Source organism: Chenggangzhangella methanolivorans, from assembly GCF_019797865.1.
In the GTDB taxonomy this organism is placed as follows: Bacteria; Pseudomonadota; Alphaproteobacteria; order Rhizobiales; family Methylopilaceae; genus Methylopila; species Methylopila methanolivorans.
The window spans coordinates 3,320,687-3,375,945 of sequence record NZ_CP081869.1 but is presented as its reverse complement, the minus strand read 5'-3'; the positions used below and the strand labels follow the sequence as shown (position 1 = coordinate 3,375,945).

Here is a 55,259-nt window from a genome sequence, read left to right as displayed (position 1 = left end):
TTGCGAAAGAAGAGACATCTGGGCCCTGGGCGCGACGCGATCTGTTTGTGACGCCCGCAAGGGTAGTGCGGCTGGGTTAACGCACTTTTTACTCGCTGATCACAATTGCGGCAGCACAGCGCTTGGGACGACGGGACGTTTCTGAGCGGCGCCGCTCATCTCGTCTGGCCGCGACTTTTCTCACCACAGCGTCTTGGCCGCGCGGACGGGCCAAGCGGCGTCATAGGCTTCGCCGCCGACATCTCCCTCTGACAGCGCGGCCAGGATGCGGCCGGGCGTCGGCAGGCTCGCCGGATCGACACGGCGCGCCGGATCCCAGAGCCCGGACCGGACGATCGCGCGGGCGCACTGGAAATAGACCGCCTCGACCGTCAGCACGATCGCGCTGCGCGGCTGCTTGCCCTCGACTTCGAAGGAGGCGAGCAGCTCCGGCTCGACCGAGATCGAGGCGCGGCCGTTGACGCGCAGCGTCGTGCCAAGGCCCGGGATGAGGAAGAGAAGCGCGGCGCGCGGGTCGCGCACGATGTTGCGCAGCGAGTCGATGCGGTCGTTGCCCTTGCGGTCAGGCATCGCCAGCGTCCGCTCGTCGGCCACGCGAACGAAGCCCGCCAGATCGCCGCGCGGCGAGCAGTCCAGCCCTTCCGGGCCGGCGGTCGCGAGCGCGCAGAACGGAGAGGCCTCGATGATCGCCCGGTACTCGGGAGTGACGCGGTCGGTCTCCTTGACGAGCGACGGCGCAGCCGGACGGCCGTAGAGCGCCTCGAGCGCTTCGATCGACGTGACGATGGTCATGACGGCATGTCTAGCACGGCGTCTGGCCGCGCTCAGCCCTGGGCGGAGGCGGCCCCGCCGTTCTTGCCCTCGGTCGCGGACAGGACGATGCGCACGAGATCGGCGGCGTTGCGGGCCCCGAGCTTCTCCATGATGCGCGCGCGATGAACCTCGATGGTGCGCGGGCTGATGCCGAGTTGGCGGCCCGCCTCCTTGTTGGACTGACCGCCGGAGATGAGGCTTAGCACCTCGCGCTCGCGCGGCGTCAGGTTCTCGGAGCCCGGGATCTCGCCGGTGCGGTCGATCTGGGCCCGCGCCGCGGCGCGCGCGCCGGTGGCGTCGAGCGCGGCCTCGACGCGGCGCACGATGGTCTCGGGGTCGAAGGGCTTTTCGATGAAGTCGAGCGCGCCGTGCTTGATGGCGTCGACCGCCATCGGAATGTCGGCGGAGCCCGAGATCATGATGACGGGCGCGCCGCCGCCGCGGCCGTTGAGCTCCTTCAGAACGTCGAGGCCGGACCGACCCGGCATCAGCACGTCGAGCAGCACGCAGGCCGGCGTGAAGCTTGGGCTGCTGGCGAGGAAGCGGTCGCCGCTGTCGAAGGTCTCGACCGAAAAGCCGTTGGCGTCGAACACGGCGGACAGCACGTCGCGAATGACTTCGTCGTCATCGACGACGCAAACGATTTCGCCCTGGCGCTGGTCCGCCGCCATCTACGCGCCCCCACGCGCCATACCCTCTGCACGCGGTAAATCCGCATGGTGCAGCCACCACTGCGCGAAGGCGCAAAACAACGCAAGGCCTTACTTGGTCGATTGCATATTTTCAGGTGACGATGTGGCCTAACGGACTGCGCCAGATCATCGAAATTTGGGGCGTGTAGTTGATATGAACCATATCATGACAGTCACGTGAGGCCGCGCGAAGCCTCGTCTATTTCGGCGACGATCGCCTCTGCGGCCGCCCGCGGGTCGTCGGCGGAGAGAATCGGGCGCGCGACGACCAGGCGGTCGGCGCCGGCGCGAATGGCGTCGCCGGGCGTGGCGACGCGCTTCTGGTCGCCGAGCGCCGCGCCCGCGGGGCGGACCCCCGGCGTCACCGCCAGGAACGGCCGCGGCGCGATGCGGCGCACGGAGGCGAGGTCGGTCGGCGCGCAGATCACGCCGTCGACGCCGGCGTCGCGCGCGTGACCGACGCGGCGCTCCACGAGCTCGGCCGGGCTGTCGGAAAAGCCCGCGGCGCGAACGTCGTCGGCGTCCCACGAGGTGAGCACGGTGACGGCGAGGATCTGAAGCCCGCTGTCGCCGCGCCCTTCGGCGGCGGCCCGCATCGTCTGCGGATAGGCGTGGACGGTGAGGAAGGTCGCGCCGAGGCGCGCGACCTGCCGCGTCGCCTTCTCGACCGTCTGGCCGATGTCGTGGAGCTTGAGGTCGACGAACACCTTCTTGCCGGACCGCGCCAGCCGTTCGGCGAGCGTCAGCCCCCCCGCCACCGCGAGCTCGAAACCGATCTTGTAGAACGTCACGGCCTCGCCAAGCCGCGCCACCATGGCGTCGGCTTCCTCAAGGCTCGCGACGTCGAGGCCGACGATGAGACGGTCGCGCGCGTCGGTCATGCGAGCGCCCCAGCGGTCTCGACGAGCCGGCCCGCCGTCTGGGCGAGCAGCGCCGCGACCTTCTCGTTGGCGAGGCCGCCGTCGTCGGCGAAGGCGGCGGCGGCGTTTCCGACCGCGACCATCTCGGGCAGGACGAGCGCGCCAAGCCCGAGCTCCATCATCGAGCGAAGCTGGGTGAGCCCGCGATAGCCGCCCATCGCGCCGTTCGACACGGCGCCGAGCGCGAACACGCGCTGCTTGAAGGCCGGCAAGGGCGGGCGCCCCTCGATGTTGACGCGCGACATCCAGTCGAGCGCGTTCTTCAAGAGCGGCGAGAAGCTCGCATTGTATTCGGGGCTCGCGATGAACGCGCCCTGATGGCCGAGGAACAGCTCCACGAGCTGCTTTGCCGCCTCAGGAATGCCGTCTCGCGACTGCAGGTCGCCGTCGTAGAGGGGCAGCGCGTAGTCTTTCAGCGAGATCGCGGTCGGAACGCCGCCGGCGGTCTCGATCGCCTTGGCGGCCGCGACCACGAGCTTCTGATTGATCGACCCGGTCCGGACCGAGCCTGCGAACACGACGATCTTCGGAGCGGACATGCGGTCTCGGAACGTGAATGAGGTCCGTTGTTCTAAGGCGAAACCGCGCGCCCCGTCACCCCTTTCGGACCGCAATCAGGCCTTGCGCGCCGCGACGAAGCGGGCGGCGCGCCGCGCAGCGTCTCGGCCCGCGCGCCGAAACCGCCGAGCGCCGCGAGCGCCTCGTCGGTCAGCGCGGAGAGCCGGGATCGGGCGCCGTCGAGGCCGAGCAGGCCGACCAGCGTCGCCTTGCCGGCCGCCGCGTCCTTGCCTGTCGCCTTTCCGACCGCCGCAGCCTCGCCTTCGGCGTCGAGCAGGTCGTCGGCGATCTGGAACGCGGCTCCGAGCGCGCGGGAGTAGACGCCGAGCGCCGCCTTCTCGTCGGGCGTCGCCCGGCCGAGGATCGCGCCCATCTCGGCCGCGGCCGCGATCAGCGCTCCGGTCTTCATCGACTGGAGCCGCAGGATCTCGGCCGGCGCCAGCGCCTCGGGCCGTCCGTCGCCGAAACGGCCTTCGGCGGCGAGGTCGAGCATCTGCCCGCCCGCCATGCCGCCGAGGCCGGATGCGCGGGCGAGCGCGAGCACGAGTTCGGCCCGCACAGACGCATCCTCATGGGCGCGCGGATCCGCGAGCACATCGAAGGCGAGCGTCAGCAGCGCGTCGCCCGCGAGAATCGCGGTCGCTTCGTCGAAGGCGCGGTGGACGGTCGGGCGGCCGCGCCTCAGATCGTCGTCGTCCATCGCGGGCAGGTCGTCGTGGACGAGGCTGTAGCCGTGGACGCACTCGATCGCGACCGCGGCTCTCAGCGCCGCCTCGGCCTCGACGCCGAAGAGCCGCGCCGAGGCGACGAGGAGCGCCGGCCTCAACCGCTTGCCGCCGCCGAGCATGGCGTGGCGCATCGCGGCGAGCAGGCGCTCGGGCCTGAAGATTTCGCCGGCCGACGGCTCGGGCGCGAGCAGCGCCTCGAGCGCCGCCTCGACGCGCGGACCGACTTCGGCGAGATGAGCCTCGAAGGACTGCGGCTGCATGAAGAGTGATCCGGAGGCGCGACGGGGAGGCCCAGACCGCCGCCCGTGCCCGAAGCCCGCCGGGTCGTCAAGCGCCGAGGCCGGAACTCACCGGCCTGATACCTTAGGTTATATCGCGCGCAATATTTTTGAATGCGACGGAACCATGGCTCCGCGGCGCCGCTTGTGGTTGCGCCGGGGCCGCTCACAACTGCGCGTGCTTGCACGGCGAGCCAGGGAGACGGGTCATGAACGTCGACGCCAGATGCGACGCACCGGAAACGGTCGAGGTGAACTGGGCGGCGGGCCGCCGCGCGTTTTTGAGGACCTGCGGACTCGCTGCGGGCGCGGCCGCGATCGGCGTCGCGGCAGGCTCCGGCTCGGCGCGCGCCGCGAACGTCACGGACGCTGACGTGCTGAACTTCGCGCTGAACCTCGAATATCTCGAGGCCGAATTCTATCTGCGCGCGACGACCGGCAAGGGCCTGTCCGACGACGACATCGACGGCAAGGGCAACCAGGGCTCGGTCGTCGGCGGCAAAAAGGTGAAGTTCGACACCAAGGCGATCCGCCTCTACGCCGAAGAGATCGCGGGCGACGAAAAGGCTCATGTGCAGTTCTTGCGGGCTGGCCTCGGCGACGCGCGCGTGGCGCGTCCGAAGATCAATCTCAGGGCCAGCTTCACGGCCGCCGCCACTGCGGCGGGGCTTGTGACCGAGGGTCAGGAGTTCGACGCCTTCGCCAACGAGACGAACTTCCTGCTGGCGGCCTTCATCTTCGAAGACGTCGGCGTCACCGCCTACAAGGGCGCTGCGCCGTTGCTGACCGACAAGGCGCTGCTGGAGGCCGCCGCCGGCATTCTGGGCGTCGAGGCCTATCACGCCGGGATCATCCGCACGCAGCTCTATTCGCTCGGCCTGTTCAAGGAAGCGCGCGCGATCTCCGACGCGCGTGACTCGCTCGACGGCGACAGCGATCTCGATCAGGGCATCGGCAACGCGAAGGTCGCGAACCTCGTGCCGACCGACGAGAACGGCATCGCGTACAGCCGGTCCGTGCCCCAGGTGAGGTCGATCGTGTTCCTCGGCGGCGAGAACAAGGGCGGCTTCTTCCCCAACGGACTGAACGGCGCGCTCTGAGCGCGCCGGCCTCGAGAGCCCCGGCCGGTCCTGACCGGGGCTCTCGAACGACACGCTGTCTCGTATCGGCGCGCGGCGTCACCAACACGTCAGTCGTCCCGCGATGGCGCGCGCCCCCGCCTCTGATAGATTGCCCGGCCGGGGAACGATCGGGGTCGGCATGGGGGCATACGCATCGAGAGCGACCGCGCGGCTGCTGAGGCCGAGCACGCCGCTTTGGCGGCGCGTCGCCTTCGTTCTCCTCGCGCTTGCGGCGCTGCCGATCGTCCTGACGCCGATCTATGCGGTGGTTCCGCCCGTCTCCACGCTGATGATCGCGCGCTGGGCGACGTTCCGCTCCGTCGACCGGACCTGGGTTCCGCTCGAGAAGATGTCGCCCGCGCTGCCGCGCGCCGTGATGGTCTCGGAGGACGCGCTGTTCTGCCGGCATTCTGGCGTCGACTGGAACGCGATCAGCACGGTCATGCGCGAGGGCGGAGCCGACGGGCCGGGGCGCGGCGCCTCAACAATCGCCATGCAGGTCGCCAAGAACCTCTTCCTGTGGCAGGGCGCGGCCTATCTGCGCAAACCGCTCGAGATCGGGCTTGCGCTCTGGATCGACCTCGTCTGGTCGAAGCGGCGGATCATGGAGGTCTATCTCAACATCGCCGAATGGGGCCCGGACGGAACCTTCGGAGCCGAGGCCGGCGCGCGGCGCGCCTTCAAGCGCGGCGCCGGGCAGATCGACGCGCGTCAGGCCGCGCTGATGGCGGCGGCGCTTCCGAACCCGATCCTGCGCGACCCGCGCAAGCCGAGCGCCCGCGCCCGCTCCAACGCCGCGATCGTCGCCAGCCGCGCGCGCGCTGCGGGCTCGCTCGCCGCCTGCCTCAACTGAACTGAACCGTCGAAAAAGCGTCGCACGCCTCTGGCGCGAGCCGGCCGATGCGGCTATAAGCCCGGCCAAACGGCGAGTCCCTTTGGGCTGCGCCTCGACATTTCGCGCGCCTGCGGGCCGCGCAAGACGGATCCGACGGAGTTCGAAATGGCCGTTCCGAAGCGAAAGACTTCCCCCTCCAAGCGCGGCATGCGCCGTTCCGCCGACGCGCTCAAGTCGCCGACCTATGTCGAGGACAAGGACTCGGGCGAGCTGCGCCGTCCGCACCACCTCGACCTCAAGACCGGCATGTATCGCGGCCGTCAGATCCTCTCGCCCAAGACCGAGGCGTGATCTGACCGGCGCTGCGCTTTCGCGGCGCGGCGACCAAATTCAAGAGCCGGCCCTTTGGGTCGGCTCTTTTCGTTTCGGACAGAGCCGATCGCGCTCAGACCTCTCCGCGCGAGCGCTTGGGGCGCTCTCGCTTCGGGCGGTAGGCCGCCTCGGCCTCGGCGAGGCTCGCGCGGCGGCGGGCGCGGGTCTGCTCCAGCCCCATGACGCCCGCGATCAGTTGCGCGACGAGCGGCGCATAGGGCTTGGGCGCCTGCGGAAACCGGGGGGCCTCGGCTTCGGCCCCTTGCGCCCTGTCGGAGGCGCGTCGTCCTCCACGCCGGGATTGGCGCGTGTCGATGATCGGATCGGGCTCGATGGGGAACGGCGCTTCAATCCCCGCCTCGGAGGCGGATCCCGCCGCCGCCGTGTCCGCGCCCCGGTCCGACGCCCTGCGGGCGCGCCTGCGACGCTCGGCCCTTTCGCCGGGGCCGACCGGCGGCAGCATCATCATCGCTGTATTCGCCTCGCCTCGACAGCGCGCCTGATTAGACTACGCACGCTGAAAATCTGTTAACCAAGTATTCTTCGTTCGCCATTACCCGAAGGCTGTCTATGAAATCTAGACAAATTGCCCCTAATGTCCAGTCGAACGATTCGTGATCCACTCGTTCCCGGGAGGACAGCATGGCAGAGGCGCAGCCGATGACCGTCCGCACGTCCCAGGAGGGAACGGATGCGGTCGATCTGTCGACGATCCTGCTCGCCGTCGGGACCGTGGCTTATGAATGGGACGTGGCGAGCGACCGCCTCGTCTGGAGCGCGGGCGCGCACAAGACGCTCGGACTGCCGCCGAGCGCGCAGATCGACACGGCGACGAGCTTCGCCTCCCTGTTCGATCCCGAAGCGCTGACGACGCGGCGGGAAGCCGTGTTCGGCTCCAAGCAGACCGATTTCGGCGACGGCGTCGCCTTCGAGGTCGAATATCCGCTGATGCGCGGCGCGCGCGACAAGCGCCTCTGGGTGCAGGACCGAGGCCGCTGGTACGCAGGGCCCGACGGGCGGCCGGCCCGCGTCGTCGGTCTGGTGCGCGAGCTTGGCTCCCGCTACGAGGCCGCCGCCCACGCCGCGAGCCTCTCGCGCTTCGACGCGCTGACCGGGCAGCTCGCCCGGCCGCGCCTGATCGAGATCGCGGGCGCGGCGCTCGCGGCCGGCGCGCGGATGCAGACCTCGACCGCCTTCGCGCTGGTCTCGCTCACCAATCTCGGCGCGATCAACGAGGCCTACGGCTTCGACATCGGCGACATCGTGATCGTCGAGGTCTCCCGCCGCCTGCGCTCGGCGATGCGGGGCGGCGACACGCTGGGCCGGTTCTCGACCTCGACCTTCGGCCTGGTGCTGCAGGAATGCGAGCGCTCCGACCTCGAGGTCGCGGCCCAGCGGCTCGCCGCCGCGATCCACGACGAGCCCGTGACGACGGCGGCCGGCCCGATCGCGGTCAGGATCGCGCTCGGGGCCGTGGTCGCGCCGCGCCATGCGCGCACGGTCGACGACATGGTGGCGCGCGCCCGCATAGCTCTTTCGCGCGCGAGCGAACTGCCGTCCGGACTCTGGATCTATGCGCCTGACCCCGACCGCGACGTCGCGCGGCGCGCCAACATGAAGCTCGCCGACGACCTCGTCGCAGCGCTGAACGATCGCCGCGTGCTGCTCGCCTACCAGCCGGTGGCGCGCGCCGCGACGGGCGAAATCTGCTGGAGCGAGGCGCTGGCGCGCATCGTCACGGCGACCGGGGAGGCTGTCTCCGGCGGCCCGGTCGCGGCTGCGGCCGAAGAGGTCGGCCTCGTCCACATGCTCGACCGGCGGGCGCTCGACCTTGCGATCGCGCGGCTCGCCCGCGACCCGCAGGCTCAGGTCGCGGTCAATGTCTCGGCCGCGACCACCGGCGACGAGACCTGGAGCCATGCGCTCGACGGATGGCTCGCGCTGCGCCCCGACATCGCCGAGCGGCTGCTCGTCGAGATCACCGAGACGGCGGCCATCCGCGATCTCGCGGCGACGCGGGACTTCGTCTCGGCGCTGAAGGCGCGCGGCGTCCGGGTCGCAATCGACGACTTCGGAGCCGGCCACACCTCGTTCAAGGCGCTGCGCGAGCTCAAGGTCGACCTCGTCAAGATCGACGGCTCCTTCGTCAGCGATCTCGAGACCTCAGCGGAGTCCGGCGCTTTCGTGCGCGCGCTCTTGGCTCTCGCCCGCGAGCTCGGCTTCGAGACCGTCGCCGAGAAGGTCGAGAGCGCGGCCGTCGCCGATCTTCTGCGCGACTGGGGAGCGACCTACCTGCAGGGCGACTTCATCGCGCCGCCGGCGCTCGATTGATCTTCGACCGCCTTGGGGACGGAAAGCCGCGTCCAGAGCTTGACGCGGGGCCGTCGGATCCGATTTTTGTCGGACCGAAACCGATATCGCTTTCACATTCTTCCAGGATCCTGAATGCCCGACCGCAGCGCCTCAGAGCGCGAAGGCAAACGTTTGGCCGAACTGAGGGGCGAGAGCGACCCCTATGGCGCGGCGATCCGGTCCACGCGCATGCCGATCGTCATTTGCGACGCGACTCTGGACGACTGCCCGATCGTGTTCGCCAACGACGCCTTCGTCTCGCTTTCGGGCTATCCGCGTGAGGAGATCATCGGCCGCAACTGCCGCTTTCTTCAGGGCCCGGAGACGGATCGCGCGGAAGTCGCCCGCGTTTCGCAGGCGATCGTCGACGGCAGCCACGTCGACCGAGATCCTGAACTATCGGAAGGACGGCACGCCTTTCTGGAACGCCCTCTTCATCAGCCCGGTCCACGACGGACGGCCGCGTCACGCATTTCTTCGGATCGCAAGTCGACATGACCGCGCGCAACCGCGCCGCTTCCGACCTCGCCGCCGCCAAGGCCGACGCGGAAGCGCTCGTGGCGGCGCGGACCGCGGACCTCCAGAAGGCCCTCGACCAGAAGACCGTGCTGCTCCACGAGGTCGACCACAGGGTCAAAAACAACCTGCAGCTCATCTCCTCGCTCATCCTCCTGCAGTCGCGCCGCATCGCCGATCCCGAGATCCGGGACACGATGACGTCGATGCTGAACCGGGTGAGCGCGCTCGCGACCGTCCATCGCAACCTGTTCCAGGCCGACGACCTGTCGGCCTTCGACGTGCCGGCCTTCATGCGCGACATCGCCTCGGACCTCTTGGACGCCTCGGGCCGCGACGACCTGAGCGTCGAGCACGACCACGAGCCCGCCGCCATCCCGGCGCAGCAGGCTTCCGCCGTCGCGCTCATCGTGAACGAGCTCCTCATAGAAGCGCTCGCCTGCGCGCCCGAGAGCGCTCCGGGCCGCCTGCGGCTCGCCGTGCGCCGCCCCGACGGCGAGTTGGCGATCGAGGTCGATCACGACGGCTCAGTGGAACCGGGACAGAGCCGGGAGAGTTTTGGCGCGAGCCTGATGTCCCTGCTGACCCGCCAGCTTTCCGCGACCATCGAGCGCTCCGGCGCCGACGATGGCCCGCGCGTCCGCCTCACCATGCCCGTCGCCGACCGTCCGGCGTCCTGAGCGAAAGGAGACCTCGACGATGCGCGTGCTCATCGTCGAGGACGAGGTTCTTGTCGCGGCCGAAATCGAGTTCCTGATCGCCGAAGCCGGGCTCCAGACGCTCGGCGTCGCGATCTCGAGCGAAGAGGCGCTCAAGATCGTCGAGCAGGAGCGGCCCGATCTCGTCCTCCTCGACGTGCACCTCGCCGACGGCCCGACCGGGATCGAGATCGCGCGGCGCGCCGCGAAACTCCAGGGCGTCGCGGTCCTGTTCATGACGGCGAACCGTCGTCGGCTGCCGGACGACTTCGCAGGCGCGATCGGCTCTGTGGCGAAGCCCTACACGGAGTGGGGCATGCGCGGGGCGCTGCGCTTCATCGCCGAATGCCTTCGCGACGGCGGCGCGACGCGCCCGGCGCCGTCGAGCCTCGAGCTCTCCTCCGCATGGTCGCGGAAGTGGCTCGTCCCCGAGGTCGGCCACTCGACCCATTAGGTCAAATGGATCATGCGGCGACCGATCGTTGCCGGAATGATCGTCTGACAATCTTTGAAATCATTGCGCAGGGCTTGGCTTTCACTCGGCCGCAGAACCCGGCCGGCAGGAGATGTCGTCCGATGGTCGCAGACGTGATCGACCGAATCTACGAGGCCGCGACGATCCCCGAGCTCTGGGAGGGTCTGCTCGAAGATCTGTCGGTCGAGCATGGCTTCGAGGGCGGCGTGCTTTTCACCGTCAACGCCAACGCGCAGCGCGGCGTCTTCTCGCAGGGTGTGCGCGACGTGTTCGACGCGTTCCTGCGCGACGGCTGGGCGAGCCGCAGCGAGCGCGCGCGGCGCACGATCGCGAAGAACCATGCGGGCTTCGTGCGCGACGAGGATCTCTTCTCCGCCGAAGAGGCCGCGGTCGATCCGCTTCATGTGGAGTTGCTGCGGCCGTTTGGCCTCGGCGACGTCGCGGGCTCGGTGATCGAGTCCCCGAACGGGGATCTCACGGCGCTCTCGTTTGAACGGGCGCTCGCCCGCGGCCGCACGCCGGACGACGCGATCCAGGCTTTTGATGCGCTCCGGCCCCATATCGCGCGCGCCGCCGTCATCGCCGGCCGGCTTGAGCTTGATCGCGCCCGCACCCAGGTGATGACGCTGTCGTCGATCGGCCTGCCCGGCGCCGTTATGTCAACGACCGGGCGCGCGATCGCTCTCAATTCCGAATTCGAGGCCCTGAGCGAACAGGTCGAGGTGCGCGCCCACGACCTCGTCGCCCCGCGCGACCCGAAGTCCGCGGCCCTGTTCGCGCAGGCGCTGGCGGGGATCATTCCGGGCGGCCGCTCGATCCCGCTGCCCCGGACGGAGACCCGCCGCCCGCAGTGCTCCACCTGTCTCCCGTCCGCAGAAACGCACGCGACGTGTTTCCGAGCGCCTCCTGGCTGCTGGTCGCGACGCCCCTCGGCCGCAAGCCCGACATGCCCGCAAGCCTGCTCGGAGGGCTGTTCGACCTCACCGCCGCGGAAGCCAAGGTCGCGGCCGCGCTGATCGAGGGCCTCACGCTTCAGGAGATCGCGGCGCGCCACAGCCTCAGCGTCTCGACCATCCGCAACCAGGTGGCGGCGGTGTTCGCGAAGACCGGCGTGTCGCGGCAGAGCGAGTTCGTGCTGCTCTGCGGCGGCTCGCCGATCGTGCGGCGCTAGGAATTACTCGGCGGCGTCGCGGCCCGACTGGCCGAACCGGCGGGCGACGTAATCCTCGACCATCGTCTTGAAGTCCGCGACGAGCGTCGGGCCGCGCAGCGTCGCGACCTTCTTGCCGTCGACGAACACCGGCGCGGTCGGAGCCTCGCCGGTGCCGGGCAGCGAGATCCCGATGTCGGCGTGCTTGGATTCGCCCGGCCCGTTCACGATGCAGCCCATGACCGCGACGTTGAGCGCCTCGGCCCCGGGGTACAGCCGCTTCCATTCCGGCATGCGCTCGAGGATGTAGGTCTGGACGTCCTTGGCGAGCTCCTGAAACACCGTCGAGGTGGTGCGCCCGCATCCGGGGCATGCGGCCACCAGCGGCACGAAGGTGCGAAAGCCCATGGTCTGCAGGATCTCCTGCGCGACCTTCACCTCCACGGTGCGGTCGCCGCCGGGCTCGGGCGTCAGCGAGACGCGGATCGTGTCGCCGAGGCCCTGCTGCAGCAACACGCCGAGCGCGGCCGAGGACGCCACGACGCCCTTCGAGCCCATGCCGGCCTCGGTGAGGCCGAGATGAAGCGCATAGTTCGAACGGCGGGCGAGCTCGGCGTAGACCGCGATCAGGTCCTGCACCGCCGAGACCTTCGCCGACAGAATGATTTTCTCGCGCGGGAGGCCGAGCTCTTCTGCGCGGGCGGCCGACAGCAGCACGGACCGGATCAGCGCTTCGCGCGTCACTTCGCGGGCGTCCTTGGGGTTCGGCGCGACCGCGTTCTCGTCCATGAGGGCGGTCAGAAGTTCGCCGTCGAGCGAGCCCCAGTTGCCGCCGATGCGCACCGGCTTGTCGTTCCTCGCCGCGGTCTCGATGATCTGGGCGAACTGGCCGTCCTTCTTCGCGCCGAAGCCCACATTGCCGGGATTGATGCGGTACTTGGCGAGCGCCTCGGCGCAGGCCGGATGCTCTGCGAGCAGCTTGTGGCCGATGTAGTGGAAGTCGCCGATCAACGGGACCATGACGCCGCGCGCCGCAAGCTGGTCGCGGATGTGCGGCACGGCGGCCGCGGCTTCAGCGCGGTCGACCGTAATGCGCACGAGCTCGGAGCCCGCGCGGGCGAGCGCCGCGACCTGCGCGACGGTGCCGGCGATGTCGGCCGTGTCGGTGTTGGTCATCGACTGCACGACGATCGGGGCGGCGCCGCCGACCGTCACGCCGCCGACATTCACCGCGACCGAAGCGCGCCTGTCGGCGAGCGCCGAGGGACAATCGACGGGAAGCGGCGTGCAATCGCTCATGTCGCCGGCATGTCGTTCATCAGGAAGCCTCCCGCATCGCGTTGCGGCAATGCGCGCATTCGCCTGACACCTCGATCACCGGCGAGCGCGGGCGGAAACCGGACGCGCGCGCGAGCGCTTCGAGCGCCTCGGCGAAGTCGGCGGTCGCCGCCTCGCCCACCGCGCCGCAGCGCTCGCAGATGAGGAAGACGGTCGGGCCCTCTTCGCCCTCGCCGTGCTCGTGGCTGCAGGCCACATAGGCGTTTCGGCTCTCGATGCGGTGCGCGAGGCCATGCGCGAGCAGGAAATCGAGCGCGCGATAAACGGTGATGGGCGCAGGCGGACGGCCGCCGTCCTCGGCGAGCCGCTCGATCACGTCATAGGCGCCGGCCGGCGCATGGTCGGCCGCGAGCGCCGCCAAAACCTTCCTGCGGATGTCGGTCAGGCGCGCGCCGCGAGCGGCGCACAGCGCCTCGGCGCGCTTCAGCACCGCGCCCGAGCAGGCGCGATGGTCGTGGCCGGGTTCAGCGAACGGAATGGCGGCGCGATCGTCGGTCATTGCGACCGATCTCATAGCACGAAGCGCGCGGCGGATGTGCGACGTTCCCGTGCGCTGCGCGCAGGCCCGGCCCCACGATCGGGACCGGGCCGGGCGAGAGCCCTACATCGCGCTCGACTTCTTCGACTTGGTCGACTTGCTGGACGTTTTCTTTGCGGAGCTCTTCTTGGTCGAGCTCTTCGACATGCCTGCGCCCGATCCGCTCTTGGCCGCGGGCGCGCCGGGGTTCTGCGGGTTCGCTGGATCAGCGAGATTGCCGGCGTTGCCGCTGTTGGCGGCGGATTGGGCGTTGGCGGCGACCGCGCCGCCGAGCGCCAGCGCAGCGGACACGGCGGCGACGCTCAGGAACCTGAAAGTCATCGCGTTTCTCCCTCATCATGTTTTTGGAATGCAGGAGAAACGGTTTTGTATTCGAGCGAGTTCCTCAGATCATCCGAAGGTCTTAGCTCTGACGTCAAAGATCCCGAGCGTCGTTTCGCTTCAGACGCGGCCGCGCGCCGCCATCGCCGAGGCGCCGATGAGGCCCGCGATCGGCGAGGTGACGACCGCGGTCGCGGTCGCGCGCATCATCTCCTCATGAGGAGACTTCGCGTCGAAGGCCGCGCGGAACGCCGCGACGTCTAGCGCCGGAACAAGCCGCGGCGCGACCCCGCCGCAAAGATAGACCCCGCCCTTCGCGCCGAAACTGAGCGCCATGTCGCCGGCGAAACGCGCAAGCATGGTGAGGAACAGCGCGGCCGTCGCGGAGGCTTCAGGATCGCCGTCGAGCGCAGCCTTGGTGACGGCGGCCGGATCGAGGCCGGGGGCCTTGCGCCCTTCGACTTCGGCGAGCGCGTCGTGGAGCCGCGCGAGGCCCGGGCCCGAAACCACATACTCGGCCGAGACGCGCCCGAACCGGCGGCGGAACACGCCGAAAGCCGCGCTCTCATGGGCGTCGACGGCCGCGAACTCAATATGTCCGCCTTCGCTCGGCAGCGGACGCCAACCGTCGTCGCCTTCGGGAACGAGCGACGCGACGCCAAGTCCCGTGCCGGGCCCGACCGCGGCCTTCACGGCGCGGCGCGGGCGGGCGTCGCCGATCAGGATCGTCTCGTCGTTCTGCAGGTGCGGGAGCGAGGCCGCCTGAGCCACGAAGTCGTTCATGATGAGAACGTCAGAAAAGCCGAAGCGTCGCTTCAACGCCTGCGGATCGATCGTCCAGCTCTTGCGGTTGGTGATCCGCGCGCGGCCCTCGTCGTCCACGGGTCCAGCAACCGCGAGCGCCGCCCGATCGGGCTTTTCGCCGGTCTTCTCCAGATAGGCGCCGAGCGCGTCCTCGAAGGATGCGTGGTCGTCGCCGGGCTCGACGTCGATTCTGTCGGGCCGCAAGCCGCCCTTCTCGGCGAGGCCAAAACGGCCGTTGGTGCCGCCGATATCGCCGACGAGGACCGCCATCGCCTCAGCCCAGGTCCACGAGGCGGACGCGCTTCAGCTTCACGTAAGGGCGCACCGCCTCCTCGAAAGCCTGGCCGGCCTCGCAGGTTCCGTGGTTCGCCGCCGCCTCTTCGCTTGCATAGAGCGCGGAGGTGAGAAAGAAGCCCGGCGCCGACGGATCCTCGGCGATCGCGACGCCCCGGCAGCCCGGATCGCCCCGCTCGACCGCAAGAGCGTTTGCGAGCACGGCCGCGCGGAAGGCGGCCGCATGCTGCGGCTCAACCTCGAAGACGGTTGCGACAAGCTTCATCGTCCGCGAGATAGTGCGGCGCCCCCGCCCGCCTAGCGCTTGTCAGTCGCATAGAGACGCCCCATGTCGCTCGCCGCCCCGCTGGTCCCTCAGGATCTCGAAGCCCGTGTCCTTCATCGCGACGGGCTGATGCTGATCATCGACAAGCCCGCAGGCCTTCCAGTGCATGCCGGGCCGAAGGGCGGGCCGAACCTCGAGGCGCTGTTTTCGGGGCTGCGTTTCGGCCTGCCGCGCGACCCGGCGCTCGCCCACCGCCTCGACAAGGACACCAGCGGCTGCCTCGTGCTCGGCCGCCACCGAAAGGCGCTGACGCGGCTCGGCAAGCTTTCTCGTCAGGGCGAGTGGGCAAAACCTACTGGGCGGTGGTGCGCGGCGCGCCCGCGGAGGACGAGGGCCGCATCGAGGCGCCGCTCGCCAAGCGCAGCCCCGATCGCGGCTGGTGGATGGCGGTGGACCCTGCGGGTCTGCCCAGCGTCACCGAATGGCGCGTGAAGGCGCGGGCGCAGGGACTGAGCTGGATCGAGTTCACGCCGCTTACCGGCCGCACCCACCAGATCCGAGCCCACGCCGCCCATATCGGCCTGCCGCTGCTCGGCGACCCGATCTACGGATCCGAACCGGTGGGCGGCGCCGTGCTCCATCTTCACGCCCGCGCCGTCATCGTACCGATGCGCGAGAGCCAGCCGCCGGTCTCAGCTGAAGCGCCGCTGCCGCCCCACATGGCTGCGACCTTCTCGGCCATGGGCTGGAGCGGCTGAGCTTCCGCCTTATGTCGCAGGACGCGTCTTCCCGCACACCGCGCTTTTAGGTTTGAAGATCCATGGCCCGGTGTCTCGTCCTGCTCAATCCGCGCGCGGGAACGCTGAAAGACCTCACAGAATCCTCGGGCGCGCAGGGCCCCTCGGAGAAGATCGCCGAGATCTTCGCGGCGGCCGGCAAGGAGGTCGACGTGCGGATGGTGCCGCCGCGCGACCTTGGGTCGGCGCTGGAGGAGGTCGGCCGCGACCAGACGCACGACGAAGTGATCGTAGGCGGCGGCGACGGTTCGCTGTCGCGCTCGCTCGGGCGCCTGCTCGCGACGGGCAAGACCTCCGGGGTGCTGCCCTTCGGCACCATGAACCTGCTGGCCAACGACCTCGGCGTGCCGCGCGAGATGGACGAAGCGATCGCGGCGCTCGCCCGCGCCGAGCCGAAGCGCATCGACCTCGCCTCGATCAACGGGCGGCCGTTCCATTCGATCTCGGGCCTCGGCTTCTTCGCCCAGATGGCGCGCGCCCGCGAAAACGCCCGCGGGCTGAAGGGCCTCGGCCGCTACGCCGGTTTCTCCTACGCCGCGCTGCGGGCGTTCTTCCGGTCGGGGAGATCGCGCTATCAGCTCGTCGTCGACGGCGCGCCGGTGAAAGTGGAGGCGACCGCGGTGCTCGTCACCAACAACGCCTTCGCGGACGACGAGTGGCGACGCCCGAGCCTGAATGAGGGCGTGATCGAGGTGATCGTCGCGCATTCGGGCGGCTGGCGGCAGCGGTTTCGGCTTGGTCTCGACGTCGTGACCGGCGGCTGGCGCACGAACCCGCTGATCGAGACCTTTCGGGCGACCTCCGTTGTGGTGGAGAAGACCCGCCGCACCCGCGTCTGGGTCGCGACCGACGGCGAGCTGACCCGCGAGCGTTGCCCGGTCGCCTATGAGGCGATGCCGGGCGCGGCGACGATGCTGACGCCGGGACCGGCTGAGGACACGACCGGCGCAGGTCAGCTTTCCGGAGATTGACGGCCGCTGAGCTTCCAGCGAGGCGGCGTCAGATCAACCGTCATGCCCGGGCTTTGCTCGGGCATCCACGACTTGGGCGTAGAGCTCTACGATCCCATTAAGTCGTGGATACCCGCGCTGCCGCGCGGGCATGACGGCCTGCTTGTCCAACGCCGGGCGTGGATCATCCAAGCTCACTTCCCGTAGGAAATCCGCCAGATCGCGCCCGACAGGTCGTCGGAGACCAGCAGCGAGCCGTCGAGCGCCACCGCGACGTCCACGGGGCGCCCCGCATAGCGGCCGGTCTTGTCGTCGAGCCAGCCGTCGGCGAACACCTCCGCCTTGTCGGCCGAGCCGTCCGACTTCAGGCTCACGAACATCACGCGCGCCCCGACCGGCTTGCTGCGGTTCCACGAGCCGTGCTCGGCGACGAAGATCCCACCGCGATACTTCTCCGGGAACTGCTCGGCCGCATAGAACCGCATGCCGAGATCGGCGGCGTGCGCGGCCATCTCCACCTCGGGGAACACGACGTCCGCCGGCGGCTGCTCGTCCTGATACTCCTTGGTGCGCGTCTTGCCGCCGCCATACCAGGGGAAGCCGAAGTTCTGGCCGGCCTTCACGGCGCGGTTGAGCTCGCCCACGGGCTGGTCGTCGCCCATGCCGTCGACCTGGTTGTCGGTGAACCAGAGAACGCGGTCCTTCGGGTTGAACGCCATCCCGACCGAATTCCTGACGCCGAGCGCGAACACCTCGCGGTTCTTGCCGTCGCGGTCCATGCGGATGATCCCGCTCATGCCCTGCTCGTCATAGAGCGGCCGCTTCTCCTTCGGGGTCACGTTGAAGGGCTGGCCGAGCGTTATGTAGAGCTTGTTGTCCGGCCCCACGACGCAGGTGCGGGCGCCGTGGTTGAAGCTTTCCTCGGCCTTCGGGATCAACTGATCGGAGATCACCTCCACGGCGACGTCGGGATTTTCGTAGAAGAACTCGGCCGCAGGGAAGAGCAGCACGCGGTTGTGCTCGGCGATGTAGAGGAAGCCGTCGGGCGTGAAGCACACGCCGTTCGGATTGCTCTTGGCGATCGTCGGCGCGAACTCCTTGACCTCGTCGGCGACGTTGTCGCCGTCGCGGTCGGTCACCGCATAGGCCTTGGTCTTGCGGGTGCCCACGAACACCACGCCGACATTGTTGCCGACCGCCATGTGACGGGCGTCCGGCACGACGGCGTAGAGCTCGACCTTGAAGCCGTCCGGAACCTTGATCTTGGCCGCGAGCGCCTTGAGGTTCTCGGCCTTCTTTCCGGTCTGCTCGACCTCGGGAATGACCGGGCTCCCGCCGGTCGACTGAAAGCCCTGGAGCTTCTTGAGGGCTTCGTCCGACTTGGTTTGGCTGTCCTGCGAAAACGCAGGGACCGCCGTCAGGCACAGCGCGGCGAGCGTCGCCGTCGCGAGACGCGATTTGAACATCGACCGTCCTCCCATGACCGGGCGTCTTTGGCCCGTTGCCTGCGAGAGTGACCGTCTGGCGTGTGGCGTACAACCCAGAAAGACGAAATCGCGCCGTTGCGCCGGCGCCGCTGGTCAGGCCGCGCAGTGCGCGATCAGCTTCCTGACGAAGTCCTCGCACCTGGCGAGCTGGTCTTCGCTGACGAACTCGTCCGGCTTGTGCGCCTCGCCGATCGAGCCCGGGCCGCAGACGATGGTCGGGATGCCGGCGGTCGCCACGAACAGTCCGGCTTCCGTGCCGTAGGCGACTTTCGCGTGGTCGTTGCGGCCGGCGAGGCGCTTGGCCAGCGTCACGATCCCCGTCTCGGCCGCGATCTCGAGGCCCGGAATCTCGGACACCTGCTCGCAGGTGATCCCCGCACGCGCGTCGCGCCCTTTCATCTCGCGCCCGATGGACTCCGCGATTTCGCGGATCTCCTCGGAGACCGCGTCCAGGTCGTCCTCGGCGATGGTGCGGAACTCGAGGTCGAGCGTCGCTTCGGCCGGCACGACGTTCACGGTCGATCCGGCGTTGAACACGCCGACATGGGCGGTCGAGTACGGCACGTCATAGAGCCCGTCGCGCGGGCCCGTCGTTGCGAAGCGCTCGGCGATGCCGGTGGTCGCCGTCACGATGCGGGCGGCGTATTCGAGCGCGTTGACGCATTCGGGCGCGCGGGAGGAGTGGCCGCCGAGCCCGTGGGCGCAGAAGCGGAAGGTGCGCTTGGCCTTGTGGCCGATGACCACCTGCATGCTGGTGGGCTCGCCCACGATGCAGCCCGCGGGCCGCACGGGGCGCTTGGCGAGCTCCTTCAGGAGATCGCGCACGCCGACGCAACCAACCTCTTCGTCATACGAGAAGGCGAGATGCAGCGGGACCTTGAGGTCGGCCGCCAGCATCTCGGGGACGAGCGCGAGGCAGACGGCGATGAACCCCTTCATGTCGCAGGCGCCGCGGCCGTAGAGCAGCCCGTCCTTCCGCTCCATCGCGAAGGGGTCGGTGGTCCAGTTCTGGCCGTCGACCGGCACGACGTCGGTGTGGCCGGAGAGCACGTAGCCGGCCTTGTCGGCCGGCCCGATGGTCGCGAACAGGTTCGCCTTGGTCCCGGTCTCGTCCGGCGTGCGCTCGCACGCGACCCCGTGCCCGTCGAGATAGGCCTCGACGTGGTCGATCAGCGCGAGATTGGAGTTCCGGCTGGTCGTGTCGAAGCCGATCAGATGGCCGAGATGCTCGATCGTCGCGTCGGAAGCCATGGGGCGGGGGCTTGCGTCCTGAGAGTGGGAAACAGCGTGCCGTCCCGTCTTACGGCTTCGCGGCGCCGATCTGAACCCCCGTGGGGTTGCGGAACGCGTGGCGGGCCGCGGCGTTCGGGCACAGGAGAGATGAGGGAGACAGGCGATGGCGCAGGCTTATCCGGTCGGATCGACGGTCAGCTGGTCGTGGGGACAGGGCGAGGCCAAGGGCAAGGTGACGGACGTGTTCAAGACGCGCGTCCAGCGCACCATCAAGGGTTCGAAGATCACGCGCCGGGCGAGCGAGAAGAACCCCGCCTACCTCGTCGAGCAGAGCGGCGGCGACCGGGCGCTGAAGTCGCACTCAGAACTCACGAAGGGCTGAGAAGAACGCCCGGACCGCCGCAGTCACCCCGCGCCTGCCCCGGGATCCAGAACCGACGCGCTCTGGGATCTGGTTCGGCCGTCTCGGTTCTGGGTCCCGGCTCTTCGGCCGGGATGACGGGCGGGGGGCGGCCCGCCGGAAACTCTCCATGAGTCCCATCTCGGGTTTTCGGATCGCCGATCGGGCCTATGTGCCCAAGCCCTGATCTTGGCGAGCCCCATCGCCGCAAGAGTGAAGCCGCGACGTCGCGCGGCGCTTCGAGGCCCATGTCCGTCGCTTCCCGCTGGCTCGCTCCGCTTGTTCTGCTGATCTTCGCAGTCGTCGGGGGCTTGCCCGCCGGCGCTCAGGAAGCCCCTCCCGCACAGGCGCAAGCGACGCAGGCGCCCGCGGACGTCGACGCGCTCATCCGTATCCTGGAGGACGAGAAGGCCCGCGCGGCGCTGATCGAGCGGCTGAAGTCGGCGACGCCGGCCGAGGCGGCGCCCGCCAAGCCCGCCGACGCCGCGAAGACCGCCGGCGACGGACCGGTGGCCGCGCCCGACCAGAAGGCCGCGGTGGACGCCGCCAAGTCCGCCGAAGGCACCGCCGAACCGACATTCGCCCGCCGCGCCGCCGAATACACGCGCAGCATCGCCGAGCGCGGCGCGGCGCTCGCGGCCGCCAGCACGACGCTGATCTCCGACCTCGTGAGCATCGTGACGGGCGCAGGAAGCGGACACGGCTTCGACTGGGGACGTCTGACCGCGGTCGCGCTCACCATCGCGGTCACGTTCGGCGCCTTCATCGGCCTGAGGACGATCGGCATTCCGTACTACCGCTGGATCGGCCGGCGCGCGGCCGACGCCGGCGTCGTCCAGCGCGTCGTGCTGGTGATCGCGAGCGTGGTCGTCGACGCTCTCATGGTCGCCATCGCCTGGGGCGCGGGCTACGTCTTCGCGCTGCAGTTCGGCGCCTTCGGCGTCATGAACATCCAGCAGACGCTCTATCTCAACGCCTTCTTCGCCGTGGAGCTCGCCAAGGTCGCGCTGCGCGCGGGCCTCTCGCCCGTGCAGCCGACGCTGCGCGCGATCCCGATCGGCGACGAGGCGGCGGCCTACTGGTATTTCTGGCTGTCGCGCATCGTCTCGACGCTCGGCTACACGTTCCTGTTCATCGCCCCGATCATCGCCGCGGCGGTGACGCCGGGGGCCGCCCAGGCGCTGCGCGTCGTGGTGGCGTTCGCGACGCTGATGATGGCGGTCGTGATCGTCCTGCAGAACCGCGAGCGGGTGCGAGAACGCCTCGCTGGAAAATCCGAAGCGACCAGCGGCGACGCGCTCACCGCCTTCTACGGCTTCCTCGCCAAGTTCTGGCACTGGGCGGCGCTCGGCTGGCTGTTCGCGCTGTTCGTCGTCTGGCTCGTCAATCCGAACGAGGCGCTGCCCTTCATGGCGGCGGCGACGCTGCAGACGCTTGTCGCCATCGTCGCCGGCGCGCTCGCGACCGCCGTCATCTCGCGCCTCATCGCTGGCGGCATGTCGCTGCCGGGCGACGTCAGGGCGCGACTGCCCGCCCTCGAAGGGCGCCTCAACGCCTTCGTGCCGGCGATCCTCAAGGTGGTGCGCATCGTCGTTCTGATCGTCGTGCTGCTCGCCATCGCGCAGAGCTGGGCGCTGCTCGACCTTCTGGGCTGGCTCTCGACCGAAGCCGGCGCGCGCTTCGCGACCTCGACCATCACGGCCGCCATCATCGTGCTGGTCGGCGTCGCGGTCTATCTCGGCGTTTCGTCCTGGATCGAATATCGGCTGAACCCCGAATTCGGCCATGTGCCGACCGCGCGCGAAAAGACGCTGCTGACCCTCTTCCGCAACGCCTTCTCGATCATTCTCGTGGTCATGGTCGCGATGCTGGCGCTCGCGCAGCTCGGCGTCGACATCGCGCCGTGCTCGCCGGCGCCGGCGTCATCGGCCTCGCGGTCGGCTTCGGCGCGCAGACGTTGGTGAAAGACATCATCACCGGCGCGTTCATCCAGTTCGAGAACGCGATGAACACCGGCGACAACGTCAAGGTCGCGGGCGTGCAGGGAACGGTGGAGCACCTCACCATCCGCTCGGTCGGCATCCGCTCGATCGACGGCACCTACCACCTGATCCCGTTCTCGTCGGTCGACGCCGTCTCGAACGCGACCAAGACCTTCAGCTATCACCTCGCCAAGATCGGCGTCGCCTATCGCGAGGACATCCCCTTCGTGAAGCAGGCGCTGCGCGACGCCTTCGATCGCCTGAAGGAGAGCGAGCATGGCGCGACCATCATCGGCCCGTTCGAGCTGCACGGCGTCACGGAGTTCGGCGACAACGCCATCACGGTCCGCTGCCGCATCAAGACCAATCCGGGCCAGCAATGGGCGACGGGGCGCGCCTTCAACGAGATCGTGAAGGAGATCTTCGACGAGCGGAACATCGAGATGCCGTTCCCGCACGTCACCCTCTATATGGGCGAAGACCGCGAGGGGAACGCGCCAGCGCTGCGCGTGAAGGGCGACGGCGAAGCGCCGCTGCTCGCCGTGGCGGAGCGTCGCGGGCCGCGTGGCGGCCGCGGATCGGACCACGTCGAGCGCCTCGACGGCCCCGACGATTCCGATGGCGACGCCGCCGGCCCGTAACGGTCTACCGGTCCGCGCGTCCGCAGGCTCATGCTTGCGACCAAGCCTCTCGCATGGCTCGGCATTCGTGCTAGCGTTGCGTCCTCGGGGCGAGAACGGACGCTTTTCCCAGCGGCCGGCTGAGGCCCCGCGAGTTCTGGGCCGGCCCTCGGATGTCTTACGTAACGTCGCGTCTTCTCGGCAGATTCGCGCCTGAGACGGCCGCCGGAGACGCGCGTCCGGATCTCGCCGCGCTGATCGCCGAAGCGCCGGCGATCGTTTGGGCGGCCGGACCCAACGGCGAGACCGAGTTCGTCAGCGAGCGCTGGCGGGAGGTCACGGGCACCGCGCCGCTCGGCGACTGGGTCGAGGCGATCCACAAGGACGACTTCGACGAGCTGGTCAGGGACTGGCGCGGCTGCGTCGCAAGCGGCGAGCCTTTCGAGAACGAGCACCGCATCCGCGTCCGGGACGGAACCTGGCGGCGTTTCCTCGCCCGCGCCCGCCCCTCGCGCGACGCCGACGGCGCGATCGTGCGCTGGGTCGGCACGCTGATCGACATCGAGGATCTGGTCCGCGACCGCGAGGCCGCCGGCGCCCAGCTCGCCAAGCTCGTCGAAGCCCAGACGGTCGACCTCGAGGTCGCCGAGCGGCGCTTCGCCAACGAGGTCGAGGGACGAGCGAGCGACCGCCGCGCCCGCCGCGACGACGACGCGCTCTACGCCGCCTATCTCGACAACACGACCGACGGCGTCTTCGTGGTCTCGTGCACGCCCGGGCGGCCGATCCTGGTCGAGACCGTCAACCGCACGATGGAGCGCGCGCTCGGCATCTCGCGGCTCGTCATGCGCTCGCGCAAGATCTCCGACATTCTTCCGCGCGAAACCTCCGAGCGGCTGGAGGGCGCGATCGAGGCCTGCGCGATGTCCGGCGAGTCGGCGCGCTACGAGCAGGTCACCGAGCTCGACGGCGAGGAGCGGGTCTTCGAGATCGCGCTGTCGCCCGTGTCGTCTTCGGACGGGCGCACCGTGCGCGTCGTCGGGTCGGCCCGCGACCTCACCGAGCGACGCAAGTCGGAGCAGCAATTGCGTCAGGCGCAGAAGATGGAGGCCGTGGGCCAGCTCACCGGCGGCGTCGCGCACGACTTCAACAACCTGCTTCAGGTGGTGAAGGGCAATCTCGAGCTGCTTGCGAGCGAGCTCGCCGCCGTCATGACGCCCTCGATCGAGCGGCGCCTGCGCGACGCGACCGCAGGCGCGGACCGCGGAGCCAAGCTCACCCGGCAGTTGCTCGCCTTCTCGCGCCGCCAGCCGCTCGCCCCGCGCCCGACCGACGTCGGCGCGCTGGTGACCTCCATGGCCGACATGCTCGACCGCACTCTCGGCGAAACCGTCGAGGTCGAGATCAGCCGCGACGCCGGCGGCTGGACCGCGCTTGTCGACCCGGCCCAGCTCGAGAACGCGGTGCTCAACCTCGCGATCAACGGCCGCGACGCCATGCCGGACGGCGGACGGCTCGCGATCGCGGTCCGGCATCTGCCCGCGGGCCTGAGCGGGTCCGAGCGCATCGAGATCGCGGTGACCGACGCCGGCGTCGGCATGAGCGAAAGCGTGCTGGCCCGCGTTTTCGAGCCGTTCTACTCCACCAAGCCCGAAGGGCGCGGCACGGGTCTCGGCCTGCCGCAGGTGCAGGGCTTCATCGAGCAGAGCCACGGCGAGATCGAGATCCAGAGCGCGCCGGGCCGCGGCACCACGGTGCGGCTCAGCCTGCCGCGCAGCGCCGCCGAGGCGGTCGTGGACCCGGACACCGATGGCGAGGCCGACGAGCCTCCGCGCGGCGCGGGCGAGCGGATACTGCTGCTCGAGGACGACGAGGCGGTGCGCAGCTCCGTCGCCGACCTGCTGACGGCGCTCGGCTACCAGGTCGAGCCCACGGCCACGACCCGCGACGCGACGCTGCTGCTCGAGGCCGGCCGGGCCTACGACCTGCTCCTGTCCGATGTGGTGATGCCGGGCCAGCCCTCGCCGCCGGACTTCGCGCGCCTCGCCCGCGCCAAGCTTCCGACGCTGAAAGTCCTGTTCATGTCGGGCTACGCCGAGAACGTCATCGTGCATCAGGGCCGCGTCGACGCCGACGTGCATCTCATCCAGAAACCCTATCGCAGCGACCAGCTGGCCCGGAAACTGCGCCAGTTGCTCGGAGAGCCCGCCGCGACCGAAGCCGCGCCCTCGCGGCCGCTCGAGATCCTGCTCGTCGAGGACGAGCCGCTCATCGCCATGAGCCTCGTCGAGCTTCTCCAGAGCTTCGGCCACAAGGTCACCGAGGCGCGCAACGGCGCGAAGGCCAAGGCTGCGATCTCGGACGGGGCGAAGTTCGACCTGCTTCTGACCGACCTCGGCCTGCCCGACATCGACGGACAGGCGCTCGCCGAATGGGCGCGCGTCGCACGCCCGAGCCTGCCCATCCTGTTCTCGACCGGCCGCGACGACTTCGAGCCGCCCCCGACATTGCTCGAAGGCGGCCCGACGGCGGTGATCGTGAAGCCCTTCGACGCCGAGAGCCTGCGCGCCGCCATTTCGGCCTGCGCGTAGACGCCCGCTCACGGGCCCTTGACCCGCCGCGGCGCGGGGTGCATTCGACGGCCCTCTCTCGGGCGGGGCCCTCTCCCGCCGCATGACCCGACGGGCCGGCATGGAACTCGACACAATCGAAGACGCGATCGCCGCGATCGCCGCGGGCGAACTCGTTGTCGTGGTGGACGACACCGACCGCGAGAACGAGGGCGACCTCATCATGGCGGCCTCCAAGGCGACGCCAGAGGCCCTCGCCTTCATGGTGCGGCACACGAGCGGCATCATCTGCGCGCCGATGACGGCCGAGCGCGCCGACGAGCTCAACCTCGCGCCCATGGTCGCCAACAACCGCGACCCAATGCGCACCGCCTTCACGGTGTCGGTCGACTACAAGGTCGGGCTCACCACCGGCATTTCGGGCGAGGAGCGCGCCAACACGGTGCGCGCGCTCGCCTCCGACAACGCGATCGGCTCCGACTTCCTGCGGCCGGGCCACATCTTCCCGCTGATCGCCCGCGAGGGCGGCGTGCTGACCCGCTCCGGCCACACCGAGGCCGGGGTCGACCTCGCGACCCTTGCCGGGCTGCCGGCCGTCGGCGTGCTGGCCGAGGTCGTCAATGACGACGGAACGGTCAAGCGCCTGCCGGAGCTCATCGAGTTCGCCAAGGAGCACAAGCTCAGGATCGTCTCGATCGAGGATCTGATCGACCACCGCTCCCGCGCGAGACCTTCGTCCGGCGCATCGACCGGTTCGAGCGCCGCATCGGCGGGCTCGACGCGACGATCACCATCTACGAGACCCCGTTCGAGCAGACCCAGCATCTCGCGATCACGGTCGGGGACGTCGGCGGGGAGAAGCCGGTCCCCTGCCGCATCCATCGCGAGCACCTGCTCTCCGACCTGCTGCGCGGCGCCGCGACCTCCAAGGGCTGGCTCGACAACGCGCTGGCGCGCTTCGGCGACACCGGGCGCGGCGTCTTCGTGATGATCCGCGACCCCGCCGTGCTGCGCGACGCCGCCGAACCGGACGCCGCCCCGGCCGACGCCGCCGAGGAGAAGCACATGTCGGCCCGCCAGCGCCGCGCGCGCTGGCGCGAGATCGGCGTCGGCGCGCAGATCCTGCGGGATCTCGGCGCCCGCAAGATCTCGCTGCTCGCCGGCCATGAGCGCCAGTTCGTCGGCCTTGCGGGCTTCGGCGTGTCGATCGAGAAGACCGAGATCGTCGACGAGTAAGCGCGACCGCCCGGCGCCCGCGCCCTTCCTGTCCGGCCCCCAAGCCGAAATTGGCGGCAGAGCTCAGTCCGGCGCGACCACCACTCTCGCGCCGACCCGCTCCATCGCCGCGATCTGGGCGGGTTCGGCGCGCGCGTCGGTGACGAGGGTCCAGCGCGACGGCAGCGGGCCCAGGCCGACTGCTCGGCGCGGCCGAGCTTGGTCGCGTCGGCGAGAACGACGACGTCGGCCGCCTGATCCATCATCAGCGACTTCAGCGCCACCTGGTCGAGGCTCGCCTCGCAGAGGCCCCGGCCCGCCACCACCCCGTCGGCGCTGGTGAAGACGCGGTCGGCGGTGAGGCGGCGCATGCCCTCCACCGCCAGCGGACCGACCGCGCTCATGCTGGTCGGCCGGATCGTCCCGCCGAGCGCGACGAGTTCGACGCCGCTCTCGCCCGCGAGCACCGGCAGCAGAGCGAGATTGTTGGTGACGACCCGGCAGCGCCGGCCCTTGAGCAGCGCGCCGAGCGCGGCGACCGTCGAGCCCGCGTCGAGGATCAGCGTCTCGCCGTCCTGGACGAGCGCGACGGCCGCGCGGGCGATCGCGCGCTTCTCCGCGCCGTTGACGCCGATCCGCTCGCCGAGCGTCGGCTCGGGCGCGCGCTGGCTGAGGATCGCGCCGCCATAGGTGCGGGTGACGGCGTTCTCGCGCGACAGGCGCTGCAGGTCGCGCCGCACCGTCGAGGGGGATACGTCGAAGCGCCGCGCAAGATCGTCGACGTCCGCCTCGCCCGAACGCAGGGCCTCGAGGAGGAGCGATCGACGTTCCCTGCTGCGCATCAAGTCGACGGCTCCATGTGTTCGCGGCCCGCCAGTCTACCGGCGGACGGGCGGCCGAACCAACGCGGCCGCTCGCCCCAGCCGCGGCGCCCGGCGCCGCGGTCGGTCAGTCAGGCCGCGCGCTTGGGCGCGAGGCCGACGGCCTGCCGCAGCGCCTCCACCATCGAGCCGTCGTCGGCGATCCCCTTGCCCGCGATGTCGAAGGCGGTGCCGTGGTCGACCGAGGTGCGGATCACCGGCAGGCCGACCGTGATGTTCACGCCCGCTTCCAGCCCCAGCACCTTGATCGGGCCGTGACCCTGATCGTGATACATCGCGACCACCATGTCGTAGTCGCCGCGGCCGGCGAGGAAGAACAGCGTGTCGGCCGGCAGGGGCCCACGCACGTCCCAGCCCTTGGCCTGGCACTTTTCGACCGCCGGCGTGATCTTGGCGGCTTCCTCGCCCTGGCCGAACAGGCCGTTCTCTCCCGCATGCGGGTTGATGGCGCAGACGCCGATCTTGGGGTTCTGGACGCCGGCCTTCACCAGCACGTCGTGGCCGCGCGCGATGACGCGCTCGACGAGGCCGGGCTCGATCTTCGCGATGGCGTCGATGAGGCCGATATGGGTCGTGACGTGGATCACGCGCAGCTTCGGCGACACCAGCATCATCGAGACTTCCGGCGTGCCGGTGAGATGCGCCAGCAGCTCGGTGTGGCCGGGGAACTTGTGGCCGGCGGCGTGGAGCGCCTCCTTGGAGAGCGGCGCGGTGCAGATCGCCTGCGCGGCGCCGGCCTCGACCACGCGGACCGCCTTCTCGATGTAGCGGTAGGCCGCCTCTCCCGAGACCGGCGACATCTCGCCGAACGGGTGGTCCTTCGGCACGAGCTTCAGGTCGAGGCACTGGACCGCACCGGCGGCGTAGCGCGCCTGGCCGGCGTCCTGCAGCGAGTCGACCCTGAGCGAGGATCCGACGATCTCGCCCGCGGCCTTGAGGCGCTCTGCGTCGCCCACGACCAGCGGCTCGCACATGGCGTGGACCTCCGGATGGGCGAGCGCCTTCATGATGATCTCCGGCCCGATGCCGGACGGATCGCCCATGGTGATCGCGATGGTCGGGCGGGTCACGCGAAGCTTCCTTCTGTTCGAACGGCCTTGAGGCGTTCGGCGATGCGGGTGATGCTCATCTCGTCTCCGAACGCCCCGGCCTTGGTGGCGATCGGAACCGACAGCTCCCCGAGCGTGAGGCCGAGCGAGACGCCCGGCTCGATCTCGTCGGCGAGCCGGATGCCGGTAACGCCGAAGCGGCTCAGCAGGGCCGCGGCGGTCTCGCCGCCGGTCGCCGCGAACGCGCCGACGGCGGGGGGGACCGCTTCGAGCGCGCTTGCAAGACCGGCGGCGAGGCTGGCCCCGATGGACATGTCGACGGACTCGCCCATCAGGATCTCGACCAGAACATCCTCGCCGGCGCTGAGCCGACGAGCGACGTCCCGGCCGAGATCCGCGCGGCCGTCACGGTCTCCTGCGAGCAGAACCTCGGGCGAGGCCGGAACATAGGAGACCGCTCCGGATTCGACGAGCTTGCGCGCGCCGGACCGCGAGCTTGCGGCGAGCGAACCCACCACGATCAGGGTGCCGTTGGCGGTCGGCGCGAGCCTCGGGCTCGGCGTCGGCTCCAGCGGCGCGACGGCGGCGAGCGCATGGGCGAGGCCCGCGCTGCCGATGAAGAAGGGCTGGGTCGACAGCGCGAGGCTCGCCTTGGCGACAGCCGCGAGATCGGCGTCGCTCTCGGCGTCGCAGACCGCGACGACGTCGCCCTTGGCCGCGATCGACTCGAGCGCGGCGACGAGCGCCGCCTCCTCGCCGCGCACGACCGGGAGCAGAACCTTTTCGGCCGCGACTTCGGCGGAGGCGAGCGCCTCCGTCAGGTCGGCGCTGTCATAGGTGTGGTCGCGCTTCCAGGTTTCAGTGTCCTCGAGCGCGCCGCCGGAGACGAGGATGCGCCCGTCGACCGTGGTGCGCCCCGTGGCCGGGAAGGCCGGCGCGAACACGCCGAAACCCGACCGGCCATGCGAGCGCAGATGCGCGATGGTGGCGGCGGTTTCGGCCGCCGGCTGCCCACGAAGCGTGGAGTCGATCTTCTTGAACAGGACCCGGTCCCGTTCGAGATGCTCGGAGAGCGCGCGGACGTGGCGGCGGCCCGCCGCCTCGCCCGTCATGCCGCGGCTGTCGGCGTCGTAGGAGAACACCGGCGGCCGCGAGCCGCGATCGTCAGTCGCGACGCCCCAGCTGACCGCCGCGGCGAGGCCGCGACGGCCGAACGCGATGGCGCAGTCCGCCGCGCCCGTGAGATCGTCCGCGAGGATCAGCCAGCGACCGGACATGTCGTCAGCGGCCCGGCTGCGCCTGGATCGGCGAGGCGACCGGCTCGGCGGCCGCAGGCGCCTCTCCGGTCGCGTCCGGATCGGCCGGACGGCCGAACTTCTTGTACGTCCAGGCGGTCGCGATCGGGCAGAGGATCGCGGTGACCACGACGCAGGCCGCCACGAGCACGGTCGCGTGGGTCGCGGCCTCCGCATAGGCCGGGTTCGCCGAAGCGACGATCGCGGGGACGGCCGCCGCGTTGCCCGCGGTCGAGGCCGCGGCGACGCCGGCGACGCCCGTTCCGCCCGTCAGGCGGTCGGCGAAGAACAGCGGGATGCCGGTGATCACCACCACGCCGACGCCCATGGCGAGGCCGAGGAGGCCGGCGGTCCAGACCTTGGAGAGGTCGAGGTTCGCGCCAAGCGCGAAGGCGAAGAACGGGATCATGACCGGGACCGCCTTCGAAAGGAACTCGCGCATCTCACGGTCGAGATTGCCGATGATCATGCCGACGACGAGCGGCAGGATCGCGCCCATCATGACCTGCCAGGGGAAGGCCGAGAGACCCGCGACGCCGAGCGTCAGCATGGTGAAGAACGGGCCGCTTTCCAGCGACATGATGGTGTAGGCGCCCACGTCCCGCGGACGGCCGTACTGGCCCATCAGCGCCATGTAGAGGCCGCCATTGGTGTCGTTCATCGCGGCGACGATGGCGAGCGTCGAGATGCCCGCGAAGATGCCGAAAGAGACCGGCCCCTCGCCCAGGAACTGGCCGGCGACCACGCCGAGGACGACCGCGATGCCGACCTTGGTGAACAGCAGCGTGCCGCCCTTCTTCACAATGTAGGGGGTGGCGCGGAAATCGATGCTCGCGCCCATGCAGACGTAGAACACCGCGAGGATCGTCAGGGCGCCGGAGAACAGCGCGCCGGTGAACGAGCCGAAGAACTTCGGCGTGCCGGGAAAGAACGTCGCGATCAGCGCGCCGATGAGCAGCGGCACGACCATCATGCCGCCGGGCACGCGCTCGATCGCCCGCTTGATGGGGACCTGCATGTTCGTCTCCTCCATGCGCGCTTTGCGCATTTTTTGGGCTCTAGGCCGGGCGATCGCGCATTTCTGCCGCCGCTAAGTGCGTATTCGCGCGAACTATGCAGCCTGTCAATCAGTATGCGCGGTTTGCGCAAATTTTGTTTGACATGCCGTCACACGGGAGTCATGCTCAAATTACGAACAAAAGTTCGGATACCGAACAACTAGACGCGCCGCCAAGGCGCGCGGTCCGGGAGACGAAACATGGTCGCGCCGACCCATCCGAACGATGACGCGGCGACCTCCGCGCGGCTGCGCCCCGCGGCGCGCCCACCGACGACCCAAAGAACTTCGTGGGAAGCGTCGCCAAGGCGTTTTCGGTGCTGCACGCCTTCGGCCCGGACCTTCCCGAGCTCACCATCGCCGAGATCGCTGCGCGAACCGTGCAGAACCGCGGCGCGGCCTTCCGGCTCGCACACACGCTGGTCGCGCTCGGCTATCTCGACCACATGCCCGAAACGCGCAGGTTCCGCCTGTCGCTGAAGTGCCTGGAGCTCGGCTTCTCGGCGCTTGCCGCCAACGATCTGCCGACCCACGCCCGCCCGCTGCTCTCCGACGTCGCGCCGCGGATCTCCGACAGCGCTTCGCTTGGGGCGCTCGACCGCGGCGACGTCGTCTATCTCCAGCGCGTCGAAGCCGCCGCCCAGCCGGTCTCGCGCCGCGCCGGCAGCCGCACCGGCGCCTATGCGGCGGCGCTCGGCCACGCGATCCTCGCTTTCTTGCCGCGCGACGCGCAGATCGCGCATCTCGACGCCGCCCCGCGGGTCAAGCTGTCGGAGCGCACGCTCGTCGATCTCGACGCGCTGATCGCCCGCCTCGACGAGGTCCGGGCCCGCGGCTTCGCGGTGTCGGACGGCGAGAACGCCTATGGCCTGCGAACCGTCGCGGCCCCTGTGCTCGACGCGGGCGGAAAACCCGTGGCCGGCGTCAGCCTCACCATCAACGCCGCGCGGATGAGCGTCGACGACTTCGTCGCGCTCGCCGCCCCCCATGCGATCCGCATCGCCGAAAAGCTCGGACAGGCGTCGCGCCTGTCGCTCGGCGCGATCGCCCTCCCCCAGTCAGGAGCCGCCTCATGAGCGCCCTCGTGGCCCCCATCGAAATTCTGCGCCCGGCGCGGCTCGAATTCGGACCGGGCGTCGTCTCGTCCGTCGCGGCCTATCTCGCCGAGAAGGGCTATGTCCGCCCGCTCGTGGTCGCCGACCCATTCAACGCCGCGCGCGTCGAGCTGCTCGGCCTCAAGGGCGAGGTCGCGGTGTTCGGCGAGGTGAAGCCGGAGCCCGACGCACCCAATCTCGACAAGGCGCTGGCGCTCGCCGCGGAGGTCCGGCCCGACGTCGTGATCGGCTTCGGCGGCGGCAGCGCCATGGATCTCGCCAAGCTCGTCGCGGTGCTGCCCGGTTCGGGCCAGAGCCTCAAGGACGTGGTCGGCCCGGAGAAGGTGCTCGGCCGGACGGTCGGGCTCGTGCAGGTCCCGACCACCTCGGGAACGGGTTCGGAGGGCGGAACGCGCTCGCTCGTCACGGACCCCGAGACCCAGAACAAGCTCGCGGTGCAGAGCCGCTTCATGCTGGCCGACCTCGCGGCGGTCGATCCCGACCTCACCATGACGGTGCCGCCCGCCGTCACCGCCGCCACCGGCGTCGACGCCATGGCGCACTGCGTCGAGGCCTTCACCTCGAAGAAGGCCCATCCGATCATCGACCTCTATGCGCTGGAAGGCGCGCGGCTGGTCGGCAAATATCTCGCCCGCGCGGTCGCCGACGGCTCGGACCGCGAGGCTCGCGTCGGCCTTTCGCTCGCATCCCTTTATGGCGGCTTCTGCCTCGGCCCGGTGAACACCACCGCGGGCCATGCGGTCGCCTATCCGCTCGGCACGCGCCACCACATCGCCCATGGCCTGGCCTGCGCGCTGATCTTCCCGCACACGCTCGCCTTCAACGCGCCCGCGGCTCCCGAAAAGACCGCGCTGGTGCTTGAGGCGCTCGGGCTTGCGCCCGACGCCCGGCCGGATGCCGCGTTCGAGGGCGCTTACCGCTTCTGCGCCGACCTCGGCGTCGAGATGAAGCTTTCCGCGCTCGGCGTGCCGACAAGCGACTTCGAGACCATGGCGGGCGACGCCCACGCGATCCGCCGCCTGCTCGACAACAACCCGAGAAACATGAGCCGAGGACATCCTCGCGATCTACGCCAAAGCCGCCTGAGGCCCGAGCCTCAAGAGACGGAAACGCAGCGGCCCCGAGAGGCCGCGACGACGATGACGGTCCCTGGAGGAACCAAGATGCTGAAGTCCCTGATGGTCGCGGCGCTCGCGCTCGCGACGCCGCTTTCGCTCGCCCCGATCTCGGCCGCGCACGCGGCAGACGGCGACTGGCCGAAGTCCCATCACGCTGCTGGTGCCGTTCACGGCCGGCGGCACCGCCGACATCTTCGCCCGAATGGTGGGCGACCATCTCGGCAAGGTGACGGGACAGGTGATCGTGCCGGAGAACATCGGCGGCGGCGGCGGCACGCTCGCGCTCGGGCGCCTCGCGCGTTCGGAAGCCGACGGCACGACCGTCGCGCTCGCCTCGACCTCGAACCTCTCGATCCACCCGACGCTGTTGAAGGACCGGATCCAGTACCAGACGCTGCGCGACCTCGCGCCCATCACCCAGATCTCCCTGGTGCCGAACCTCTTGGTCGTGAACCCCGAGCGCATCAAGGCGCGCACGGTGCAGGAGCTCATCGACCACCTGAAGGCCAATCCCGAGAAGATCACCTTCGGCTCTTCGGGCGTCGGCACCACGCAGCATCTCGCCGGCGAGCTCTTCATGCAGCGCACCGGCACGAAGATGACGCACGTCGCCTACAAGGGCTCGAGCCAGATGATGCCGGATCTGATCGCCGGCCAGATCGACCTCGCCTTCGACAACGCCCCGCTGCTGTGGCCGCACATCAAGTCCGGCAAGCTGATCGCGCTCGGAACCGCGACCGCCGAACGCCTCACGGTCGCGCCTGAGCTGCCGGCGATCGCCGAGACCGTCCCGGGCTTCAAGGCCGTCGCCTGGCACGGCTTCCTCGCCCCGGTGAAGACCCCGAAGGCGCTGGTCGACGCCTACGCGAAAACGATCAACGAATTCATGCAGCGCCCCGAGACCCAGAAGCGCTTCGACGAGCTCGGCGTGCTGCCGATGCACACCTCCCCGGAGGCCTTCGCCAAGCTGATCGCCGACGAGGCCGCGCAGTGGAGCAAGGTCATCGAGACCGCGGGCGTGAAGCCCGAGTGATTTCCGCCTGAACCGCCGCCGTCGTCCCGGCCGAAGAGCCGGGACCCAGGAACGCCGCGCGTCGCCGACTTTGCGCCGCCGGCTCGTCTGGATCCCGGGCCAAGCCCGGAATGACGGCTCAGTTTCCAGCGCCCCATCCCCCCTTGAGAGATCCAATGACCTGCGAAACCTTCGTCGCCCTCGTCACGTGCTTCGACGACAAGGAAGCGATCGACTACGCCGCGACCCGCGCGCAGGTGCGCCGGCAGGTCGAGGCCGGCAACAACATCATGTGCGCCGGCACCAATGGCGACTTCACCGCGCTCACCTTCGAGGAGAAGGTGCGGCTGACCGAGGAAGTCGTGGACGAGGTCGGCGGAAAGGCCCGCGTCATCGTCAACGCGGGAATGCCGGCGACCTACGAGACCGTGCTGCTCGCCAGGGAATTCGACCGCATCGGCGTCGACGGCGTGGCGGTGATCACGCCGTTCTTCATCGAGTGCACGCAGGACGGCCTCGTCCGGCACTTCTCGACAGTGGCCGACGCGATCACGACGCCGGTCTATCTCTACGACATCCCGGCCCGCACCCAGAACCACATCGAACCCGATACCGCGCGAGCGCTGGCCCGCCACGGCAACATCGCCGGCATCAAGGACAGCGGCGGCGCGCAGGCGACGCTCGAGGCCTATCTCGCGGTGTCGAAGGAGGCGGAAGGCTTCGACGTCTATTCCGGACCGGACTCGCTCGTTCTCTGGGCGTTCCAGAACGGCGCCAAGGGCTGCATCTCGGGCCTCGGCAACGTCATGCCCAAGGTTCTGGCCGACATCTGCGCGGGCTTCAACGACGGCGACCTCGCCAAGGCCGAGGCCGCGCAGGCGACGTTCACCGCCTTCCGCACCGACCTCTACAAGCTCGGTTATCCGCCGGCGCTCGTGAAGCGCTCCCTCTACCTGATGGACAAGTCGGTGGGCGCAAGCCGCCAGCCGGCGCTGCCGCCGAGCCCTGAGCAGGACGCCAAGATCGCCGCGCTGCTCGCCGCCCACGGCCTCGCCTGAGGATTTCGTCATGACCATCGTCGCCACCACCTCGCCCGGCTTCGGGCGCTACGGAAGCGTGCCCGACCGGCTGGCCGAAAAAGGCTGGACCTTCGTGCGCTGCGTCGACACGTCGAAGCCCGACGGCGGCCTCTCCGAGCATCTCGCCGAAGTCGACTTCATCGTCGCGGGCCTGGTGCGCGTCACGGACGAGACGCTCGCGGCCGCCCCGAAGCTCAAGGCCGTTTGAAGCACGGCGTCGGCGTCGACAGCATCGACATCCCGGCCTGCACCGCTCGCGGCGTGCCCGTGCTCAACACGCCGGGCGCGAACGCGGCCGCCGTGGCGGAGCTCGCCGTCGGCATGATGTTCGCGTTCGCGCGCAACATTCCGGCCGGTCACGAGAGCGTGGTCACCGGCGCCTGGAAGCGGACGGTCGGCGGCGAGATCGGGGCCAAGACGCTCGGGATCGTGGGCCTCGGGGCGATCGGCCGTTCGCTCGCCAAGAAGGCGATCGGCTCGGCATGCGCGTCGTGGCCTCGGACCTTTATCCCGACCGCGCCTTCGCGGCCGAGCACGGGATCGAGCTCCTCGAGCTCGACGAGCTTCTCAAGCGCGCCGACTATGTGTCGCTTCACGTCTTCGGCGGCGCCGACAACGCGGCGCTCATCAACGCCGATCGCCTCGCGCTCATGAAGCCGACCGCCTGCCTGCTCAATCTTGCGCGCGGCGAGGTCGTGGATCTCGACGCGCTGGACGCAGCGCTGACCGAGGGCCGGCTCGCGGGCGCCGGCATCGACGCCTACACGGTCGAGCCGCCGGACGTCAGCCACCCGATCTTCCGCCAGCCGCGCGTCGTCTTCACCCCGCACACGGGCGCGGACACGGTGGAGTCGGTCGAGCGCGTGGGCCTGATGAACGTCGAGGACATCGAGACGATCCTGGCAGGCGGGCGTCCGACGAGGGTGCTCAACCCCGAGGTCTTCGAGACCGAGGCCTTCGCGGCGCGGCGGGCCGCCGCGTGAGCGCGGCCGCTCCGCGCTACCGCGGCGGGGATCTCGTCGCGAGCGCCGAGGCCCTGTTCGCAGCCGCCGGCCTCGAGGCCGACAAGGCTAACGCGGTCGCGACCTATCTGGTCGGGCCGATCTCATGGGCCACACCACCCACGGGCTCGCGCTCGCCGGCTGGTATCTCGACGGCGTCGCGGACGGCGTGATGACCAGGGCCGGCGCGCCCGAGGTCGTCTCTGACCGCGGCGCGGCGGTCTGCTGGCGCGGCCGGCGGCTCCCCGGGGCCTGGCTCACCTCGGAAGCGGTGAAGCTCGGCTGCGAACGGGCGCGGACGCATGGTGCGGCCACGATCGTGATCGGCGACAGCCACCACATCGGCTGTCTCGCGGCCTATCTGCCGATCGCGACCGATCAGGGCCTCATGGTCTCGATCGCGAGCTCCAGCCCTTCCGGAGCGCAGGTCGCGCCCTTCGGCGGGCTGAAGGGGCTCTACACCCCTGACCCGGTCGCCCACGGGATCCCGACGCCGGGCGACCCGATCCTGATCGACATCTCGGCCTCGATCACCACGGTCAACATGAGCCAGCGGCTCATCAAGGCGGGCGAGCGGTTCCCGCACGACTGGCTGATGGACAAGGACGGCGTCCCGTCCAGCGACCCGAAGGTCATGACCGAGGGCGGAACGCTGCTGCCGACCGGCGGGCTCGACCACGGCCAGAAGGGCTACGGCATGGCGCTCCACGCCGAGGCCGTGACGCAGGTCTCGCGGGCTACGGCCGGGCGGACGCCCCGAAGGGCGTCAACGCCGCCGTCACCGTGCAGGTCTATGATCCCGAAGCCTTCGGCGGCCGCGAGGCCTTCCTGCGCCAGACTGGGTGGCTCGCGGACGCCTGCCGCGCCAACCCGCCGCGCCCGGGCGTCAAGGCCGTGCGCCTGCCCGGGGAGGCGGCGCTGAGGCGCAAGCGCGAGGCGCTCCGCGACGGCGTCGCGCTTCATGACGGGATCCTCGCCTCGCTGGAGCCTCATGCGGCGCGGCTCGGCGTGACGCTTCCGGCCGCGCTCTGACGCGGCCTTCACGGCGCGACTGGCGCTCCGCCAGTCGCGCCGTCGCTCACCCCTCCGCGCGCGCCACGAGGAGGCGCGCGAGCGAACCCGCCGCCTGGAGAATGTCGTCGCACACCGCCGCCCGCGCGGCTGGTCCGTCGCCGTTGCGCATCGCCTCGCGGATGTCGCGATGGGCGGCCATCGAGCGGTGGAGATGGGCGCGCTCGGGCGTCAGCAGGTAGAAGCACGGCCCCATCAGCAGCCAGAGGCTCTCGACGATCCGGAGCGTGATGGCGGCGTCGGCCACCACATAGATGCGACGGTGAAAGGCGAAGTTCGCCTCGAGATAGCCAGAGCGGTCGCCGGCCTCGACCGATCTCTGCATGGCGTCGAACAGCGCGTCGATCTCGAGGCGGTCGGCCGCGGTCGCGGCGGCGGCGGCGCGCTCGGCCAGCATGCCCTCGAGCGCCATCCGCGTGTCGCGCACCTCGCGCAACTGGACCGGATCGAGCGAGGCGACGCGAATGCGCCCCGTCGGCGTGATCTCGATCGCGCCCTCGGCCTGAAGCCGGTGCAACGCCTCGCGGATCGGCATCGGGCTCGACCCGAGCGCGGCCGCGAGCCCGCGGATGGCGAGCTTCTGGCCCGGCGCGAAGCGGCCGCTCATCAGGCCGTCGCGCAGGCGCCGGTAGACCTGTTCGGTGACAGTGGTGCGCGCCACGGGGTCGAAGGTCGGCAAGACGGCTGTCATGAGATCCGGGGGATCGTTGCGGAACGATAAAACGTGATCACATCTGACGTTTCGTCAAGCGTTGAGGTTGTGAACGGCGGAACCACACCCGTCCTCCTGAGCCTGATCCCGGGATCAATCGACGTCGACGTCACCGATCTCTCGGAGCGTTCCTGTTCATGGATCCCGCTCTTCGGCCGGCACGACGACGGCGGAGAAAAGAGCCCGCCTCCATCACGCCCCGCGCGCTTCGCCTCCGCCGATCCCTGCTCTTCCGCTGCCTTGACTCCCCTTGATTTTGTGATCACAAATCACAAAACGGACGCACAGACGTCCAAAAAACATCAGGGAGAGACGCGCCATGGGCGTCATCGACACGCTGGTCCCGCGTCCGGGCCTCAAGGTTCTGATTTCCGGCGGCGCCGCGGGCATCGGCGCTGCGATCGCCGAGGCCTTCGTGGAGGCCCGCGCCGAAATCCATGTCTGCGACGCAAGCGACGACGCGCTCGCAGCCTTCCGCGCCCGCTTTCCGGACGCGCTCGCCACCAAGGCCGACGTCGCCAGCGCATCCGACGTCGACGCGGTGTTCGCCGCCCATGCGGAGCGCTTCGGCGCTCTCGACGTGCTGGTGAACAACGCCGGCGTCGCAGGCCCCACCGCCGGCGTCGACGCCATCGACGAAGCGACGTGGACGCGCACCATCGACGTCAACCTCAACGCCCAGCACCGCTTCGCGAGCCGCGCCGTCCCGCTGCTGAAGCGCTCGGACGAGGCGCGCATCATCTGCATCTCGTCGGTCGCAGGGAGGCTCGGCTACGCCTGGCGCACGCCTTACGCGGCGACCAAATGGGCGATCGTCGGCATGATGAAGTCGCTCGCGATCGAGCTCGGGCCCGACGACGTGCGCGTCAACGCGCTGCTTCCGGGCATCGTCGAGGGCCCGCGCATGGACGGGGTGATCCGCGCGCGCGCCGAACAGACCGGCGTCCCCGAGCCCGAGATGCGCGAGGAGTATCTCAGGAAGATCTCGCTCGGCCGCATGGTGACGGCGCAGGACGTCGCCGCCATGGCGCTGTTCCTGTGCTCGCCCGCCGGGCGCAACGTCACCGGCCAGGCGATCAGCGTGGACGGCGACGTCCAGTACCTCTGACCAAAACCGACAAGACGGCGCCGGCCTGGAGCCGGACGCCGCGGCCAGACTTTTGGGAGAACGACCAATGGCGAGCATCGACGGAGCGGCGGCCTCGACCGTCGCGGCTGGCGCGGTCCCGCGGGACCAGAAGGCCACCACCGCGCTCATCATCCGCAAGCTGATGCCGCTCTTGGTGATCGCCTATGTGATCGCCTTCATCGACCGCACCAACGTCGCGCTCGCCAAGACCCATCTCGAGGTCGACATCGGCCTCACGGCGGCGGCCTACGGCTTCGGCGCGGGCCTGTTCTTCCTCACCTACGCGCTGTTCGAGGTGCCCTCGAACCTCATCATGCACCGCGTCGGCGCGCGGTTCTGGATCACCCGGATCATGGTGAGCTGGGGGATCGTCTCGGCCGGCATGGCGCTCGTGCAGGGGCCGACCTCGTTCTACGTGATGCGCGTGCTGCTCGGCATCACCGAGGCCGGCTTCTTCCCCGGCGTGATGCTCTATCTCACCTACTGGTTCGGGGCCGAGGACCGGGCGCGGGCCACGGGCCTGTTCCTGCTCGGCGTCTGCTTCGCCAACGTCATCGGCGGACCGCTCGGCGGCGCGCTATTGGCGATGGACGGGATCTGGGGCTTCCACGGATGGCAGTGGCTGTTCGTGATCGAGGCGATTCCCGCGCTCGTGCTCGCCGTCGTCATCTGGAAGAAGCTTCCCGACCGCCCTTCGGACGCCAAGTGGCTCACGCCGGAGGAGGCCCGCGCTGTCGAAGCGCGCGCGGCGGAGGCGAGCGCGCCCGAGACCGGCGAGTCGATCTGGAAGGCGCTGCTCGGCGTCCAGAGCCTGCTCGCGATCGGCGTCTATTTCTGCCACCAGATCTCGGTCTACACGATGACGTTCTTCCTGCCCGGCATCATCGGCCGGTGGGGAACCATGGGGCCGATCACGGTCGGCTTCCTGAACTCGCTGCCCTGGATCGCCGCGACGCTCGGCGCGATCTTCGTGCTGCGCGTCTCGCTCGACGCCAAGCGTTCGAAGGCGCTGCTGATCGCCGGCGTGCTCGTGATGGCGGTCGGCATGGCGATCGCGTCCAATGGCGGCCCGGCCTACTCGCTGGTGGGCTTCAGCATCGCGGCTTCGATGTTCTTCGTCGTGCAGGCGCTCATCTTCACCTACCCGTCCTCGCGGCTTTCGGGCGCGCGGCTCGCCGCCGGCATCGCCTTCACCAACACCTGCGGGCTGATGGGCGGCTTCATCGGCCCGACCGTGATGGGCGTCATCGAGCAAAGCACCGGCGCGGCCACCTGGGGGATCGTGGCGATGTCGGGCCTCTTGTTCCTCGCAGCCCTCATCGCGCTCGGCCTGCGCCGCGGCGACGAAGCCCGCGCGGCCTAAAGAAGGAGAAAAACAATGGCGACCAAGCGCAAAGTCATCATCACCTGCGCGGTGACGGGGGCGATCCACACGCCCTCGATGTCCCCTCACCTGCCGGTGACGCCGCAGGAGATCGCCGAGGCCGCGATCGGCGCGGCGGAGGCGGGCGCGGCGATCGTCCACCTCCACGCCCGCAACCCCGAGACCGGCGAGCCCGACCAGTCGCCGGAGGCCTTCGCCAAGTCCTGCCGGTGATCAAGCAGCGCTCCAACGTGGTGATCAACCTCACCACCGGCGGCGCGCCCACAATGCCGATCGAGGAGCGCGTGCGCCCCGCCGCGACCTTCGCGCCGGAAGTCGCCTCGCTCAATCTCGGCTCGATGAACTTCGGCCTGTTCGGCATGCTCGACCGCTTCGGCGACCAGCTGGAACACGAGTGGGAGAAGACCTACCTCTCCAACAAGGACATCATCTTCCGCAACACGTTCGGCCAGATCGAGCATGTTCTGACGACCTGCGCGGGCAACGAGACGCGTTTCGAGTTCGAGTGCTACGACACCGCGCATCTCTACAATCTCAAGCACTTCTTTGACCGCGGCATGGTGGCGGCGCCGCTCTTCATCCAGACCGTGTTCGGCCTGCAGGCGGAATCGGCGCGCATCCGGAGGACGTGATGCACATGAAGCGCACCGCCGACCGGCTGTTCGGCGACAGCTACCGCTGGTCGGTGCTGGGCGCTGGGCGAAACCAGATTCCGGTCGCCACCATGGCGGCGGCGATGGGCGCGAACGTCCGCGTCGGGCTGGAGGACAGCCTCTGGGCCGGCCCCGGCAAGTTCGCCGAGTCGAACGCCGAGCAGGTGCGGATCGTCCGCGCCATCATCGAGGGGCTCGGCTTCGAGGTCGCGACGCCCGACGAGGCGCGCGCGATGCTGGCGTTGAAGGGCGGAGACCGGGTGGCGTTCTGAAGACGCCGGCCGACGGGGCGCGAAGATCAATTGTCCAGGCCGGGCGATCGCGGTCGCCGGCGCCCGGTCGTTTGGAGAAAGCCCGCGCGTCGGCGCGACTTCAAGCAGATCTATGAAGAAAACATAAGACACCCGTCGATCTGCCTCGATCTTACACTGTCTTCGGCGTTCCGTTGCTTTCTTGGAACCATTCAAAACAACGGATCGATTGATCATCCCGTCCGCGCGCACTTGTGCGCGGCGCCGCAATATGGCTCTGGATGGGGCGCGCGACGCGTTCGCGCAGAGCCATGGGACGCAGGATGACCCACGACAGCGCCGCCTCACCGGCGGGAGCCGAGAGCTTCGACCTCTCCGAGGCCGCCTTCACGGTCGAAGGCCGTGCGCTGCTCTCGCCGCTGACGCTCACCCTCGAGCCGGCGCGCATGATCGGCCTCATCGGCCACAACGGCTCCGGCAAGTCGACGCTGATCAAGCTCCTCGCGCGCCAGCAGCCGGCGAGCGGCGGCGCGATCCGCTACGGCGGCGAGCCGATCGAGCGCTGGCGCACCCGCGACTTCGCGCGCCGCGTCGGCTACCTGCCGCAGACGCCGGCGGCCGCCACCGGCCTGACGGTGAAGGAGCTCGTGTCGCTCGGCCGTTATCCCTGGCACGGCGCGCTCGGCCGCTTCGGCGAGGTCGACCGGAAAGCGGTCGAGGACGCCATGCGCCTGACCGACACCGAAGGGTTCGCCGAGCGGATGGTCGAGGAGCTGTCGGGCGGCGAGCGCCAGCGCGTCTGGCTCGCGATGCTGGTCGCGCAGGGCACGCGCTGGATGCTGCTCGACGAGCCGACGTCGGCGCTCGACGTCGCCCACCAGATCGAGGTTCTGGCGCTGACGCGGCGGCTGACGCGCTCGCACGGCCTCGGGGTGATCGTGGTGCTGCACGACGTCAACATGGCGGCGCGGTTCTGCGACGAGCTCGTGGCGCTGCAGCGCGGCCGGCTGATCGCCCGCGGCGCGCCCTCCGATCTGATGACCGGCGAGCAGCTCGAACGGATTTTCGGCGCGCCGATGGACATCCTGCCCTGCCCCGACGGTTCGCTCGTCGCAGCGCCCCGCATCGACCTGCGCGAGACGGAAGCGGCCTGATCGACGGCCGCTCCACTTTTTTCTGAGACGGCGCAAAGGTTCTCTCCGGATCGAACGTCTTATCAGGGCGAATGTCAGACGGATCGGAGGAGTTCGGCCTCGGGGCCCTGGACGACGCCGCGCTCGTGGACCGGGCGCGGCGCGGAGACGCGCGCGCCTTCGAGGCGCTGGCGGCTCGGCACTACGAGCCGATCCGCCGCTTCGCGTGGCGCCGCTGCGGAGACGCGACGGACGCCGAGGACGTCGCGCAGGAGACCCTGATCCGGATCGCCCGGAGCCTCGACCGCTTCGAGGGACGCTCGGCCTTCTCCACCTGGGCTTTCGGCATCGCGCTCAACGCCGCGCGAGACCGCGGACGGGCGGAGGCGCGACGCGGCGCGATCGAACGGGAGGCGCTCGCTCGCCCGTCTCGATCAGGACGAAGCGCCCGGCGACGACATGACCGACGAGCTCTGGGCCGCGGTCGACGCTTTGCCCGAGCCGCAGCGCGACGCGGTGCTGCTGGTCCATGTCGAGGGCCTCACTCACGCGCAAGCCGCGCAGGCGCTCGGCTGCGCCGAGGCGACCGTGTCCTGGCGGCTGTTTTCGGCGCGCCGCCGCCTCAAGTCCGCGCTATCGAGGAAAGGCGCATGACAGACCGCGATCTCGACCAGCGTCTCTCAGGGCTTCGCCGCGACGTCCCCCCGGCGTCCGAAGCCGCGCGCGCCGACGCGCTCTCCGCGGCTGGCGCTGCCTTCGAAGAGGCGCAGGCGAAAAAACGCGCCGACGCCCTCAAAGGATCGGCCCACGACCGGCGTCACAGCCTCGCAAGCCCATCGGGGCTCTGGAGGATCGTGATGCAGAATCGTCTCGCCATCGGCGGCGTCGCCGCCTGTCTCATCGTCGCGCCGATCGGCGGCGCGCTGTTCGTCGAACAGGCGCGTCGCCAAGCGCCGGATCTGCGGCAGGACGCGGCGGCGCCCCGACCCGTGCAGGAGGCCTCGCCCGAGCCCGAGGTCGCGGCCAAGCTTGAGAGCGCCCCCAAACCCGTGGCGCCTTCCGGGGCGCGGCTTGAGCGCCGCGCCGTCGCGCCCCCGCCGCCGCCGTCCGCCCCCATGGCGGGGCTCGCGGACGCCTATCGCGGCCCGGACGTCGTCGTCGGGGCGCCCGAGAACCGCGACCGCTTCGAGTCCACGGCGGCGAACGGCCTGAAGGTGACCGCGCAGGAGCCGGTCTCGACCTTCTCGATCGACGCCGACACCGCCTCCTACGCCTGGGTGCGCCGATCGCTGAGGCAGGGCCGCGCCCCCTCGCCCGATCAGGTGCGGATCGAGGAGCTGATCAACTACTTCCCCTACGCCGACCCGGCGCCCGTCGACGCCGCCACGCCGTTCCGGCCGACCGTCTCGACCTTTCCGACGCCATGGAACGCCGACACAAAGCTGGTGCGCATCGGGATCAAAGGGTTCGACAAGGTCGCGGTCGCGCGCCCGAAGGCCAACCTTGTCTTCCTCGTCGACGTCTCGGGCTCGATGAACGCGCCCGACAAGCTGCCGCTGCTGAAAGCCAGCTTGAAGCTCCTTCTGACGAAGCTCGGGCCCGACGATCATGTGGCGATCGTCACCTATGCGGGCGCGGCCGGCGTCGCGCTGGAGCCGACCAGGGCGTCCGACAAGGCCGCCATCGCCGCGGCGATCGACAGGATGGAGGCCGGCGGCTCGACCGCAGGCGCGGCCGGCATCGCCGAGGCGTACCGGCTCGCCAGGAAGAACTTCGACAAGGACGGCGTGAACCGCGTGATGCTCGCCACCGACGGCGACTTCAACGTCGGGGAGTCGGATCCGGACGCGCTCACCCGCATGATCGAGGACGAGCGGAAATCCGGCGTCTTCCTGTCGGTGCTCGGCTTCGGGCAGGGCGACTACAACGACGCGCTGATGCAGCGCCTCGCCCAGAACGGCAACGGGACCGCGGCCTATATCGACGAGCTGGAAGAGGCCCAGAAGACGCTGGTCGAGGAGGCGGGCGCCGCGCTGTTCCCGATCGCCAAGGACGTGAAGATCCAGGTCGAGTTCAATCCGGCTCAGGTCGCCGAGTATCGTCTCATCGGCTACGAGACCCGGATGCTGAAGCGCGAGGACTTCAAGGACGACCGCGTGGACGCCGGGGAGATCGGCTCGGGCGCCTCGGTGACGGCGCTCTACGAAATCACCCCGCCGCAGAGCCGCGCGCGCATGACCGACGAGCTGCGCTACGCCAGGCCCGCGGCCGAGCCCGCCCCTGCCGCCGGCGACGCCGAATTCGGCGCCGTGAAGATCCGCTACAAGCTGCCGGACGCGGACACGAGCCGCGAGATCGTCGAGCCCATCCGCACCGCCGAGTCCGCGCCGACGCTCGCCGGCGCCTCGGACGACGCGCGCTTTTCGGCGGCGGGTCGCGGCCTTCGGCCAGAAGCTGCGCCGCGAGCGGCAGGTTGAGACGATGGGCTGGGACGAGATCGCGGCGCTCGCCGCCGGCGCGAAGGGCGCCGACCCGTGGGGCTATCGCGCCGGCTTCGTGCGGCTCGTCGGCCTCGCCAAGGCGGTCTCGGGCGGAGCGCCGTAACGGCCTATCGCGGCGGCGGCGGCTCGATGGCGCGCGAGCCCGATCAACGGCCCTGCGCAGGCCGGCGCGCGCATTGGGCGTGGATGGAAGGGTCGTCGGGTCGCGTGGCGGAGGGAGCGTCCGCTGCGCCCCTGTGGGTAAAATAAAATATCATTTAAATACAATAACTTATATAACATACGTCCCGCGAAATGTACGGCGTAATGTATTGCGAAATTGGCTTTTAGCGCTGACGTCGCGAGGCCGAAACTCCTACCCTCCATGACGCGAAAAGGGCCGCCCCGCGACCAACGGGACGGCCCTCAATCACTTCGCCGCGCGGTTCGCAGCCGCACGATCCACACCCACGGGATAGGCCCCGCAGATGTCCGCCAATACCTACCGCGCTGACGCTGACTCCTCAACGGTTTCGCCGCTCGACCGGCGTTTCCCCTTCACCATTATTCCCGACCTCTCCGGCGCGACGATGCATGTCGAGGAACTGTCTCTCCGTGAGCTTGCCGCTAGGGCCAAGGGCACGCGGCGGAAGACGAAGAAGCGCCTGCCCTTATTCAACGGCGCAGCCTTCGGCGACGTGCTGAGCGACAAGGGCTCGCTGCGTCACGACGCGAACGTGATGGCCGTCGCGGCGGTCGTCGTGGACTACGACGGCGGCACGATCGCCATCGGCGCGGCCCGCGCGGCGATCAACGCGGCCGGGCTCAACGCCCTTGTCCTGACCTCGCCGACCAACGGTGAGCCCGGCCGGGGCTACCGCTGGCGCGGCGTCTTCCCGCTGTCCCGGCCGCACGATCGGGCCGCCTATGAGGCGCTGGCGGAGCAGGCGAACGGGCTCTTTGGCGGCGCGCTCGACAAGGGCTCTCGCGAGCCCTCGCGGTCGTACTTCATCGGTCACACCGGCAAGCTCACGACCTACCTTGTCGAGGGCCGTCGCTGGATCGATGAAGCCGACGACCTCCCGCGCACGGCATGGACCAAGGCCGAAACCGACGCGCCCGGCGCGCACGACCACGCGGAGAAGTGGGGCCGCCCGCTGCACGTCCTGCGCTCCGCGCTTTTCGCCGTCCCAAACGATGGGAGCCGCCCCGAGCACGCCGACCGCGATTGGTGGCTGAAGATCGTCGCGGCCGTGAACTTCGAGACGAGCGGCGCTGACGAGGGCTTCGCCGTGCTCGACGACTGGTCCCGCCAGTGGCCCGGCTACGACGCGGAGAAGACCCGCGCGGCATGGGACTCGTTCCGCCGCTCTACGGGCCGCGTCGTCACCGGCCGCCACATCTTGAACCTCGCGGAGGCTGAGGGCTGGCGCGACCTAGAGCGCATGTTCGGTCTGTTCGACGACCTCGCGGAGGAAGAGCGGGAGGACGCCGCGTGGCAGGAGGCCGTAGACGATATCGTCGGAAAGGCCGGCGGCGGCTTCTTCGAGTCGGTGGCGGATTGGGGCGAGACCGCGCCCGAACGGGAATGGCTCATCAAAGACCTCATCCCCAATCGGCAAGTAACGCTTCTCTACGGCGACGGCGCGACCGGCAAATCGCTCTTAGCCCTGCAATTGGCCGCCGCCGTTGCGAACGGCTCGCCATGGATCGGCCGGGCGATCGACCGCCCCGGCGTCGCGCTGTTCTTCACCGCCGAAGACGACAGGGACGAAGTGCATCGGCGCGTCGTGGACATCGCCACGCATCACGGGACCACGGTCGCGGACCTCTGCCGCCGTCTCTACGCCCATTCGACGATCCGCGAGGATGGTGAGTTTGAAGACCCGTTGCTGGCCTCGCTCGACCCCAAGAAAGGGCTGGTGCCCACGGCGGCGTATGAACGCCTCGACAGAGAGATGGGCCGCCGGAAGCCGTCCGTCGTGGTCCTCGACACGCTCGCGCACTTCCACGACGGGGACGAAAACGCCAAGGCGCTCGCGACGCGATTCATCGGCCTCATGCGTCGGCTCGCCGTGCGCCACAAGTGCGTGGTTCGTGCTTGCGCACCCCAGCGTGGCGGGCATGGCCAGCGGTATCGGCTCAGCGGGCAGCGTGGGTTGGAGCAACACCGTGCGGTCACGCCTCTACCTGACGAGGGTGAGGAATGGCGACGGCACAGAGGCGAACCCGGACGCCCGCACGCTGGGGACCATGAAGGCCAACTATGGTCCGTCCGGCGGACAGATCGCCCTGCACTGGCATGCAGGTGTGTTCGTGGCCTCAGAAATCTTCAGCGACAGCGAGACGGTCGCAGAGAAGGCGAGGGGGTGTTCCTCAAGCTACTCGACCTCTGGTCCGCTCAGCCGGGGCGGTACGTCTCCCCGAGTCCATCAAACACCTATGCGCCGAAGGTGTTCGCGGCGCACCCCGAGGCTGAGGGATGCACCAAAGGCGCGCTAGAGGCGGCCATGCACGCTCTGTTCAAAGACGGGACGATCACCACGGGGCTGCATGGGCGCGCCGGAAGCGAGCGCAGTCATTTAGTGAGGGCGAACCGTGGGTAGGAATCCGTACGTCGCAACGGTGTCGCAACGCTCTGGGGGCCGTCGCGACGCGCTGTGGGCATGTCGCAACGCGCTCAGGGTACGTTGCAACGGTGTCGCAACCCGTCGCAACGGGGTGTGCGACACACGCTCCCCCTAAAGGGGGAGACCCCCGCCCTTGGGGTGGGGCGGGTCTCCTACCCTCAGGGGAGGGGGATCGCGCGCGGAGGGGCATGGCCTCGGGTCCCTCTGGGGGGATGGCCGTCGCGGGGCCGCCGAGCCCCGACCTTTACCCCTGTGGAGAACTGAAATCGGAATCGGAGTTTTGCCGTGAGTAACCCGTGGGGGCTGGACCCCGACGCCCTCGCGCTTGTGGGTGAAATTACCCCTGAGAATAACGCGATCCCTGCCGAAACCACGGCGGCGGAGCTGACAGCGCTCGTGGGCGTCAGCAACAATCGAGGCCGTGAGCTTGCCGACCGGGGCGTCTTCGTCCGTCTCGGGCGCAACCGCTTCGACACCCGCGCCAGCGTCGCCGCTTACGTCGCCGAACTGACCCGGACGGCGAAGCGCCCTGTGGCCGCCGACCTCGACCGGGCCAAGCTCCGGGTGCAGACCGAGACCGCCGACAAGCTCGCTACCGCGAACGCCGTCGCGCGCCGCGAACTGCTACCGGCCGCCGAAGTCGAACGCGAATGGGCGGCGATCCTCCGCGACGTGCGGGCCGCGATGCTGGCGCTGCCGAGCCGCGTCGCTCAGCGGCTCGGGCATCTGACGCCGCACGACATCGCGACGCTCGACCGGGAAATCCGCGACGCACTTGGGAGGCCGCGCGTGACAACGCTTGAGACCCGCCGCCGCGCGCTGCGGGCGCTGATCCCGCCGCCCCGGCTCCGCCTGAGCGAGTGGATCGAAGGCGAGATGCGCCTTCCCGAAGGCGTCTCAGCGCTTCCGGGCCGCGTGTCCCTGTGGCCGTATCAGCGCGACATCGCCGACGCCATCGCGGACCCCGAGATTGAGCGGGTGACGCTCGTGAAGTCCGTCCGTGTCGGCTTCACGACGCTGCTGACGGGCGCGCTCGCGAGCTACGTGGCGAACGAGCCGAGCCCTATCCTCGCGCTGCTGCCGACCGAAGCCGACTGCCGCGACTACGTCGTGAGCGACCTAGAGCCGATATTCGACGCCACGCCCGCGCTGCGGGGGCTGCTGTCGGCGGAGGCTGACGAGACGGGCCGCAACACGCTGCTGAGCCGTCGCTTCGCGGGCGGCTCGCTTAAGATCGTCGCGGCCAAATCCCCGAGAAACCTCCGCCGCCATAACGTTCGCGTCCTGTTGATCGACGAAGCCGACGCCATGGAGCCCGGCGCGGAGGGGTCGCCCATCACCCTCGCGGAGCGGCGGACGCTCAGCTTCGCAAACCGCAAGATCATTTTGGGCTCGACGCCGACGCTGGAGGCTACGAGCAACGTGCTCCGGTCCTATGCCCGGTCCGATCGGCGGGTGTTTGAAGTGCCGTGCCCGGAGTGCGGCCACTGTCACGAAATCACTTGGGCGGACATCCAGTGGCCCGAGGGGGAACCGCACCGGGCGCACTACGTCTGTCCCGAGTGCGGGTCCGTCGTCGAGGAACGGCGAAAGGCCGCCATGGTCGAAGCGGGCCGCTGGCGCGCGAGCGCGCCGCACGTCGAGGGGCATGCGGGCTTCCGGCTCAACGCGCTCGTCTCGACGCTCGCTAACGCCTCGTGGGGCAAGCTCGCGGCGGAGTTCGTCGAGGCCAAGCGGTCGCCCGACACGCTTCAGGTGTTCGTCAACACGATCCTCGCCCAAGGCTGGCGTGAGGCCGCCGAAGAGATCGACGAAGCCGCGCTCGCGGCCCGGGCGGAACCGTTCGGGCTCCCCGACGCCATGCCCGCCGACGTGCTCGTGGTGACGGCCGGAGTCGACGTGCAGCGCGATCGGCTGGAGATCGTCTTCCTCGGCTGGGGCCGCGAGGACATCTTCGTGCTCGGGCAGTCCGTCATCTGGGGCGATCCGGCGGGCGACGACGTTTGGTCGGAACTGGACGAAGCCCTCCGCACGACATGGAAGCACCCCCGGGGCGGCTTCCTACGCGTGGACGCGGCCGGAGTGGACGCGGGCGACGGAGAGACCATGGATCGCGTCATGGCCTATTGCCGGGCTCGCAGGGCGTTCCGTGTACACGCTTTGAAAGGAGCGACCGGCAACCGGCCCTCGATCCGCGCCAGCGACACCAAGGGCTCGCGGCTCTTCATCGTCGGCGTGGACGGTCTGAAGGCTCAGCTTGCGACGCGGCTGAGCCGGGGGAAGAGCGTCCGCTTCAGCGACCGGCTGGAGGGACGGTTCTACGAAGAACTGGCGAGCGAGCGCCTTCTCGTTCGCTATGTGCGCGGCGCGCCCGTCCGTCTATGGGAGCGCATCCCGGGCCGCCGGGCGGAAAGCCTCGACTGCGTTATTTACGCCATGGCCGTGCGCGCGCTCGTGAGTAAGAACCTCGACCAGCGCGAAGCAGAGGTCGCAAGCCCCGCAGCGCCGCCAAAGAAGCCAATTGTGGTACGTTCGGAGTGGCTAAGTCGTTAGTTTATCCAAATTGATAGGTCAGCACTCAAGCCGGTTTTCTTTGTAAGATTTGCATGAGCAAGTGCAACGCCTGTCGATGTTAGGCGCAAGTCCTTTACTGGAGTGCCATTATATGCATCGATGATGCCATCTATCTCAGAAAGTTTCGCCCTCAACACGTCGGCAAATTTATCTACTGAAGGAGCATTTGCTTTGCACAGCCCAATGTAACCTTCTGCTACTTCAGGACCCAAACCTGTTTGTGCAAAAACTTGCTTCAAAGTTTCACTTCCGCCCAACGCAAATACAAATCGGCTCGGATCGAACGGAGAGGGAACTATAAAGCCACCTATGGTTGGCTGGTTATTCGGAAATAGACTAAGAATCTCTTCATTAGTCAGGCCATTTGTTACGATGCCCGGATATCTGATTTGCAATATCTCTAAGACGCTCTTGAACGTTATTACTGCATTTCCAAGCACCACGCAGCCGTGAGACTCTAGATAATGATACGCATTATTGTTCTTCGAAACCAATCCGTAGATTGGGACCGCAAATTGCCTTAAATAATCAACAATACCATCAACATCATTGATGCCGTTATTTTGCATATTCTTGAATATAAATGCCAAGCTTAGCGCAGAAAAATCTTCGTCTGTAAGAGATTTTGCTTTCTCAATAGCATCGTTAAGCGTAAGTGTTAGTCTATCCCTGACCGTTTGCTTAGATCTTTGAACGATAAGGTCTACAAGGACCTCTTGAAGATTTGCATCTCCGGATCGGGCAAAAGAGGTCTGGGCCTCCAAGAGCGAATGCTGAAAATCAGGATCAGCAAAAGCTTCTGACTTTGCTTCGCTATTGCTAGCAAATTCCTCAAGGATTGATTTTTTAAAATCAGACAGCCGGCTATCGACTGTATTTCTTGCATCGGCCGTGAAGTTTTGAACTTGTTTCGCAACAAAATCCATGACCTCTCCCATTTGAGAGATCGACAAACCTTGATTATAAGTTACATCGCCCTTCGCTTGAATGGCTACAGCGCCCTCTTCGGCGTGCTGATCTTGCTTATCACCGATCATTGATCTTGGTATCTCGTCCCGACTGGATACCAATTCCACCAGAGCCAACCTTCTGATCCTGACGATGATATTTGCGATATGCCTTAATGCCTGCAATCGCGAAAATGATCGAAACGATCAGGGCTATGCCCCATAGAATCAAATCGTTTGTGTCCATAGCGTCCTCCCAAGTCGAGGTATCGCATGACCGGAAGCGCAACGTAAGCGGGTGCGACTAGCCTCCCACAGGCGACTGCCAGTTCGTCACCTGTGCATCACTGATCTTCCCCTCGAAGGTAAATGCGAGAATGTCCCGGGGAACCGGAAGGCCCTCTTTTCGCATCATCAATTGGATCGCCAAATAGGTAAGCGCGAGCGGGAAGCCTAAGTCGCGCCCCTCCGCCAACATCTGGCGCGCCTCGTAGCGCACGTGCTCGATTCTGTCGTTCATCGGTCTCTCCCTTACGAAAAAGCCCGACCGTGACGCCAAGAGGAGTTAAGCACGGCCGGGCTTCCGGAGACACGGCGGGAGGCAGGACAACCCCGAGCCGCATCATCATGTTAGACATTGACTGACTAATGTCCATTCGATAGCGTCGGCCATCCTTCGGAGGCCCCCTGATGCCAGACGCCCTTTTCACCCTGACCGACCTTGCCGAGACGGTCGCCAAGAGCTTCAAGGCCTCTGAGGATCAGCAGCGGCTTTTTCACCGGCAGGCCAAGAACCTGCTGAATCAGCGTCTCATTGAAGCCACCACGACCAAGGGCGGGCGGCGCGACTCGCTGCTAGACCTTCGGGAGGCCGCCAAGGCCCGGATTCAGCTTGCCGTCATAGACGCCGGGCTCGACGCGACGACCCTGAGGGCGATCGACTCGTTCTGGGATCGCGCGGCCGAAGCGTCTCTCGGATTGCCGATCATCAACGGCTGCTATCCGCCTCGCGCCTTGGACGCCTGCCTTCGCGACGCCGCCGATCGAAAGGCCCCAGCGTGGGATTTCGTCATCATCATCCTGCGCGGTCTCGAAACCGGCGAACGGACGATCATGGCTGCGTTCGAACGCGCAGATCAGCCCGAGCGTCCCGAGGAAGACCCGATGTCGGGGCGTGGGCCGCATGCCGATGGCGTTGAGGTCGCCGAAGGCAATATCGGCGACGACGGCAACCTGAGATGGCGGACGCGCGAAGCGCTGCAGACGATCGCCACGATCCGCCTTCCCGCGACGGCCCTCGTGCGCCCTTTGCTGGAGGCGTGATGCTCGACCGCGCCCGCAGCGCTCTGGCGAACCTGATCCGTCCCGCCGCCCCAAACGCGGTCCGCCGCTTCGACGGCGCTGCGGGCGGTCGGCGCATGGGCGGCGTGGGGACATTCGGGGCGATCAACCCGGAGGTCGGCGCTGCGGCGTATATGGTCCGCAGCCGCGCTCGTTATCTCACCCGGAACAACCAGTGGCTCAGCAACGCGGTCGCGAACTGGACCACGGCCTTGGTCGGCTCCGGCATCCGCCCCACAAGCGAGAGCGCGGAAGCCGTCGCCGCCTTCGACATATGGGCACTCGACGCTGACGCGGATGGCCGCACGGACTTCTGGGGCCTTCAGGCCGTCATCGCCCGGGCGCTTGTTGAGGACGGCGAGTCGTTCGTCCTGATGCGGGCTGAAGACAACGGCTTCCGCGCGCTCGTCATCCCCGCCGAACAGGTGGACGAGTCGATGACCCGCGACCTCTACGGGGGCGGCTACATCGTGCAGGGCGTCGAGTTCGACGCCTCCGGCCGCCGCGTCGCGTATTGGGTGCTGCCCCATCGACCGACCCAGATGTTCGCGAACTACGCGCCGCCGGTCCGCGTAGACGCCGCCGACGTGCTGCACGTCATGGCTCCGATCGCCCCGGGGCAGGTGCGCGGCGTCTCGTGGCTCGCGCCGATCATCCTCCCGGCAAACGAACTGGACCAGTTGACCGACGCGCTCTTGGTCGGCGCCAAGGTCGCGGCGATGCACGCCGCCTTCCTCGTGGACCAGAACGGCGCGGGTGAACCCTTCGACGGCGACCTCGCGGACGTCTCGCTTGAGCCCGGCACGGTCCGGCGGCTCCCGAATGGCTTCGATATTCGGTTCAACTCTCCGCAGGCCGCTCAGCAGACCGCAGAGTTCGTGAAGCACTCCCTTCGGGGCCTCGCGGCCGGGCTTGGCCTGCCGAGCCATATGCTCGACGGCGACCTTAGCGGCGCGAATTATTCGAGCCTCCGGGCAGGCCTCATCCCGTTCCGTGCCCGCGTCGAGCAAGTCCAGTACGGCGTGCTGGTCCCTCAGCTTCTCCGCCCCCTTTGGGGCCGCGTTCAGCTTCTCACTGGCGTGCCCGACGCGACCGCCGAATGGCTTCCACCCGCATGGGCGCAAGTCGATCCTCAGAAAGCGATTGAGGCCGACGTTGCCGAGATCAGTGCGGGCCTCGCGAGCCGTCGCCAGAAGGTCGCTGAACGCGGCTGGAGCGTCGAAGAGCTTGACCGGGAGATCGCCGCCGACCGCGAGCGCGAAGTTTCGCTCGGGCTGACGTTCGGCGCGCCCGAGCCTCAGCCAGAGAAGGAGACCGCCGATGCCTAGCGGCAGGATCGCGACCGGCGCTGCTGGGAAGCGCAATAATCCCGTCTGGGTCCGTCCCGAGCGTGACGAGCCCGTGGCGGCTAAGCGGACGATCCTCCGGCGAATCCCGGCGGAGGCCGCACCGCTGATCGTCCGTCGCGGCTCGTTCGGCCCGTCCACGTTCGACGCAGACGCCATGACCGTCGAGGCGACGATCACGGCCTTCGCGGACGTGCAGCGGCGCGACGCGCGCGGCGCGTTCGTCGAGCGCTATCCCCGACCGGGTTGGACACAGCGAACCTTGTCGGCGCGCCGCTCTTGGACGGCCACCGGCAGGGCGGAAGCCGTGACGTGATCGGCGTCGTGCAAGCGCTTCGGCACGAGCCCGGCCGCCTTGTGGCGGTCCTCCGCCTCTCGACCGCAGACGACGCCGCCCCGGCCGTCACCCGCATCCGGGAAGGCACGCTTCGCGGCGTCTCTGTCGGCTACCGGGTCGCCTCATGGCGCGAGAGCGTCGAGAGCGGCCACCGCATCCGTACCGCCGTGTCTTGGGCGGTCTTTGAAGTCAGCGCGGTCCCTGTGGCCGCTGATCCCGCAGCGAGCTTAGGAGCAAGGCCATGGAGCCCGAGAACGAGACCGAAACTGTCGAGCGCGAGAACATCGAGTCCCCGCTGGTTGTCACGCAACGCGCCGATGGCGCTTACAATGTGAGCCTCCGCGACGGCTTCGATCCGGCCAGCTTCGACTTCGCCGCCTTCCTCGAACAGAAATACGGCGCGGAGCGCGAGGAAATTCGTCGGCGCTCGCGCCAGACGCCTCGCATCCGCACGGCCGCGCCCGAGGCCGATCCCGCGATCCAGCGCCGGGCGATGGAAGACGCCCTTAGCGTCCGCTCCGGCGTGGCGCTCGACGACGCCCGTGCGGAGGCCGCCCGGCCGTTCCTGGGCTATTCGCTCCGGGACTTCGCCCGGGCCTCGCTGGAGGCGCGCGGCGTCTCGACGGTCGGCATGGACCCGGACGCGCTGTTTCGCGCCGCGCTCCACACCACGACCGACTTCCCGCAGCTTCTCACGGGCGCGGGCCGCCGGACGCTGCTGGCGTCCTACACGGCTGCCGCGTCGGTCCTAAAGACGCTTGCGCGGCAGGGCTCGCGTGTGGACTTCCGCACCGGCTCGGCGCTCCGCCTCGGGGAAATCGGCGCGCTTCAGAAGGTAAGCGAGTCCGGGGAGATCAAGCACGTCTCCCGCTCGGAAGCCGTCGAGAGCTACGCGCTCGACACCTACGGCGCGCTGTTCACGATCAGCCGCAAGGCGCTCATCAATGACGACCTCGGGGCGTTCAATGATTGGGCGACGGCCGCCGGGCAGGCCGCCGCTCAGACCGAAGCTGCGCTTCTGTGGGGGCTGCTGTCGCAGTCCAACGGCGCGGGTCCCGTCATGGGCGACGCGCAGCGGCTCTTCCATGCCGACCACGGCAACCTTCTGACGGGGGCGGCGCTGAGTGTCGAGGCGCTGTCCGACGCCCGGCTCGCCATGCGGAACCAGATCGGACTCGATGGCAAGACCCGCATCGCGGTCACGCCCCGCTATCTCGTGGTCGGTCCCGAGTTGGAGACGCAGGCCGAAAAGGTGCTCGCGTCGATCTACGCGGCCACGACCGCCGACGTGAATCCCTTCAGCCAGAAGCTCGCGCTCTTGGTCGAGCCGAGGATCACGGAC

Annotated in this window: 52 protein-coding genes and 8 pseudogenes (2 of these 60 running past the window's edge); 38 read left to right on the top strand and 22 right to left on the bottom strand. The window is 69.0% G+C overall.

Going from position 1 to position 55,259, the window contains the following annotated elements:
- The 6 genes from K6K41_RS17740 to K6K41_RS17715 all read right to left on the bottom strand — a co-directional run.
- Window positions 1–18, bottom strand: partial view of a cupin domain-containing protein gene (locus K6K41_RS17740; protein ID WP_261401616.1) — the start only. It extends 519 nt beyond the left edge of the window; the window shows 18 of its 537 coding nt (coding positions 1–18); its start codon is at window positions 16–18; its stop codon lies off the left edge, out of view.
- Window positions 19–180: 162 nt separating this feature from the next.
- Window positions 181–792: a pyridoxamine 5'-phosphate oxidase family protein gene (locus K6K41_RS17735; protein WP_261401615.1), complete on the bottom strand. Its 612-nt coding sequence runs from the start codon at window positions 790–792 to the stop codon at window positions 181–183.
- A 32-nt stretch (window positions 793–824) separates the two neighbouring features.
- Complete coding sequence (locus K6K41_RS17730; protein WP_261401614.1) at window positions 825–1,484, bottom strand: response regulator transcription factor; 660 nt, start codon at window positions 1,482–1,484, stop codon at window positions 825–827.
- A 194-nt stretch (window positions 1,485–1,678) separates the two neighbouring features.
- Window positions 1,679–2,386, bottom strand: a complete 708-nt coding sequence (gene pyrF, locus K6K41_RS17725) for an orotidine-5'-phosphate decarboxylase (protein WP_261401613.1) — start codon at window positions 2,384–2,386, stop codon at window positions 1,679–1,681.
- Complete coding sequence (locus K6K41_RS17720; RefSeq protein ID WP_261401612.1) at window positions 2,383–2,964, bottom strand: NADPH-dependent FMN reductase; 582 nt, start codon at window positions 2,962–2,964, stop codon at window positions 2,383–2,385. Before K6K41_RS17720 ends, pyrF begins: the two co-directional genes overlap by 4 nt.
- Before the next feature lie 32 nt (window positions 2,965–2,996).
- Window positions 2,997–3,971, bottom strand: a complete 975-nt coding sequence (locus tag K6K41_RS17715; RefSeq protein ID WP_261401611.1) for a polyprenyl synthetase family protein — start codon at window positions 3,969–3,971, stop codon at window positions 2,997–2,999.
- A 227-nt stretch (window positions 3,972–4,198) separates the two neighbouring features.
- Here K6K41_RS17715 and K6K41_RS17710 point away from each other — a divergent pair, with 227 nt between their 5' ends.
- The 3 genes from K6K41_RS17710 to rpmF all read left to right on the top strand — a co-directional run bounded on the left by K6K41_RS17710 (window position 4,199) and on the right by rpmF (window position 6,296).
- The gene (locus K6K41_RS17710; RefSeq protein WP_261401610.1) at window positions 4,199–5,089 is read left to right on the top strand and encodes a ferritin-like domain-containing protein; all 891 of its coding nucleotides are present in this window, start codon (window positions 4,199–4,201) and stop codon (window positions 5,087–5,089) included.
- Between the two features lie 160 nt (window positions 5,090–5,249).
- Window positions 5,250–5,963: a monofunctional biosynthetic peptidoglycan transglycosylase gene (gene mtgA / locus K6K41_RS17705; RefSeq protein ID WP_261401609.1), complete on the top strand. Its 714-nt coding sequence runs from the start codon at window positions 5,250–5,252 to the stop codon at window positions 5,961–5,963.
- A 147-nt stretch (window positions 5,964–6,110) separates the two neighbouring features.
- Window positions 6,111–6,296, top strand: coding sequence for a 50S ribosomal protein L32 (gene rpmF / locus K6K41_RS17700; protein ID WP_261401608.1), 186 nt, complete (start codon window positions 6,111–6,113; stop codon window positions 6,294–6,296).
- Between the two features lie 94 nt (window positions 6,297–6,390).
- Here rpmF and K6K41_RS17695 read toward each other — a convergent pair whose 3' ends face one another.
- Window positions 6,391–6,786 carry a hypothetical protein gene (locus tag K6K41_RS17695; protein WP_261401607.1) on the bottom strand — a complete coding sequence of 132 codons (396 nt, stop codon included), beginning with the start codon at window positions 6,784–6,786 and terminating at the stop codon, window positions 6,391–6,393.
- A gap of 191 nt (window positions 6,787–6,977) precedes the next feature.
- Here K6K41_RS17695 and K6K41_RS17690 point away from each other — a divergent pair, with 191 nt between their 5' ends.
- The 6 genes from K6K41_RS17690 (at window position 6,978) to K6K41_RS17665 (ending at window position 11,529) form a co-directional block, all read left to right on the top strand.
- On the top strand, window positions 6,978–8,648 hold the full coding sequence (locus tag K6K41_RS17690) for a bifunctional diguanylate cyclase/phosphodiesterase (RefSeq protein WP_261401606.1): 1,671 nt from the start codon (window positions 6,978–6,980) through the stop codon (window positions 8,646–8,648).
- A gap of 153 nt (window positions 8,649–8,801) precedes the next feature.
- Window positions 8,802–9,167 (top strand): PAS domain-containing protein, encoded by a 366-nt coding sequence (locus K6K41_RS17685; RefSeq protein WP_261401605.1) that lies wholly within the window; start codon window positions 8,802–8,804, stop codon window positions 9,165–9,167.
- Window positions 9,164–9,865 (top strand): sensor histidine kinase, encoded by a 702-nt coding sequence (locus K6K41_RS17680; protein WP_261401604.1) that lies wholly within the window; start codon window positions 9,164–9,166, stop codon window positions 9,863–9,865. The genes K6K41_RS17685 and K6K41_RS17680 overlap by 4 nt, the downstream gene beginning before the upstream one ends.
- Window positions 9,866–9,884: 19 nt before the next feature.
- The gene (locus K6K41_RS17675) at window positions 9,885–10,337 is read left to right on the top strand and encodes a response regulator (protein ID WP_261401603.1); all 453 of its coding nucleotides are present in this window, start codon (window positions 9,885–9,887) and stop codon (window positions 10,335–10,337) included.
- A gap of 122 nt (window positions 10,338–10,459) precedes the next feature.
- Window positions 10,460–11,374 carry a hypothetical protein gene (locus K6K41_RS17670; RefSeq protein WP_261401602.1) on the top strand — a complete coding sequence of 305 codons (915 nt, stop codon included), beginning with the start codon at window positions 10,460–10,462 and terminating at the stop codon, window positions 11,372–11,374.
- Complete coding sequence (locus K6K41_RS17665) at window positions 11,305–11,529, top strand: helix-turn-helix transcriptional regulator (protein ID WP_261401601.1); 225 nt, start codon at window positions 11,305–11,307, stop codon at window positions 11,527–11,529. Before K6K41_RS17670 ends, K6K41_RS17665 begins: the two co-directional genes overlap by 70 nt.
- A gap of 3 nt (window positions 11,530–11,532) precedes the next feature.
- Here the strand turns inward: K6K41_RS17665 and ispG are convergent, their stop codons facing one another.
- From ispG to K6K41_RS17640, 5 genes are all read right to left on the bottom strand, one after another.
- On the bottom strand, window positions 11,533–12,807 hold the full coding sequence (ispG, locus tag K6K41_RS17660) for a flavodoxin-dependent (E)-4-hydroxy-3-methylbut-2-enyl-diphosphate synthase (protein WP_261401600.1): 1,275 nt from the start codon (window positions 12,805–12,807) through the stop codon (window positions 11,533–11,535).
- 19 nt (window positions 12,808–12,826) lie between these two features.
- A complete protein-coding gene (locus K6K41_RS17655) occupies window positions 12,827–13,345 on the bottom strand; it encodes a transcriptional repressor (protein WP_261401599.1) in 519 nt (172 codons plus the stop codon).
- Window positions 13,346–13,447: 102 nt separating this feature from the next.
- Entirely contained in the window at window positions 13,448–13,705 is a 258-nt protein-coding gene (locus tag K6K41_RS17650) for a hypothetical protein (protein WP_261401598.1), read from the bottom strand.
- A 120-nt stretch (window positions 13,706–13,825) separates the two neighbouring features.
- Window positions 13,826–14,779, bottom strand: a complete 954-nt coding sequence (gene glk, locus K6K41_RS17645) for a glucokinase (RefSeq protein WP_261401597.1) — start codon at window positions 14,777–14,779, stop codon at window positions 13,826–13,828.
- A gap of 4 nt (window positions 14,780–14,783) precedes the next feature.
- Window positions 14,784–15,068: an antibiotic biosynthesis monooxygenase gene (locus K6K41_RS17640; protein ID WP_261401596.1), complete on the bottom strand. Its 285-nt coding sequence runs from the start codon at window positions 15,066–15,068 to the stop codon at window positions 14,784–14,786.
- Window positions 15,069–15,131: 63 nt separating this feature from the next.
- On the opposite strand from K6K41_RS17640, the pseudogene K6K41_RS17635 reads away from it, so the two are divergent.
- Window positions 15,132–15,826 (top strand): annotated as a pseudogene (locus K6K41_RS17635) (RluA family pseudouridine synthase).
- Between the two features lie 62 nt (window positions 15,827–15,888).
- Entirely contained in the window at window positions 15,889–16,836 is a 948-nt protein-coding gene (locus tag K6K41_RS17630; protein ID WP_261401595.1) for a diacylglycerol/lipid kinase family protein, read from the top strand.
- Between the two features lie 173 nt (window positions 16,837–17,009).
- Here the strand turns inward: K6K41_RS17630 and K6K41_RS17625 are convergent, their stop codons facing one another.
- Together K6K41_RS17625 and argE are read right to left on the bottom strand one after the other, a co-directional pair.
- Window positions 17,010–18,281 (bottom strand): PQQ-dependent sugar dehydrogenase, encoded by a 1,272-nt coding sequence (locus K6K41_RS17625; protein ID WP_261401594.1) that lies wholly within the window; start codon window positions 18,279–18,281, stop codon window positions 17,010–17,012.
- A 114-nt stretch (window positions 18,282–18,395) separates the two neighbouring features.
- Window positions 18,396–19,553 carry an acetylornithine deacetylase gene (argE, locus tag K6K41_RS17620; protein ID WP_261401593.1) on the bottom strand — a complete coding sequence of 386 codons (1,158 nt, stop codon included), beginning with the start codon at window positions 19,551–19,553 and terminating at the stop codon, window positions 18,396–18,398.
- A 145-nt stretch (window positions 19,554–19,698) separates the two neighbouring features.
- Here argE and K6K41_RS17615 point away from each other — a divergent pair, with 145 nt between their 5' ends.
- From K6K41_RS17615 to ribB, 5 genes and pseudogenes are all read left to right on the top strand, one after another.
- A complete protein-coding gene (locus K6K41_RS17615; protein ID WP_261401592.1) occupies window positions 19,699–19,917 on the top strand; it encodes a hypervirulence associated TUDOR domain-containing protein in 219 nt (72 codons plus the stop codon).
- 266 nt (window positions 19,918–20,183) lie between these two features.
- The gene (locus K6K41_RS17610; RefSeq protein ID WP_261401591.1) at window positions 20,184–21,899 is read left to right on the top strand and encodes a mechanosensitive ion channel protein MscS; all 1,716 of its coding nucleotides are present in this window, start codon (window positions 20,184–20,186) and stop codon (window positions 21,897–21,899) included.
- Window positions 21,839–22,558, top strand: a complete 720-nt coding sequence (locus K6K41_RS17605) for a mechanosensitive ion channel family protein (RefSeq protein ID WP_261401590.1) — start codon at window positions 21,839–21,841, stop codon at window positions 22,556–22,558. Before K6K41_RS17610 ends, K6K41_RS17605 begins: the two co-directional genes overlap by 61 nt.
- Before the next feature lie 152 nt (window positions 22,559–22,710).
- Window positions 22,711–25,128, top strand: a complete 2,418-nt coding sequence (locus K6K41_RS17600; protein WP_261401589.1) for a hybrid sensor histidine kinase/response regulator — start codon at window positions 22,711–22,713, stop codon at window positions 25,126–25,128.
- Window positions 25,129–25,228: 100 nt separating this feature from the next.
- Window positions 25,229–26,343: pseudogene (gene ribB, locus K6K41_RS17595) on the top strand (3,4-dihydroxy-2-butanone-4-phosphate synthase).
- Window positions 26,344–26,573: 230 nt separating this feature from the next.
- Here the strand turns inward: ribB and K6K41_RS17590 are convergent.
- The 4 genes and pseudogenes from K6K41_RS17590 to K6K41_RS17575 form a co-directional block, all read right to left on the bottom strand.
- Window positions 26,574–27,164 (bottom strand): annotated as a pseudogene (locus tag K6K41_RS17590) (DeoR/GlpR family DNA-binding transcription regulator); the annotation flags it as partial.
- A gap of 110 nt (window positions 27,165–27,274) precedes the next feature.
- Entirely contained in the window at window positions 27,275–28,273 is a 999-nt protein-coding gene (gene pdxA / locus K6K41_RS17585; RefSeq protein WP_261401588.1) for a 4-hydroxythreonine-4-phosphate dehydrogenase PdxA, read from the bottom strand.
- On the bottom strand, window positions 28,270–29,529 hold the full coding sequence (locus K6K41_RS17580; protein WP_261401587.1) for a four-carbon acid sugar kinase family protein: 1,260 nt from the start codon (window positions 29,527–29,529) through the stop codon (window positions 28,270–28,272). Before K6K41_RS17580 ends, pdxA begins: the two co-directional genes overlap by 4 nt.
- Before the next feature lie 4 nt (window positions 29,530–29,533).
- A complete protein-coding gene (locus tag K6K41_RS17575; RefSeq protein WP_261401586.1) occupies window positions 29,534–30,565 on the bottom strand; it encodes a 2-keto-3-deoxygluconate permease in 1,032 nt (343 codons plus the stop codon).
- Between the two features lie 329 nt (window positions 30,566–30,894).
- On the opposite strand from K6K41_RS17575, the gene K6K41_RS17570 reads away from it, so the two are divergent.
- From K6K41_RS17570 to K6K41_RS17540, 7 genes and pseudogenes are all read left to right on the top strand, one after another.
- Window positions 30,895–31,680, top strand: a complete 786-nt coding sequence (locus K6K41_RS17570) for an IclR family transcriptional regulator (protein ID WP_261401585.1) — start codon at window positions 30,895–30,897, stop codon at window positions 31,678–31,680.
- Window positions 31,677–32,789: pseudogene (locus K6K41_RS17565) on the top strand (iron-containing alcohol dehydrogenase); the annotation flags it as partial. The gene K6K41_RS17570 and the pseudogene K6K41_RS17565, both read left to right, overlap by 4 nt.
- 208 nt (window positions 32,790–32,997) lie before the next feature.
- Entirely contained in the window at window positions 32,998–33,870 is an 873-nt protein-coding gene (locus tag K6K41_RS17560; RefSeq protein ID WP_261401584.1) for a Bug family tripartite tricarboxylate transporter substrate binding protein, read from the top strand.
- Window positions 33,871–34,025: 155 nt separating this feature from the next.
- Window positions 34,026–34,907 carry a dihydrodipicolinate synthase family protein gene (locus K6K41_RS17555; RefSeq protein WP_261401583.1) on the top strand — a complete coding sequence of 294 codons (882 nt, stop codon included), beginning with the start codon at window positions 34,026–34,028 and terminating at the stop codon, window positions 34,905–34,907.
- Window positions 34,908–34,917: 10 nt separating this feature from the next.
- Window positions 34,918–35,136, top strand: coding sequence for a hypothetical protein (locus tag K6K41_RS17550; RefSeq protein ID WP_261401582.1), 219 nt, complete (start codon window positions 34,918–34,920; stop codon window positions 35,134–35,136).
- A 53-nt stretch (window positions 35,137–35,189) separates the two neighbouring features.
- Window positions 35,190–35,582 (top strand): NAD(P)-dependent oxidoreductase, encoded by a 393-nt coding sequence (locus K6K41_RS30575; protein ID WP_428978606.1) that lies wholly within the window; start codon window positions 35,190–35,192, stop codon window positions 35,580–35,582.
- A gap of 325 nt (window positions 35,583–35,907) precedes the next feature.
- Window positions 35,908–36,961 (top strand): annotated as a pseudogene (locus K6K41_RS17540) (Ldh family oxidoreductase).
- 46 nt (window positions 36,962–37,007) lie between these two features.
- Here the strand turns inward: K6K41_RS17540 and K6K41_RS17535 are convergent.
- Complete coding sequence (locus tag K6K41_RS17535) at window positions 37,008–37,691, bottom strand: GntR family transcriptional regulator (protein ID WP_261401580.1); 684 nt, start codon at window positions 37,689–37,691, stop codon at window positions 37,008–37,010.
- 340 nt (window positions 37,692–38,031) lie between these two features.
- On the opposite strand from K6K41_RS17535, the gene K6K41_RS17530 reads away from it, so the two are divergent.
- From K6K41_RS17530 to K6K41_RS17495, 10 genes and pseudogenes are all read left to right on the top strand, one after another.
- The gene (locus tag K6K41_RS17530; RefSeq protein WP_261401579.1) at window positions 38,032–38,820 is read left to right on the top strand and encodes an SDR family oxidoreductase; all 789 of its coding nucleotides are present in this window, start codon (window positions 38,032–38,034) and stop codon (window positions 38,818–38,820) included.
- 67 nt (window positions 38,821–38,887) lie between these two features.
- On the top strand, window positions 38,888–40,204 hold the full coding sequence (locus K6K41_RS17525) for an MFS transporter (RefSeq protein ID WP_261401578.1): 1,317 nt from the start codon (window positions 38,888–38,890) through the stop codon (window positions 40,202–40,204).
- 15 nt (window positions 40,205–40,219) lie between these two features.
- A pseudogene (gene kce, locus K6K41_RS17520) lies at window positions 40,220–41,150 on the top strand (3,5-dioxohexanoate:acetyl-CoA acetone transferase).
- A gap of 302 nt (window positions 41,151–41,452) precedes the next feature.
- Window positions 41,453–42,283, top strand: a complete 831-nt coding sequence (locus tag K6K41_RS17515; protein WP_261401577.1) for an ATP-binding cassette domain-containing protein — start codon at window positions 41,453–41,455, stop codon at window positions 42,281–42,283.
- Window positions 42,284–42,354: 71 nt separating this feature from the next.
- Window positions 42,355–42,612: pseudogene (locus tag K6K41_RS30570) on the top strand (RNA polymerase sigma factor); the annotation flags it as partial.
- 88 nt (window positions 42,613–42,700) lie between these two features.
- A pseudogene (locus tag K6K41_RS17510) lies at window positions 42,701–42,916 on the top strand (RNA polymerase sigma factor); the annotation flags it as partial.
- Window positions 42,913–44,739 carry a vWA domain-containing protein gene (locus K6K41_RS17505; protein ID WP_428978605.1) on the top strand — a complete coding sequence of 609 codons (1,827 nt, stop codon included), beginning with the start codon at window positions 42,913–42,915 and terminating at the stop codon, window positions 44,737–44,739. The pseudogene K6K41_RS17510 and the gene K6K41_RS17505, both read left to right, overlap by 4 nt.
- 4 nt (window positions 44,740–44,743) lie before the next feature.
- Window positions 44,744–44,866: a hypothetical protein gene (locus K6K41_RS30565; protein WP_428978531.1), complete on the top strand. Its 123-nt coding sequence runs from the start codon at window positions 44,744–44,746 to the stop codon at window positions 44,864–44,866.
- 364 nt (window positions 44,867–45,230) lie between these two features.
- A complete protein-coding gene (locus K6K41_RS17500; protein WP_261401576.1) occupies window positions 45,231–47,348 on the top strand; it encodes an AAA family ATPase in 2,118 nt (705 codons plus the stop codon).
- A gap of 309 nt (window positions 47,349–47,657) precedes the next feature.
- Complete coding sequence (locus K6K41_RS17495) at window positions 47,658–49,925, top strand: terminase gpA endonuclease subunit (RefSeq protein WP_315855049.1); 2,268 nt, start codon at window positions 47,658–47,660, stop codon at window positions 49,923–49,925.
- Here the strand turns inward: K6K41_RS17495 and K6K41_RS17490 are convergent.
- From K6K41_RS17490 to K6K41_RS17480, 3 genes are read right to left on the bottom strand one after another with little or no spacing between them, the layout of a single operon-like run.
- Window positions 49,922–50,983: an LPO_1073/Vpar_1526 family protein gene (locus tag K6K41_RS17490; protein ID WP_261401575.1), complete on the bottom strand. Its 1,062-nt coding sequence runs from the start codon at window positions 50,981–50,983 to the stop codon at window positions 49,922–49,924. The two genes, K6K41_RS17495 and K6K41_RS17490, sit on opposite strands and share 4 nt — an antisense overlap.
- Entirely contained in the window at window positions 50,973–51,140 is a 168-nt protein-coding gene (locus tag K6K41_RS17485) for a hypothetical protein (RefSeq protein ID WP_261401574.1), read from the bottom strand. The genes K6K41_RS17490 and K6K41_RS17485 overlap by 11 nt, the downstream gene beginning before the upstream one ends.
- Before the next feature lie 57 nt (window positions 51,141–51,197).
- Window positions 51,198–51,413, bottom strand: a complete 216-nt coding sequence (locus K6K41_RS17480) for a hypothetical protein (RefSeq protein ID WP_261401573.1) — start codon at window positions 51,411–51,413, stop codon at window positions 51,198–51,200.
- Between the two features lie 170 nt (window positions 51,414–51,583).
- On the opposite strand from K6K41_RS17480, the gene K6K41_RS17475 reads away from it, so the two are divergent.
- The 5 genes in view from K6K41_RS17475 to K6K41_RS17455 are tightly spaced (each overlapping or abutting the next) and all read left to right on the top strand, a layout consistent with a single transcriptional unit that may run on beyond the window.
- Window positions 51,584–52,216, top strand: coding sequence for a hypothetical protein (locus K6K41_RS17475; protein WP_261401572.1), 633 nt, complete (start codon window positions 51,584–51,586; stop codon window positions 52,214–52,216).
- Window positions 52,216–53,562 carry a phage portal protein gene (locus K6K41_RS17470; RefSeq protein WP_261401571.1) on the top strand — a complete coding sequence of 449 codons (1,347 nt, stop codon included), beginning with the start codon at window positions 52,216–52,218 and terminating at the stop codon, window positions 53,560–53,562. The genes K6K41_RS17475 and K6K41_RS17470 overlap by 1 nt, the downstream gene beginning before the upstream one ends.
- The gene (locus K6K41_RS17465) at window positions 53,555–53,896 is read left to right on the top strand and encodes a hypothetical protein (protein WP_261401570.1); all 342 of its coding nucleotides are present in this window, start codon (window positions 53,555–53,557) and stop codon (window positions 53,894–53,896) included. The genes K6K41_RS17470 and K6K41_RS17465 overlap by 8 nt, the downstream gene beginning before the upstream one ends.
- Complete coding sequence (locus K6K41_RS17460; protein WP_315855048.1) at window positions 53,893–54,252, top strand: HK97 family phage prohead protease; 360 nt, start codon at window positions 53,893–53,895, stop codon at window positions 54,250–54,252. The genes K6K41_RS17465 and K6K41_RS17460 overlap by 4 nt, the downstream gene beginning before the upstream one ends.
- A protein-coding gene (locus tag K6K41_RS17455) for a Mu-like prophage major head subunit gpT family protein (RefSeq protein ID WP_261401569.1) crosses the window boundary here: on the top strand, window positions 54,159–55,259 show its 5' portion. The gene runs 192 nt beyond the window's last position; 1,101 of the gene's 1,293 nt are visible here — the first part of the coding sequence; its start codon is at window positions 54,159–54,161; its stop codon lies off the right edge, out of view. Before K6K41_RS17460 ends, K6K41_RS17455 begins: the two co-directional genes overlap by 94 nt.

Excerpts from the sequence above, each read along its gene's own strand:
- K6K41_RS17500 (WP_261401576.1), top strand. The coding sequence starts at position 45,231 with ATGTCCGCCAATACCTACCGCGCTGACGCTGACTCCTCAACGGTTTCG.
- K6K41_RS17710 (WP_261401610.1), top strand. The coding sequence starts at position 4,199 with ATGAACGTCGACGCCAGATGCGACGCACCGGAAACGGTCGAGGTGAAC.
- K6K41_RS17515 (WP_261401577.1), top strand. The coding sequence starts at position 41,453 with ATGACCCACGACAGCGCCGCCTCACCGGCGGGAGCCGAGAGCTTCGAC.
- K6K41_RS17615 (WP_261401592.1), top strand. The coding sequence starts at position 19,699 with ATGGCGCAGGCTTATCCGGTCGGATCGACGGTCAGCTGGTCGTGGGGA.
- K6K41_RS17600 (WP_261401589.1), top strand. The coding sequence starts at position 22,711 with ATGTCTTACGTAACGTCGCGTCTTCTCGGCAGATTCGCGCCTGAGACG.
- K6K41_RS17625 (WP_261401594.1), bottom strand. The coding sequence starts at position 18,281 with ATGTTCAAATCGCGTCTCGCGACGGCGACGCTCGCCGCGCTGTGCCTG.
- K6K41_RS17525 (WP_261401578.1), top strand. The coding sequence starts at position 38,888 with ATGGCGAGCATCGACGGAGCGGCGGCCTCGACCGTCGCGGCTGGCGCG.
- K6K41_RS17470 (WP_261401571.1), top strand. The coding sequence starts at position 52,216 with ATGCTCGACCGCGCCCGCAGCGCTCTGGCGAACCTGATCCGTCCCGCC.
- argE (WP_261401593.1), bottom strand. The coding sequence starts at position 19,553 with ATGGCTTCCGACGCGACGATCGAGCATCTCGGCCATCTGATCGGCTTC.
- K6K41_RS17480 (WP_261401573.1), bottom strand. The coding sequence starts at position 51,413 with ATGAACGACAGAATCGAGCACGTGCGCTACGAGGCGCGCCAGATGTTG.
- glk (WP_261401597.1), bottom strand. The coding sequence starts at position 14,779 with ATGGCGGTCCTCGTCGGCGATATCGGCGGCACCAACGGCCGTTTTGGC.
- K6K41_RS17475 (WP_261401572.1), top strand. The coding sequence starts at position 51,584 with ATGCCAGACGCCCTTTTCACCCTGACCGACCTTGCCGAGACGGTCGCC.
- K6K41_RS17485 (WP_261401574.1), bottom strand. The coding sequence starts at position 51,140 with ATGGACACAAACGATTTGATTCTATGGGGCATAGCCCTGATCGTTTCG.
- K6K41_RS17640 (WP_261401596.1), bottom strand. The coding sequence starts at position 15,068 with ATGAAGCTTGTCGCAACCGTCTTCGAGGTTGAGCCGCAGCATGCGGCC.
- K6K41_RS17715 (WP_261401611.1), bottom strand. The coding sequence starts at position 3,971 with ATGCAGCCGCAGTCCTTCGAGGCTCATCTCGCCGAAGTCGGTCCGCGC.
- K6K41_RS17490 (WP_261401575.1), bottom strand. The coding sequence starts at position 50,983 with ATGATCGGTGATAAGCAAGATCAGCACGCCGAAGAGGGCGCTGTAGCC.
- K6K41_RS17690 (WP_261401606.1), top strand. The coding sequence starts at position 6,978 with ATGACCGTCCGCACGTCCCAGGAGGGAACGGATGCGGTCGATCTGTCG.
- K6K41_RS17580 (WP_261401587.1), bottom strand. The coding sequence starts at position 29,529 with ATGTCCGGTCGCTGGCTGATCCTCGCGGACGATCTCACGGGCGCGGCG.
- K6K41_RS17675 (WP_261401603.1), top strand. The coding sequence starts at position 9,885 with ATGCGCGTGCTCATCGTCGAGGACGAGGTTCTTGTCGCGGCCGAAATC.
- rpmF (WP_261401608.1), top strand. The coding sequence starts at position 6,111 with ATGGCCGTTCCGAAGCGAAAGACTTCCCCCTCCAAGCGCGGCATGCGC.
- K6K41_RS17505 (WP_428978605.1), top strand. The coding sequence starts at position 42,913 with ATGACAGACCGCGATCTCGACCAGCGTCTCTCAGGGCTTCGCCGCGAC.
- K6K41_RS17730 (WP_261401614.1), bottom strand. The coding sequence starts at position 1,484 with ATGGCGGCGGACCAGCGCCAGGGCGAAATCGTTTGCGTCGTCGATGAC.
- mtgA (WP_261401609.1), top strand. The coding sequence starts at position 5,250 with ATGGGGGCATACGCATCGAGAGCGACCGCGCGGCTGCTGAGGCCGAGC.
- K6K41_RS17665 (WP_261401601.1), top strand. The coding sequence starts at position 11,305 with ATGCCCGCAAGCCTGCTCGGAGGGCTGTTCGACCTCACCGCCGCGGAA.
- K6K41_RS17735 (WP_261401615.1), bottom strand. The coding sequence starts at position 792 with ATGACCATCGTCACGTCGATCGAAGCGCTCGAGGCGCTCTACGGCCGT.
- K6K41_RS30565 (WP_428978531.1), top strand. The coding sequence starts at position 44,744 with ATGGGCTGGGACGAGATCGCGGCGCTCGCCGCCGGCGCGAAGGGCGCC.
- K6K41_RS17555 (WP_261401583.1), top strand. The coding sequence starts at position 34,026 with ATGACCTGCGAAACCTTCGTCGCCCTCGTCACGTGCTTCGACGACAAG.
- K6K41_RS17650 (WP_261401598.1), bottom strand. The coding sequence starts at position 13,705 with ATGACTTTCAGGTTCCTGAGCGTCGCCGCCGTGTCCGCTGCGCTGGCG.
- K6K41_RS17695 (WP_261401607.1), bottom strand. The coding sequence starts at position 6,786 with ATGATGATGCTGCCGCCGGTCGGCCCCGGCGAAAGGGCCGAGCGTCGC.
- K6K41_RS17550 (WP_261401582.1), top strand. The coding sequence starts at position 34,918 with ATGACCATCGTCGCCACCACCTCGCCCGGCTTCGGGCGCTACGGAAGC.
- K6K41_RS17680 (WP_261401604.1), top strand. The coding sequence starts at position 9,164 with ATGACCGCGCGCAACCGCGCCGCTTCCGACCTCGCCGCCGCCAAGGCC.
- K6K41_RS17465 (WP_261401570.1), top strand. The coding sequence starts at position 53,555 with ATGCCTAGCGGCAGGATCGCGACCGGCGCTGCTGGGAAGCGCAATAAT.
- pyrF (WP_261401613.1), bottom strand. The coding sequence starts at position 2,386 with ATGACCGACGCGCGCGACCGTCTCATCGTCGGCCTCGACGTCGCGAGC.
- K6K41_RS17530 (WP_261401579.1), top strand. The coding sequence starts at position 38,032 with ATGGGCGTCATCGACACGCTGGTCCCGCGTCCGGGCCTCAAGGTTCTG.
- K6K41_RS17575 (WP_261401586.1), bottom strand. The coding sequence starts at position 30,565 with ATGCAGGTCCCCATCAAGCGGGCGATCGAGCGCGTGCCCGGCGGCATG.
- K6K41_RS17630 (WP_261401595.1), top strand. The coding sequence starts at position 15,889 with ATGGCCCGGTGTCTCGTCCTGCTCAATCCGCGCGCGGGAACGCTGAAA.
- K6K41_RS17670 (WP_261401602.1), top strand. The coding sequence starts at position 10,460 with ATGGTCGCAGACGTGATCGACCGAATCTACGAGGCCGCGACGATCCCC.
- ispG (WP_261401600.1), bottom strand. The coding sequence starts at position 12,807 with ATGAGCGATTGCACGCCGCTTCCCGTCGATTGTCCCTCGGCGCTCGCC.
- K6K41_RS17720 (WP_261401612.1), bottom strand. The coding sequence starts at position 2,964 with ATGTCCGCTCCGAAGATCGTCGTGTTCGCAGGCTCGGTCCGGACCGGG.
- K6K41_RS17535 (WP_261401580.1), bottom strand. The coding sequence starts at position 37,691 with ATGACAGCCGTCTTGCCGACCTTCGACCCCGTGGCGCGCACCACTGTC.
- K6K41_RS17610 (WP_261401591.1), top strand. The coding sequence starts at position 20,184 with ATGTCCGTCGCTTCCCGCTGGCTCGCTCCGCTTGTTCTGCTGATCTTC.
- K6K41_RS17655 (WP_261401599.1), bottom strand. The coding sequence starts at position 13,345 with ATGACCGACGATCGCGCCGCCATTCCGTTCGCTGAACCCGGCCACGAC.